This is a genomic window from Rhodocyclus tenuis (genome assembly GCF_014197755.1).
GTDB lineage: Bacteria > Pseudomonadota > Gammaproteobacteria > Burkholderiales > Rhodocyclaceae > Rhodocyclus > Rhodocyclus tenuis.
The window spans coordinates 1-57535 of the sequence record NZ_JACIGE010000016.1 but is presented as its reverse complement, the minus strand read 5'-3'; the positions used below and the strand labels follow the sequence as shown (position 1 = coordinate 57535).

Sequence of the window (57535 nt, the reverse complement as noted above, 5' to 3'; positions counted from 1 at the left end):
CGATGTTGATGTGCACACCTTCGTAATCGACCGCGGTGTTCTTGGCGAGAATGGTGATGCCGCGTTCCTTTTCCAGATCGTTCGAGTCCATGACCCGTTCGACCAGATGCTGGTGCGCTGAAAAGGCGCCGGCCTGCCGCAGCAGCTTGTCGACCATGGTGGTCTTGCCGTGGTCAACGTGGGCGATGATGGCGATGTTGCGGACGGGACGGGACATGTAGGCAAGACCTTGAAAAAGGGCGCAGATTCTACCACAGACAGAGCACCGCCGTCGCGCACGAAGATCGGCTTGCCGCAGCTCCGGCCGTCCGCTTGCGCAGCCGCCCGCATCAAGCCCCTGCCTTGGCAAGGTGCGGCGCAGCCGGTAATCTGCACGCGCCTCGTGTTGCCGCGCGGCCTGCCTCGCGACAGCACGCTTTTACCGCCGCTTTGTGAAAGAAACATGACCAACATGAGCAATCCGATCCGCGCCGCGCTCGCCTGGCAGCCGCGCGCCAGCTACTCCGACATTACCTACGACTTCGCCGACGGCATCGCCCGTATCGCCATCAACCGGCCGCACAAGCGCAACGCCTTCCGCCCGGAGACGGTCAGCCAGCTGATCGACGCCATGCACCGCGCGCAATTCGACCGCGAGGTCGGCGTCATCGTCCTCACCGGCGCCGGCCACGAAGCCTTCTGCTCGGGCGGCGACCAGACGGTGCGCGGCGACGATGGCGGCTACCACGACGAGGACGGCACGCCGCATCTCAACGTGCTCGACCTGCAGATGCAGATCCGCCGCTGTCCGAAACCCGTGGTGGCGATGATTGCCGGCTACGCCATCGGCGGCGGCCACGTGCTGCACCTCGTCTGCGATCTGTCGATCGCCGCCGACAACGCGCGCTTCGGCCAGACCGGCCCGCGTGTCGGCAGCTTCGACGCCGGTCTCGGCGCCGGCCTGCTGGCGCGCACCATCGGCATGAAGAAAGCCAAGGAAATCTGGCTGCTCTGCCGCCAGTACGACGCCAAGCAGGCGCTCGACATGGGGCTGGTTAACACCGTCGTGCCGCTCGCCGAACTGGAAGAAGAAACCGTGCGCTGGTGTCAGGACATGCTGCGCCTGTCGCCGATGGCGCTGCGCATGATCAAGGCCGGTTTCAACGCCGACACCGACGGTCTGGCCGGCATCCAGGAACTTGCCGGCAACGCCACCGGGCTTTTCTACATGAGCGAGGAAGGGCTCGAAGGCCGTAACGCCTGGCTGGAAAAGCGCGCGCCCGACTTCGCCAAGTACCGCCGCCGGCCCTAGGCGTGCGCATCGCCGCCGTCCGCCTGCAGGCCTACCGGCTGCCGCTGGTCGCCGCGTGGACCAGCGCGCTCGGAGGTTTTACTGCGCGTGAAGGCTGGCTGCTGCGCATCGACAGCGAAGACGGGCGCAGCGGCTTCGGCGATTGCGCGCCGCTGCCGGGGCTGGTCGGCGAATCGAGTGCCGTCGCGGGACAGGCGCTTGAGCGCTGGCGCGAGCAGCTGCCCGCTCAATCGCTCGCAGACGCGCTTGCCGGCCTGCAGCAGACGCCACTCGCCGCGCAGGCGCCGGCAGCTTGCGCAGCCGTCGAGTGCGCATTGCTTGACCTGCTGGCGCAAGCCGCCGGCTTGTCGCTGCGCGGCTGGCTGGCGCGAAATTGTGCGAGTCGCCCCGCGCCCGAACTGACCGACAGCGTCGCCGTCAATGCCACGCTCGGCGCACTGGCGCACCTCTCCGACACGGCACTCGCCGCCGGCATCAGTGATGCCATCACTAAGGGTTATCGCGTATTCAAGCTGAAGGTCGGCGTCGCCGCCGCCACCGCGGAAGCCTCTCGCCTGCGCAGCCTTGCCGCCCTTCTGCCCGCAGATTGCCGGCTGCGTCTCGACGCCAACGGCGCGTGGGACGAGTGCTGCGCGGAACAATTCATCGAAGCCTGCGCCGGAATGCCGATCGACAGTCTGGAAGAGCCGCTGGCGGACTCTGCCGACCAAGCAGCCTTCCTCGCCACCTTGCGTCGCTTGCAGGACAGGGCGACATTTCCGCTGGCCATCGACGAGTCCTGGCCACGGCTTGCCGACGCGGCCGAGAGTTTTTTCTCCGCACCGCCGGTACATCGCTTGATCGTCAAGCCGCCACGCCACAGCGGCCTGCTGCCCGCGCTCGCGCTCGCGCGCAGCGCCGCCGCCAGCGGCATGGATGTCGTCGTCACCAGCAGCGTCGACAGCGCCTGCGGCGTCCTCGCCGTGGCCCAGCTGGCGGCCGTTATCGACGCCGAGCGCCGCACCCGTGGCAGCGCAGCGCTGACGCACGGCCTCGCCACCTCGCCCTGGCTGGCCAGTGACACCGGCGCGGCGCCAGTACTCGCCGAGGGCAGGCTGTTTCTACCCGCCGCGCATGGCCTCGGCTTTCAGCCGCTGGACACATTCTTCGCCTGAACAAGCAGCTGCGACCGGAGACCGTGGCGTCTGGCTGGTTATAATTCCGCTCTTTGCTTACGCTCGCGCGCTTCGCTCAGTCTTCCGTTCGCTGCGTCAATCCAGCGTACGGGCTTTTCCGCTTTTCATGTCATCCGCACGCCCACAGGTACAACTCGCACCGATGCACGCCCTCGCCGACATCCTCGCCGAACTCGCCCGCACGCAGCCCGACGCGGAGTTGCTGCGCAGCGCGCAAGGCACGCGTTCGTGCGCCGAAGTGGCGGCGCAGGCTGCCAGCGACGCGGCCTCACTGCGGGCGCAGGGTTTCGCCGCCGGCGACATCGCCGCCATCGCAGCTGGCACCGACGAGTTACTGCGCGCGACGCTGGCGTGCGCGCTGGCCGGCATCGCTCTGGCACCGCTCGACCCGGCCAGCGCGACAACGCGCTTGCCGGCCTTGCTGGCGCTTGGCGGAAAACGCTTGCGCCAGGCATCGCTGCCCGCCGGCGAGGGCGACTTCTCCGCCGCCGCCCTCGCCGACGGCGTCGCTGACGCCAGCGCCCACGCTGCCGCCTTGCGCGAGCACGCGGCGTCGGCCGAGCACGCGGCGTCGGCCGAGCACGAAAAACCCGCATTGGTGATCGCCACCAGCGGCAGCGAGGGAACACCGAAAGCGGTCATGCTCTCGGCCGCCAGTCTTGCCGCTGCCGCGCATGCGGCCAGGCAGCGGCTGCCACTCGGGCAAGGCGACGTCTGGCTCGCCTGCCTGCCGCTCAATCACATCGGCGGCATCTCGATCATTCACCGCTGCCTGCATGCCGGCGCGGCCATTTCGCTGCACGAACGCTTCGATGCCCTCGCCGTCTGGCACGAGATCGCCAGCGGCGATGTCAGCCACGTCTCGCTGACGCCGGCGATGCTGGCGCGCCTGCTCGACGTCGCCGACGCAGCGCCGCCAGCGCGCCTGCGCCATGCCCTGGTCGGCGGTGCCGCGCTGTCGCGGGCGCTGTTCGCGCGCGCGCGCGCTGCCGGCTGGCCGCTGCGGCCGAGCTGGGGAATGAGCGAATCGGCAGCGCAGGCGGCGACCCGTGTCGAGAACATCGATGACTGGCACGAAGGCGAAGCCGGAACCCTGCTCGACGGCCTCGAATGCCGCGTCGAGGCCGACGGCCGGCTGGCGCTGCGCGGGCCGCAGATCATGCTCGGCTACCTCAACCCCGAGCTCACGCCTGGACTCGGCCTGCATGACGGCTGGTTCGTCACTTCCGACCTTGGCCGGATCGAAACCAGCGCAAACGGCGCCAATATCGTCGTTCTCGGCCGCGCCGACGACATGCTGGTCAGCGGCGGCGTCAACGTGCATCCGGTCGAAGTCGAGGCGCGCCTCGCCGCCTGCCCCGGCGTAGACGATGTCGCCGTCACGGCGCTGCCCGATCCGGTGTGGGGCGACCTGCTCGTGGCGCTGTTCGTCGGCGCTGCCGAATCGGGTTTCGTCCACGATTTTTCGCGCCAGCATCTCGCCTCGGCACAACGTCCGCGCCGCGTGCTGCGCGTCGCCCGCCTGCCGCGCAACGCCATGGACAAGATCGACCGCAAGGCGCTGCGTGCCATGGCCGGAGAGGCCGCATGAGCCTGCCGCCCTTGCTTGAAGTTGCGCAACGCAGCGAACTGCGTCGTCGCCTCAACGCACGCCTGTCGCCGCTGCTCGCCGGGGTGCCGGCGCATGGTGCGATCAGCATCACGCTCGACCTCGGCTATGGCCGCTGCGACTGGCTCGATACCGATTTCACCTCGGCGCAGGCGTTCTGGTGGGCGCGCCCGGAAAGCGACGAATGGCGCCTTGCGCTCGGCCAGGCGCTGATCGTCGCCAGCGCCGGCCCCAATCGCTTCCCGGCCTTGCGCGCCGCCTACGCCGGACTCACCGCGGACTGGCTGCATTGCGACGCCGACGCCACCGGCCTGCAGCCGGCGGCGCATCTGGGCTTCGCTTTCGACGACGAGGAGCAGGAACAGCTGCCGAACGCGCGTCTGGTCGTTCCGGCCGTACTGCTCGTCAGTCGGCACGGCCGGCTCTCCGCCACCTTCAGTTGCAGCGGCCGTGACAGCGAAGCAGCGGTCGACGGCTGGGTGCACGAGCTGAGTGCGCTCGGTCGTTCGCGGCACGGCAAACGCGCCGAGCGCAGCGCCGGCCAGCAGCTGCTGCGGCAGGAAAACCCGCTCGCCGACCGCGCTTTCATCGCCCGGGTGCGCGCCGCGCTGGCTGGCATCGCCGCCGGCCGCCTGCAGAAACTGGTCATTTCGCGCAGCGTCCGCCTCGAAGCGCAACACGCCATCGCCATCGCGCCAGTGCTCGCGGCACTCGCCGCGCGCCATCCGGCATGTACGCTCTACGCCGTCAGCCGGCCGGGATTCGCTTTCGTCGGCGCCACACCGGAACGGCTGGTCGCGCTCTCCGCGGGGATCGCCCGCGCCGATGCGCTGGCCGGAACATCCTGGGCGGCGCGCCCGGCAGCGGAAAAGACAAGCGACGCGACCACCGCGCCAGCGGCTGCTGCAGCGCCCGCGTCCTTGCGCCTTGAGGACGACAAGAACAGCCGCGAACAGGGCCATGTTGTCGACGCGGTACGCACAGCATTGACGCCGCTGTGCCGCAGGCTGACGCAATCGCAGACGCCCGAGGTGCTGCGCCTGCGCGATCTGCAGCATCTGCGCACGGTGTTCACCGGCGAGCTGACCGACGATGTCGGACTGTTCGAGCTGATCGCCGCGCTGCATCCGACGCCCGCCGTCGGCGGTACGCCGACGCATGCCGCACGCGCCTGGCTGCGCGCCCGTCGCGAGCGACGCGCGGCGTGGTACAGCGGCGGCGTCGGCTGGATCGACGCTACCGGTGACGGCGAAGTCGTCGTTGCCCTGCGCTGCGCGCGCATCGCCGGCCGCCACGCCGCTTGCGATGCTGGCGCCGGCATCGTCGCCGGATCCGACCCGGCGCAGGAATTCGCCGAAACCGAAGTCAAGCTCGCTGCCGCCATCGACGCGCTCAGCCATGCCGAACCCGCGACGGCACTCGCGGCGGACGAAAGCGCAGCGCGCACTGGAACGCAATGAGCCTCAGCGCCACTCCCGCCACCGATCATGGCCTCGTCAATCTGCATTTTGCGCAGACGCTGGTCGATGCGCTGGCCGCCGCTGGCGTCCGCGACGCGGTGATCTCGCCCGGTTCGCGCTCGACGCCGCTGGCGCTGGCTTTCCTGCGGCAGCCGGCGATCAACTGCACGGTCGCCATCGACGAGCGCTGCGCCGCTTTCTTCGCGCTCGGCCGCGCCAAGGCGAGCGGCCGGCCGGTGGCGCTGCTGTGCACCTCGGGTTCGGCGCCGGCCAACTGGTATCCGGCGGTGATCGAAGCCGCCCAGGGCGGCACGCCGCTGCTGCTGCTCTCGGCCGACCGTCCCGCCGAATTGCACGGCTGGGGCGCCAACCAGACGATCGACCAGTTGCGCCTGTTCGGCAGTCATGTACGCGCCAGCCACGCGCTGGAAGCACCGCAGGCGGGTTTCGCCAGCGGCTGGCTGCAGCGACTGGCCGCGCGCGCCGTCGCCGAGAGCCTGGCGCCGCAGCCGGGGCCGGTGCACCTCAACCTGCCTTTCCGCGAGCCGCTGTTGCCCGCGGCGGATCCGCGCGAGTGGCCGCAGGCGGCGGAACTGCCCTTGCCCTCGCCGGCCGCCGCCTTCTCCGAAGCTTTTTCCGCCGACACCTACGCGCCCGGCTGGACCTGCCTGCCCGACCCGGCGGCAATCGCCGCCACCGCCGCCTCGCTGTCCGGACGGCGCGGCGTCATCGTCTGCGGCGGCGGTGCCTTCCCGCCGGCGTTCGCCGAGGCGTTGCTCGCCCTCGCCGCAGCACTCGACTGCCCGCTCTTCGCCGAGCCGCTGTCCGGATTGCGCTTCGCGGCGCTTGAGCGCAGTCAGCTTTGCGTCCGCCAGGAGTCCTTCCTGCGCGACAGCAGCTTCGTCGCCAGCGCACGCCCCGACTGGGTAATGCGCTGCGGCGATTTTCCGGTGACGCGACAGCTGCAGCAGTGGCTGAGCGGCTGCGCTGCCGCCGAGCAGATCGTCATCGCGCCGCCGGGCCGCTGGAACGATCCGCAGCACGTGGCGACACGCGTCCTGCACGGTGACGCGCTGCACATCATCGCAGCGCTGACGCAGGCCGTGAACGCACCGGCAGCGGCGGCATGGCGCCAATCCTTTGTCCGCGCCGAGGCTGCAGCCGAAGCGCTCGCCGCCAAACTGGCTGCTCCGGATTCTGCTGCAGCGCTCACCGACGAAGCAGATCGACTCCCCGGCAGCGACGCCGACTTCTGGGAAGGCGTACTGATTCCGGCGTTGCTCGCGCGCCTGCCGGCCGGCTTCCGCGTCTTTTGCGGCGCCTCGATGGCGATCCGCGACCTCGACAGTTTTTCCGGCGGCGGCAGCAAGCCGCTCGCGTTCTTTGCCAACCGCGGCGCCAGCGGCATCGACGGCAACATGTCGACCGCTGCCGGCATCGCCGCCGCCGGGCCGACGCTGGCGCTGGTCGGCGACCTCACGTGCACGCACGACATCGGCGGTCTGGCACTGGCGCGCGGCCGGCCGCTGCTGGTCGTGGTCATCAACAACGGCGGCGGCGGCATTTTCGAGTACCTGCCGGCTGCGGCCCTGCCCGAGTTCGCCCGCGGCTGGCTGACGCCGGCGGACGCCGATTTCGCGCATATGGCGGCCACCTGGGGAATCGGCTATCAGCGCGCGGCAACGCGCAGCGCTTTCGCAGCCGCCCTCGAACTGGGCCTTGCCGCGATCGAGCGCGGCGATCCCTGCCTGATCGAAGCGGTGATCGACCGCGAACACAGCGTTGCCCGGCATCGTGCATGGTGGGAACAGCACCAATGAAATCGGCCCCGCGGGGCCGATTTCATTGTTCAGGATACTTGCGCCGACCGCGATGAGCGGCCGGCGGCGTTGACTCAGACGCCGAGCGCCTGCTTCAGCTGCTCGAGCGCTGCCGGGTCTTCGATCGTCGTCAGATCGCCGGGATCGCGACCTTCGGCGAGCGCCTGGATAGAACGACGCAGCAGCTTGCCGGAACGCGTCTTCGGCAGTACGGTCACGAAGTGCACGCGACTCGGCCGGGCGATGGCGCCGAGGCTTTCGTCGACCTTCTTGAAGACTTCCTTCTCCAGCGCCAGACGCTGCTCGGCCGTGGCGACGCGGCTGGCGTCCTTGACCACCGCGAAAGCCATCGGCATCTGCCCCTTGAGCGGGTCGGCAACACCGACCACCGCCACTTCGGCGATCGCCGAGTGCCCCTGCACCGCCTCCTCGATCTCGCGCGTGCCAAGGCGATGGCCGGCAACGTTGATCACGTCGTCGGTACGGCCGAGGATGAAGTGATAGCCCTCATCGTCACGGATGCCCCAGTCGAAGGACGAATACACCAGCGGCTCGCGGAACAGCGAGAAGTAGGTCGATACGAAGCGATCATCGTCACCCCACACCGTCGACAGGCAACCTGGCGGCAGCGGCGGAACGATGCCGACGATGCCCTTTTCGTTGGCGTCGCACTCGGAGCCGTCCTCGCGGAAGATCTTCAGGTTGTAGCCATAGACCGGGAAGCTCGGCGTGCCGTACTTGATCTTGGTCTGCTCGACGCCGGGCATGGCAGCCAGGATCGGCCAGCCGGTTTCGGTCTGCCAGTAGTTGTCGATCACCGGTAGGTTCAGTTCGCCCATGATCCACTCGTGCGTCGGCTGGTCGAGCGGCTCGCCGGCGAGGAACAGGTGCTTGAGCGAGGACAGGTCGTACTTGTGCATGAACGCCGGGTCCTGCTTCTTCAGCACGCGCGCAGCAGTCGGCGCCGAGAACATGACGTTGACCTTGTAGTCCTCGACGATTTTCCACCAGATGCCGGCGTCCGGGCGCAGCGGCGTGCCTTCGTACATGATCGTCGTCATGCCGGCGATCAGCGGCGCGTAGATGATGTACGAGTGGCCGACGACCCAGCCGATGTCGGAGGTCGAGAACATCGTCTCGCCCTCGCCACCGCAGTAGATGTGCTTCATCGTCGACGCCAGTGCGACGCAGTAGCCGCCGGTGTCGCGCTGCACGCCCTTCGGCTTGCCGGTGGTACCCGAGGTGTACAGGATGTACGACGGCTCGGACGATTCGAGCCAGGTCACCGGCACTTCGGCGTCGAGGAACTGCTGACGCAGCGTCGCGTAGTCGACGTCGCGGCCCTCGACGCGATTGAACGCCGGATCGAGGCCACGGTTGACCATCAGCACGTGCGCCGGCCTGTGCCCGGCGAGATTGATCGCTTCGTCGAGCAGATGCTTGTAGGGAACCGCCTTGCCGCCGCGCATGCCGGCGTCGGACGAAACGATCAGCTTCGGCGTCGCATCGTCAATGCGGGTTGCCAGCGAACCGGAAGCGAAGCCACCGAACACCACCGAGTGGATCGCGCCGATACGCGCACAGGCGAGCATGGCGAACGCCGCTTCGGCGATCATCGGCATGTAGATGAGAACGCGGTCACCACGGCCAACGCCGAGACTCTGCATGATCGCCGCCGTGCGCTCGACTTCGCGCTTCAACTCGGCGTAGGAATAGCTCTTCTCTTCGTTGGTCTCGGTCGAGATATAGACCAGCGCGCGCGCGTCGGGACGCTTGGCAGCGTGCCGGTCAACCGCGTTGAAACAGAGATTGGTACGACCGCCGACAAACCACTTGGCGAAAGGCGGACGCGAGAAATCGAGCGTCTTTTCGTAGGGCGTCTCCCAGTCGATCAGCTTGGCCTGCTCGGCCCAGAAAACGTCGGGCTGATCGATGGACTGTCGGTGAAACTCCTTGATCGTGCTCATGAAACTCCTTTTGCAATGGATGATGTGCCTGCTCGTACAGGCTTATTCCGCCGGATGCGTGCGCACTCCGGTCGGGTTTTCATGGCTTTCCGCCGGCCGGCGGCCAGCAGAAGTTTCGTTCCCTTTCCAGCAGGCGCAGCAAGGGCGTGATCTGTTCGCCGAGCGTGTCGAGGTGCGGGATCACCGCCTGCTCGTGGCCTGCCTTGATGAGATCGATCGCGTGCGCCAGCTTGGGGACGACCAGGTCGGCCTCCGATCTAGCCTGACACGCAATGACGCGATTGCCGCCCGACTGCTGGGCAGCTTTCAGCCGGGCGCCCGCAAGTTCGAGCAAGGCGCCAGCCGAGGTAACCGTGTCGACGGGGCTGTTGGCCACGCCGACACTGATGGAAAGATTGAGCCGCTGTCCGTGCGCGGTGATGTTGGCGACCTCGATCGCCTCACGCAAACGGTTGGCGAAAGATTCGCAGGCGGGGTAAGGCGTACCCGGCGAAACCAGCGCGAACTGACTGCCGGCATAACGGCCCAAGCTGTCCTCCTTGCGCGTCTTGCCGGCGAGCATGCGGATGAAGCGCAGCTCAAGCTGGCGCACCATGTCCTCGCCTTGTTCCTCCAGCAAGGATGCGACGCGGTCAAAAGCGACGACCATCACACTCAGCCGGCTGTCGTGCCGCATCGCCAGCGACAGCGCCTGCGCCGCCTGCAACTCGATGTACTTGCGCGTAAACAGGCCGGTTTCTTCTTCCTGCACCTGCAGCGCGCGATTTTCCTTGAGCAGATGCTGCGCCTGCGACAAGCGCACCAGGGAGTCGATGCGTGCCAGCAGTTCAGCCCCGCCGACGCCCTTGCCGATGAAATCGGTGGCGCCGAGCGCCTTGGCATGTTCCAGCGCGTTTTCGTCTTCGTCGCCGGACAGCATCAGCACCGGCAGGTCGCGCAAGCGCGCCAGCTTCGATTCGCGAATGCGCTTGAGCAAACCATAGCCATCGAGCACCGGCATTGAAATATCGGTGATCAGCAGATGGATCGAATGGTCGAGAACGAGCGCCTGCCAGCCGGCTTCGCCGTTGGCCTCCTCGCGAAAATCGTAACGGTCGCGGATACGCTTGATCAAAGTCGCCCGGACGATGCGCGAGTCATCAACGATCAGCACGCGCGGCAGCGGCGTATCAATCTCCGGCAGACTCATCGCAACAATACCATCATGACTCGATCGTTCCTGGTCGCGACAAGCGCGCCTGTCGCGCCGATGGGTTTGCTGCGAAAATGCGTAACAGGCTGCCGGAAACGCTCGGCGAACCGACAGCAATGCGCCAAGCCCCCGCCCGCGAAGGCGGCACAGGACTGCAACTCCGTACGTCGACCTGACCATTCCTGAAGGGACTCATGCCCGCTCCTTGCAACCGCGACGCTGCCCCACTGCCGATGAAGGTCGTGATCGCGCCGAAATTCAGCAGCGTCAGACCTTTTTCATAATTACGTTTAAGTATAAATGAAAGCCTCACCAAATTGGCGCAAGGGGATGGCGAACTGCCCGGTTTGCCCGCGGCACGAGCTTGCGGCGATCTGCACCACCCGACCACAAAACACCGCACACTGTTTAATTCTCGTACTATCATTTATATTCAAGTTGTTAACTCATTTTTCTAAAGCGGTTTGTTGCTATAACCACGACAGCGGTGTTTACATGCATAGGGTTTTCAACTAAATTCCGGACCCATGTCTGTCCAACGCCTGCTCTCCGCCCTCCTGCTCGCCAGCCTGCTCGCCACCTCGGCGATCGCCGCGCCAACGGAACAACCAAAGGCGGCAGACGAAATGTCGCTGTTCGAGCGCTACACCAATAGCGCGCAAGATCTGATCCTCAAAGGCCTTGAACTCGTCGGCATCAACTATCGCCGCGGCGGCACCAATCCTGATACCGGTCTCGACTGCAGCGGCTTCGTCCAGCTGGTCTATCGCGAAGCCGTCGGCCTCGTGCTGCCGCGTACTGCGCGCGAGCAAAGCCAGGTCGGCGACGTCGTCGACAAGAACGAACTGAAGCCCGGCGACCTCGTCTTCTTCAACACCATGCGCCGCGCCTTCTCGCACGTCGGCATCTATCTCGGCGACAACCGCTTCCTGCACGCGCCGCGCACCGGCGCCGAAGTTCGCGTCGAGGACATGCGCCAGAGTTACTGGGTAAAGCGCTTTGACGGTGGCAGGCGCGTGGTCGAGCGCTGAGCCCGCTCAGCCCCCAGGAAAACGACGCCGCGGCGTCTTTTTTTTTCGCCTCTTGGCAAGGCGACGGCTGCCGGTTATGATGACTCTGAAACGCGACTCATTCTCATCACTAGGAGCCAATATGAGCCACTCCCTGCGCCCTCGCCTGTCCATGCTGATGCTGCTCGCCGCCATCTCGGGCGGAGCCGCTGCTGCCGGCGACCCTGCCACGCTCAATCTCTACTCAGCACGCCATTATCAGACTGACGAAGCGCTTTACTCCGAGTTCACCCGCCAAACGGGAATCCGCATCAACCGCATCGAGGGCAAGGAAGACGAACTGCTCGAACGCATCCGCAACGAAGGTCGCAACAGCCCCGCCGACGTGCTGATCACCGTCGATGCCGCGCGCCTGTCCACCGCCGACGAAATGGGACTCTTCCAGCCGATTGCCTCGAAGAAACTGGAAGCGAAGATTCCGGCACACTTGCGCACCGACGACTGGATCGCCTTCTCGACGCGCGCGCGCGTCATCGTCTATGCCAAGGATTCCGTCCAGGCCAGCGATGTCGCCAACTACGCCGATCTCGCGCAGCCAAAATTGAAGGGCAAGGTCTGTTCGCGCTCGGGATCGCATCCGTACAACCTGTCGCTGATGGCGTCGATCATTGCCCATGAAGGTGAAGCGAAGGCCGAATCCTGGGCGCGCGGCGTCGTCGCCAACTTCGCGCGGCCGCCGCGCGGCGGCGATACCGACCAGATCAAGGCCGTTGCCGCTGGCGAGTGCGGCGTCGCCGTCGCCAACACGTATTACCTGGCCCGCCTGATGCGCTCGGACAAAGCAGAGGACCGCGCCATCATGGAAAAGATCGGCGTCGTCTGGCCCGATCAGAAAGGAGCCGGCACGCACATCAACATTTCCGGTGCGGGCATCCTGAAATACGCCCCGCATCGTGAGTCGGCTGAACGCTTCCTTGAGTATCTTGCCAGCGACAGTGCCCAGCGCTATTTCGCCGACGGCAACAACGAATGGCCGGCCGTCACCGGCGCGCGCATCGACAATCCGGCACTCGCCGCGCTGGGGCCATTCAAGGCTGACACGCTGCCGGTCAAATCGCTGGCGATGTACCGCGCCAAGGCGCAGATGATCTTCGATCGCGTCGGTTATCGCTGAACGCTCCCGACGACCGCCTTCGGCGTTTTTCCCGACACGCCCGTCCCGCGCCCGCGGAGCGGGCGTTTTTGTTGTGCAGTGTCAGCGGCGCCCTTGCGCGATCTGCCGCGACAACACGAATAGCGGCAGCAGGCCGACACCGACGATCGCCAGCGCTGCCGTCGACGCCTCGGCCAGACGCTCGTCGGCAGCGAGCATGTAGGTCTGCGTCGCTAGCGTGTCGAAATTGAACGGACGCATCACCAGCGTTGCCGGCAGTTCCTTCATCACATCGACAAAGACCAGCAGGCCGGCGGTGAGCAGACTGCCACGCAGCAGTGGCAGGTGCACCCGGCGCAGCGTCGCGCCACGGCCAAGACCGAGACTGCGCGCCGCATCGTCCATGCTCGGACGGATGCGCGCCAGGCCGGCCCCGATCGTCTGCAAGGCAATGCCTAGGAAGCGCACGAGATACGCGTAGATCAGCGCGGCTACGCCACCGGTGAGCAAGAGCCCCGGATTGACGCCGGAAAAGGCCTCCCACTGCTCACCGAGCCAGTGATCGAGACGTGTCACCGGGATCAGCACGCCGACGGCAATCACCGCACCGGGAACCGCGTAGCCAAGACCGGCAATGCGCACGGCGGCGCGCGCCGCCCAGCCACCCCCGAGGCGCTCGCCATACGCCAGCAAGAGCGCAATGAAAACGCCGAGCAAGGCGGTAAGCCCGGACAGCATGAAACTGTTCTGCGCCAGCGTAAGAAAGCGCGTGCCAAACTGCGCATCGCCCTCAAGCAGCGCCAGGCGCAGCAGGAGCAGCGCCGGCAGCAGGAATCCGGCGAACAGCGGCAGACAGCAGGCGATGATCGCGGCGACCGCGCGCAGGCCCGTCAGTCGGCGGCCGACGGCCGCCGGCCGACGGGCCGCGGCCTCGGAAAATCGCGCCCGGCCGCGCGCCAAGCGTTCCAGCGCCAGCAGCAGGACAACAAAACCGAGCAGCGTCGCCGCCAGCTGTGCCGCCGCCAGACGGTCGCCGAGCGAAAACCAGGCGCGATAGATGCCGGTGGTGAAAGTCGGCACGCCGAAATAAGCGACCGTCCCGTAGTCGGCGAGCGTTTCCATCAGCGCCAGCGTTGCACCGGCGACAACTGCCGGCCGCGCCAGTGGCAACGACACGCGCACAAAAGCCCGCCATGGCCCCAACCCCAGCGTCCGTGCCGCCTCCAGCAGGGTACCGCCACGTTCGAGAAAGGCAGTTCGTGCCAGCAGATAGACGTAGGGATAAAGCACCGCGATGAACATCAGCGCCGCGCCGCCCAGGCTGCGCACCTCGGGAAACCAGTAGTCACCATAACGCCAGCCGAAGGCCTCGCGTAGCGCGCCCTGCAGCGGCCCGGCGAACTGCAGCACGTCGGTGTACACATAGGCCAGCACGTAAGCGGGCGCCGCCAGCGGCAGCACCAATGCCCATTCGAAGAAGCGGCGCCCGGGAAAATCGAGGACCGTCGTCAACCAGGCGGCGCCGACGCCGAGCAGGATGCAGCCGCCGCCGACATACAGGCAGAGCAGCAGCGTATTGACGACCGTTTCCGGCAGGATCGTCGCCGCCAGATGCGCAATCGTCGCGCCGCCGCCGCTGGCAAACAGATTGGCGAGCACACTCCCCACCGGCAAGGCGATGAGTGCGGCGACAAGGCCAAAGGCAAGCGAAAGGGGCGAAATATTCTTCATGAGAACGTTTTGCAATTATAGGTGAGCCTGCGGCTGCGCCGGAGACGTCGATCAGCGATAATTCACGAATTACTGCCAGCACCGCGAGCGCCGATGCCGCACCTCGAACTTGATCACGTCAGCCAGCGTTATGGCCGCAACACCGTCGTCAACGGCGTAAGCCTTGCCGTTGAAGCCGGCAGCATCGCCTGTCTGCTAGGCCCTTCCGGTTGCGGCAAGACCACGCTGCTGCGCTGCATCGCCGGCTTCGAACCGCTGCTCGGTGGCGAAATCCGCATCGCCGGCGCGGTGGTCAGCCGCCCCGGCTTCTCGCTGCCGCCGGAAAAGCGGCGCATCGGCATGGTCTTTCAGGATTACGCGCTGTTTCCGCACCTCACAGCCGTCGGCAACATCGCTTTCGGCCTCGATGCCTTGCCGCGCGGCGAACGCCAGGCGCGCGTCGAGGAGTTGCTCGCCATCGTCGGCCTTGCCGGCCAGGGCAGCCGCTATCCGCACGAACTCTCCGGCGGGCAGCAGCAACGCGTGGCGCTGGCACGCGCACTGGCGCCGCAACCGCAACTGCTGCTGCTCGACGAACCCTTCTCCAACCTCGACGTCGAACTGCGCGAACGCCTCTCGCTCGAAGTCCGCGACATCCTCAAGCGCCTTGCAATCACTGCCGTACTGGTCACCCACGACCAGAACGAGGCCTTCGCCATCGCCGACGAGATCGGTGTCGTGCACGGCGGCCAGCTGCAGCAGTGGGACACCCCGTACAAGCTGTACCATCGGCCGGCTGGGCGCTTCGTCGCCGATTTTGTCGGCAAGGGCGTTTTTCTGCCGGGCGTCGCGCTTGACGGGCGGCAGGTGCAGATCGAGCTCGGCATCCTCGAATCAGAACTGCCGCTGGGCTGCCGTTCCGGTTGCGCCGGCTGCGCGCAGAACTGCCATCTCGATGTCCTGCTGCGGCCAGACGACATCGTGCATGACGACGCCAGTGCGCTGCGCGCCGAGGTGACGAACAAGGCATTCCGCGGCGCCGACATCCTGTACACGCTGCGCCTGCCCAGTGGCGCCGAACTGCTGTCGCTGGTTCCTTCGCACCATAACCATGCGCTCGGCGAATTGATCGGCATCCGTCTCGATGTCGACCACGTCGTTGCTTTTCCAAGCGAGCAGACTGGCGCGACCGTTCCCGAGGCGGCCAGCCGCGTCAAAGCCGCATGATTCCCTGGCTGATCGGCGATACGGGTTTTCCAGCCCCCGATCGCGCGCTGCGTGAGCCAAACGGACTACTCTGTGCCGGTGGCGACCTCTCGCCGCAACGCCTGCTCGCCGCCTACCGCGAGGGGATATTTCCGTGGTTCTCGGCCGACGACCCGATCCTGTGGTGGAGTCCGGACCCGCGCATGGTGCTTTTTCCGGACGAATTCCGCATTTCGCGCTCGCTGCGCCGGACGCTGCGCAGCGGCCGCTTCGAGGTACGCCTCGACACGGCTTTCGCCGCAGTGATCGGCGCTTGCGCCGAAACGCCGCGTCGGGGCCAGCACGGCACCTGGATCACGCAAGCCATGCAGGATGCCTATCTGCGCCTGTTCGAACTCGGCTTCGCGCATTCGGTCGAAACGTGGAATGATGGACGGCTGGTCGGCGGTCTCTACGGCATTGCCATCGGCGGAATGTTCTATGGCGAATCGATGTTTTCGCGCGCAAGCGACGCTTCAAAAGTCGCGGCCGCCCATCTCGCCCGGCATCTTGTCGCAGAGGGTTTCGGCATGATCGACTGTCAGATGAACACACCACACCTTGCCTCGCTAGGGGCGCGCGAGATTTCGCGCACCGATTTTCTCGCCCGCCTGCACGCGCTCACGGCGAGCGGCCCCTCCCCTTGCCGCTGGCCTGCGCACGCCGCCGGCCTGCCCTGGAGCGCAGATGTCGCATCTTGACGACGGCGGACTGCCCTTCTCGCTGTTGCAGTTCTACGCGACGGCGCCTTACGCCTGCAGCTACCTGTCCGCCGAGAAGGCGCGCTCGCAAGTCGCGACGCCGACGCATCTGATCAACACCGAGGTCTATGGCGAACTGGTACGCGCCGGTTTTCGTCGCAGCGGTGTGTTCACCTACCGCCCACTGTGCGACGAGTGCCATGCCTGCGTCCCCGTACGCATCCCGACCGAACGCTTCCGGCCTGATCGCGCGCAACGGCGCAGTCTGAAGGCGCACGCCGGTCTGGTCGCGCGCGAAGTGCCGCTTGCCTTCGACCCGGCGCACTACGCTCTCTACCAGCGCTACCAGGCAGCGCGCCACGCCGGTGGCGGCATGGACCACGACAACCGCGAGCAGTACGCGCATTTCCTCCTGCAAAGCCGCGTCGACACGCGCCTCGTCACCTTCTCGGAAGGCGATGTGCTGCGCATGGTCAGCATCGTTGACGTGCTCAGTGACGGACTGTCGTCGGTCTATACCTTCTTCGACCCTGACGTCCGCGGCGCCAGTTTCGGCGTGTACAACGTTCTCTGGCAGATCGAACGCTGCGTGGCCAACAGTCTGCCGCACCTCTATCTCGGCTACTGGATAGGCGCCAGCCGCAAGATGTCGTACAAGTCGCGCTTCCGGCCGATCGAGGGCCTGTTTGACGGGCAGTGGCGCGAGCTTCCGGCTGACGACAGCGACTGCTGAGGCGCCATGTTTCACTTGGCGAGCTAGCAAGCAGAAGAAAAACGGCCATCCGCCAACAGGACCAGCGACGGTCGATGAGAAAGCCCTTGGCGGCTGCAGGCGGCGATACGGTAAAATCCGCCGATGCTCTATCCGCTCATTCGTCAGTTCTTTTTCTCGATCGACGCCGAGACTGCCCACGGCATCGGCATGTCCGGCCTCGATTTCGCGCACTCGGCGGGGATTTCCTGCCTGCTCTCGGGCAAGGTTCCCGGCTGCCCGGCCGAGGTCATGGGCCTGCGCTTTCCCAATCGGGTCGGCCTCGCCGCCGGGCTCGACAAGAACGGCGACCACATCGACGCGCTCGCCGCACTGGGCTTCGGCTTCATCGAAGTCGGCACGGTGACGCCGCGGCCGCAACCGGGTAATCCGAAGCCACGTCTGTTCCGCATTCCCGAGCGCCAGGCGATCGTCAACCGCATGGGGTTCAACAACGAAGGCGTCGACACCCTGCTCGCCAATGTTGCTGCGGCGCAGTTTTCGAGGCGCGGCGGCATTCTCGGCATCAATATCGGCAAGAATTTCGACACGCCGATCGACAAGGCCGCCGACGACTACCTGATCTGTCTCGACAAGGTGTACGACGCGGCCAGCTATATCGCCGTCAACATCTCCAGCCCGAACACCAAGAACCTGCGCGACCTGCAGCGCGACGACGCACTCGACGACCTGCTTGGCCGCCTGAAGGCGGCGCAGGCCGATCTCGCGCAGCGCCGTGGCCGCTACGTGCCGATGGCGCTGAAGATCGCCCCCGACCTCGACGACACACAGATCGCCGCCATCGCCGACCTGCTGCGCCGGCACCGCATGGACGGCGTCATCGCCACCAATACGACGCTGTCGCGCGCCGGCGTCGAAGGGCTGAACAATGCCGAGCAGGCCGGTGGCCTTTCCGGCGCGCCGCTGCTCGCCGCCTCGACCGCAGTCATCGGCAAGCTGGCGACGGCGCTCGCCGGCGAAGTGCCGATCATCGGTGTCGGCGGCATCATGAACGGTGCCGACGCCGCCGCAAAGATCGCCGCCGGCGCCAGCCTGGTGCAGTTCTATTCCGGTTTCATCTATCGCGGCCCGCAACTGATCGGCGAAGCGGCGCGCGCCATCGCTGCCGCGAATGCTGCAAAGGGCGATTGATCGCGGCAAATTGGCAGCAGATCGCGGCCAGCAGGAAATCAGTCAGAAAATCATATACATCTACTGGCAGCGTGGTTGAACCGGGGCTTCCCTTAGGGGATAATCGCGCCTCCCCGAAGCCGCCCCCACCATGACCCATTATCTTTTCATCCTCATCGGCGCCGTTCTCGTCAACAACGTCGTCCTGGTGAAGATCCTCGGCCTGTGCCCGTTCATGGGCGTGTCGAAGAAGCTGGAAACAGCCTTCGGCATGGGCGCGGCGACGACTTTCGTGCTCACCGTCGCCACTGGCGCCAGCTACGTCATCGATCACTACCTGCTGCTGCCGTTCGGGCTGGAGTATCTGCGCACGCTATCGTTCATCGTCACTATCGCGGCGATCGTCCAGCTCACCGAAATGGTCATCCAGAAGACCAGCCCGGTGCTGCACCAAGTGCTCGGCATCTACCTGCCGCTGATCACCACCAACTGCGCGGTGCTCGGCGTGCCGCTGCTCAACATCGCCAACAAGCACGATTTCGTCGATTCGCTGCTCTTCGGCGCCGGTAGCGCGCTCGGCTTCTCGCTGGTGCTGGTGCTCTTCGCCGGCATCCGCGAACGCATCGAGGGAGCCGACGTACCGCGCTATTTCAAGGGAACCGCCATCGCCATGGTCACCGCCGGGCTGATGAGCCTCGCGTTCATGGGCTTTGCCGGCCTCGACAAGTACCAGTAATGATTTCCGCAATCCTGATCATGGCGCTCGGCGCCGTCATTCTCGGCGCAGCGCTCGGCTTTGCTGCCGTCAAGTTCCGTGTCGAGGGCGATCCGCTGGTCGAGAAGATCGAGACCATCCTGCCGCAAACGCAGTGTGGACAATGCGGCTATCCGGGCTGCCGCCCTTACGCCGAAGCCATTGCCAAGGGCGAAGCGGACATCAACCGCTGCCCGCCGGGCGGCGCCGACGGCGTGCAGAAACTCGCCGAATTGCTCGGCCGCGAGGCCAAGCCGCTCGACGCCGAGGAAAAGCCCAAGCAGACCGCGCGCATCGACGAGCAGCGCTGCATCGGCTGCACGCTGTGCATCCAGGCCTGCCCGGTCGATGCCATCGTTGGCGCCGCCAAGCAGTTGCATACCGTGGTCGGCAGCCTGTGCACCGGCTGCGAGCTGTGCCTGAAGCCCTGCCCGGTCGAATGCATCAGCATGAAGACCCTCAATCCCGACATCGACACGTGGAAATGGCAGCGACCCGTGATCACCTTGCGGCAAGTGTCATGATCCAGCTGTTCAAGTTCCGCGGCGGCGTCAAGCCGGCATCGCACAAGACCGAATCGTCCTCGGCCGCAATCCGTCCGGCGCCGCTGCCGATGCACCTGTACCTCCCGCTGCGCCTGTCGGCGCGCACGCTGGCGCAGCCCTGTGTCGCCGTCGGCGACAGCGTGCTCAAGGGCCAGCGCATCGCCAGCGCCGACGGCATGATGGGAACGGCGATCCATGCGCCGACCTCGGGTGTCGTACGCGCCATCGACGACGGCCCCTATCCGCATCCTTCCGCGCTGCCGGTGCCACGCATCATCATCGAAACCGATGGCGCAGAGCGCTGGTGCGAACTGCGGCCGCTCGACCGCGCACAGGCGACGCCCGACCAGATTCGCCAGCATCTGCGCAATAGCGGCATCGTCGGCCTCGGCGGCGCCGGCTTCCCGAGCCACGTCAAGCTATCGCCGGGGGTGGCGAGAATCGAGACGCTGGTCATCAACGGCGCCGAATGCGAGCCGTGGATCACCTGCGACGACCGCCTGATGCGCGAGCGCGCGCCGGCCATCATCGCCGGCGCGCAGGTGCTGCGCGACGTCCTCGGCGCCAGCCGCGTGCTCGTCGGCATCGAGGACAACAAGCCGGAAGCCGTCGCCGCGATGCAGCAGGCGGCGAGCGACGCGGCCGACGCCAGCATCAGCGTTATCGCCGTGCCGACGCGCTACCCGGCCGGTGGCGAGAAGCAGCTGATCCGCGTGCTCACCGGTATCGAGATCCCCTTCGGCAAGCTCGGCTTCCATTTCGGCGTGCAGTGCTTCAACGTCGGCACTGCGTATGCCGTGCATCGCGCCGTCGCTTTCGGCGAGCCGATGATCTCGCGCGTCGTCACGCTCACCGGCAACGTCGAGCAGACCGGCAACTGGGAAACGCTGGTCGGCACGCCGATCGAGGAGTTCATCAAGCTCGGCCGGCCGAAGGCTGATACCGACCGCTACCTGATGGGCGGGCCGATGATGGGCATCACCCTGCCCAGTGTCGAAGCACCGCTGATCAAGACCTCGAACTGCATCATTGCCAGCTCGCCGGCGCTGTTCCCGCCGGTACCACCGGAAATGCCGTGCATCCGCTGCGGCTCCTGCGCGCGCGCCTGCCCGCATGAACTGCAGCCTTTCGAGCTGTACTGGCACGCACGTGCCAACGATTTCGGTAAGGCGCAGCAGTACCATCTGTTCGACTGCATCGAGTGCGGCTGCTGCAGCTTCGTCTGCCCCTCGCACATTCCGCTGGTGCAGTACTTCCGCTTCGCCAAGGGCGAAATCTGGTCGCGCGAACGCGACAAGAAAGCATCGGAAGCGGCCAAGGCGCGCTTCGAGTTCCGCAACGCGCGCGACGAACGCGAAAAGGCCGAAAAAGCCGAGCGTCTGGCGCGTGCCGCCGCGGCCAAGGCGGCCGAGGCCGCGGCAGCGCCGGCAAAACCGGCTGCCGCAACACCTGCGCCAGCTTCGACGCCGTCGACCGCGGCAGCGCCTGCCGCGACTGCCGGCACGCCGACAAGCACTGACGCCGATGCCGCCCGTCGTGCGACCATCGCCGCCGCCGTCGAGCGCGCCCGTCTGCAACGCGAGGTGGTGGCCGCCAAGGCGGCAGAAGGCGCTGCGGCCAGCGCTGCAACGCCCCCGGCCACCAACCCAGCCATTGACCCGGCCGCCGCCCCGGCAGCCGCGACTGGCGCTCACGAAACCGCTGCTGCGCCCGTGAGCACTGCCGCCAGCGTCGCTGAAACCACGCCGGCCGACGCTGCTCCGGAGTCCCGTTCATGATGCCCATGGCCCCCGCCACTTCGCCCTACCAGCTCGGCAACAACAGCGTCCGCCGCATCATGCTCATGGTGCTGGCCGGCCTGCTGCCGGGCATCGCCGCTTACGCCTGGGTGTTCGGCGCGATCATCCTCGTCCAGCTGGCGATCGCCAGCGTCTTCGCGCTGGCCGGCGAAGCGCTGATGCTCAAGGCGCGCGGCAAGCCGCTCGGCCTCTTCCTCGGCGACGGCAGCGCGCTGGTCACCGCCTGGCTGGTCGTGCTCGCCTTCCCGCCGCTGGCGCCGTGGTGGCTGACCGCGGTCGGCGCACTGTTCGCCATCGTCATCGCCAAGCAGCTTTATGGCGGACTCGGCCAGAACCCGTTCAATCCGGCGATGATCGCCTTCGCCGCGTGCATCGTCGCTTTCCCGGCGCTGATGTCGACATGGCCGCCGGTCGACCTGAAGGCCGGCTTCGGCGTGCAGTTGCAGGCGGTGTTCGGTCTGCTACCGCGCGTCGACGCGATGAACGGCGCGACGCCGCTCGACGCACTGAAGACCGCGCTCAAGCTCAACGAGGGCAACGCCAGCGTGCCGTCGCTGCTGGCCAACGCCGAGGTTTTCGGCCATTTCGCCGGTCGTGGCTGGGAATGGATCACTGCCGGCTATCTGCTCGGCGGCCTCTGGCTGTGGTGGCGCGGCATCATCCGCTGGCAAGCGCCGGCGGCCTTCCTCATCGGCCTGATCGCGATTTCCGGCGGCCTCTGGCTGTGGCAGCCTGACGCTTACGCCAGCCCGCTGTTCCATGTGTTTTCCGGCGGTTCGCTGCTGTGCGCCTTCTTCATCGTCACCGACCCGGTGAGCGGCTGCACGACGCCGCGCGGCCAGCTGATCTTCGGCTTTGCCGCCGGCATCCTCGCCTATCTGATTCGCGTTTTCGGCGGTTATCCTGACGGCGTCGCCTTCGCCGTGCTGTTGCTCAACATCTGCGCGCCGCTGATCGACCGCTATTCGCAACCGGCGATCTTCGGCTTGAAGGGGGCGAAATGAGCGATACGCCCAAGCCAACGAGCGCACCGCTGATGGCCGCGCGCACCGCGGTGATCCTGATCGTCTTCGTCGCCATCTTCACCGGCCTGCTCTCGGCCTCGTATCTCGCCACCAAACCTGCGCTCGAGGCGACGGCGCTGGCCGAGAAGATGAGGTTGATCGACGAGGTGCTGCCCAAGGACGCCTACGACAACGACCTGCTCAAGGATGCCCTGCAAGTGCCGGCGGCGGCCGCGCTCGGTCTCGACGAGCCGTCGACGATCTACCGAGCGCGCCGCGGCGGCGCGGCCACGGCGGCGGTGGTCGAGGCCGTCGCGCCCGACGGTTATTCGGGCAAGATCCGCCTCCTGCTGGCGGTCGGCGTCGACGGCAGCATCTACGGCGTGCGCGTCACCCAGCACCGCGAAACGCCGGGGCTCGGCGACTACATCGAGCCGAAGAAGGACAAGAACAAGGCGCGGCCGTGGATCACCCAGTTCAACGGCCTGTCGCCGACGACGTTCAGCGAGCGCGAGTGGCGGGTCAAGAAGGACGGCGGCCGCTTCGACGCCAACGCCGGGGCGACGGTAACGCCGCGCGCGGTGGTCAAGGCCGTCGGCAAGGCGGCGCGCTGGGTGGCGGAAAACCGCGAGCAGGTGTTCCAGTGACGCGCGCCGGCACCGACGCGTCGTCAGCGCCGCTGACAGGAGGATGCGCAGCATGAAACAGGGCGAATTCGGCCAGATCGCCGGCAACGGCATCTGGAAGCAGAACACCAGCCTGGTGCAGATTCTCGGCCTGTGCCCGCTGCTGGCGGTGACCACCAATCTGGTCAACGGCGTCATGCTGTCGCTGGCGACGATCCTGGTCATGGCCATTTCCGGCGGCGTCATCGCCAGCCTGCGCAACTTCATTCCACACGAGATCCGCATCCCGGTGTTCATCCTCATCGTCGCCGCACTGGTGACGATCGTCGACCTGCTGTTCAACGCCAACCTGCACGAGCTGTATCTGGTACTCGGCATTTTCATCCCGCTGATCGTCACCAACTGCATCGTGCTGGCGCGCGTCGAAGCCTTCGCCGCCAAGAATCCGCCACTGCAGTCGGCGCTCGACGGTGTGTTCATGGGCGTCGGCATGCTATGGACGCTCGCCCTGCTCGGTGGCCTGCGTGAATTCATCGCTGGCGGCACGCTCTTTTCCGGCATCGACATGGTGATCCCGGGTCTTGAAGCGCTGCAGTTGCTGCCGGCCGACTATCCGGGCTTCCTGCTCGCCGCGCTGCCGCCGGGCGCCTTCATCCTGCTCGGCTGCCTGATCGCGTGGAAGAACTGGGTCGAAGCGCGCGCCGCCGAACGCCGCCGTCAGGCGCCACCCGCCGCGCCGCCGCTGTCCGGGAACACCGCGGCCGAACGCGCTGCCGACGCCGGCCCGGCCGCATGAACGCCGCCGGGCGCAGCGAATTCTTCGCCCGCCTGCGCGCCGCCAACCCGGCGCCGAAAACCGAGCTCGCCTACGCCACGCCCTTCCAGCTGCTGATCGCCGTCATCCTCTCGGCGCAGGCGACCGACCGCAGCGTGAACCTCGCCACGCGCCGGCTCTTTGCCGACGCGCCCGACGCGGCGGCGATGGCCGCGCTCGGCGAGGAGCGCCTGATGGACTACATCAACCGCATCGGCCTCTACCGCAGCAAGGCGAAGAACGTCGTCGCCACCTGCTGCCTGCTGCTCGAACGCCACGGCGGCGAGGTGCCGGCGACGCGCGAGGCGCTCGAAGCGCTGCCCGGCGTCGGCCGCAAGACCGCCAACGTCGTCCTCAACGTCGTTTTCGGCGAACCGACCATCGCCGTCGACACGCACATCTTCCGTGTCGGCAACCGCACCGGCCTCGCCCCGGGCAAAACGCCGCTGGCCGTCGAAGAGAAACTGCTGCGCTGTGTTCCTGCAGAATTCCGTGAGCACGCGCACCACTGGCTGATCCTGCACGGGCGTTACATCTGCAAGGCGCGCCGGCCAGAGTGCTGGCGCTGTCCGGTCGCCGATCTCTGTAGCTACCGCGGCAAGACAGCGCCGCCCGGCGGGAGCGAAGCCTCGTGAGTATTGCCACGGCACTGATCAGCGGCGACGAAGCCTCGCCGCAGTTGGCCGAAGCGGCCGTGCGTGCGGCACTGGACAAAGCCGGGCTGGCCAGCGCCGAGAGCGTGCTGCTCTTCCTCACCCCCGATTTCGCGCGCCATGCGCAACTTGCCGTGACCGCCGCTGCCCGCGCCGCGTCGTCGCTGCAAGTCGGTGGCGGCATCGCTGCCGGTGTTTTTACCGAAGAAGGCTGGGTACTCGACCGACCGGCAGCGGCGGCCATGGTCTTCGGTGGCGGTATCGCCCTGAGCGCGGCGGACGATAGCGAAAACACTGCGGCTGACAACAGCACGAGAAGTCTTCTTTCCTACACCGCCAGCGCATTCGTTGCCGACTGGAAGGAACACCCGGCACGCTTCGGCGGCAGTTTCTGCGGCGCTGGTGGTGGTTTCGAGCCCGTCGTCTGGCAGGGCAGCCGGATCTGCGCAAGCCGGCGCTGCAGCCTCGCTTTTTCCGGCGCACGCGTCGATCTCGGTGTTTCTTCCGGGCTGCGTCTACTGGCACCGGCGCAAATCATCGATCTGGTCTGCGCCTACGACATCGAAGAAATCGGCGGCCGCAGCGCGCTGCTCAGCTTGCTGCGGGCCTTGCCCGACGCCCTGCAGAGCGCCTGGTACGCGTCCAGCAGCCCTGAACACTTGCCGCTACCGCTGCATCACCTGTGCGCCGTGCTCATTGACGACAGCGCTGGTGGCGATACGCAGGCCGCGCTCGCTGAAGGACGCTTCCGACCAGTGCCGATCGTTGCCGTCAATGCCGATGACTCGCTGACGCTGGCCGAACGCGCTCACCCCGGCCAGCGTATTGCCTGGGCGATGCGCGAGCCAGATACCGGCATTGCCGACATGCGGCGCACCCTGGCGCGACTCGCTGCGGCAGCCAGCGAACCGCTGGCTGCGCTGGCCTTCTCCTGCATCGGCCGCGGCCCTTACTTCTACGGCGGTGACGACGAGGATCGCGCGCTGCTGGTCAAGCGTTTTCCCGGAATGCCGCTGCTCGGTGTTTACGGCACCGGTCAGCTCGCCCCCGGTTGCGACGGCGACAACCGCTCCTTGCACAACTGCGTCGTCACCGCCACGCTCTCCCGAACGAAGGGTTCGACTGATGTTCAATCCCACGCGTGAACAGGTAAGACATTTCTTCTGTGCCGCCCGGCGCAAACAGCGCGAGCGCTTGCCTCTGGAAGCCGCCGAGGCCCTCGCTGCGGCGGTGATCGACATTCACCCCGAATATCACGCACTGCTCGACAGTCCCGAGCTGGCGCTGGCGGCAGGGACGACTGCCGATGGTGCCGCCCCGTTCCTGCATCTCTCGCTGCATCTGGCGATCGCCGAGCAACTGTCGATCGACCAGCCGCCAGGCATCCGTGCGGCACGCGCCACGCTATGCGCCCGACTTGACCCGCACACCGCCGAACATCGGCTGATGGACTGCCTCGCCGAGATCGTCTGGCAAGCCGGACAGGATGGAACAGCGCCCGATGGCGAACGCTACCTCGACGCTATCCGGCGCTGTGCGCGCGGCTGAGCACAAGGATTTGCAGCCTTGAGCGCGAAGCATGATGCCGGCCCGGGAGCAGCTTGCGAGCGCCCATCGGCTACGGGTAAGATGAGCAGCGAACTAATCGTCCCACCTGAAATCAAACTATTAGCGAACTTATCTAAGGCAGTCATTTAAGAGGCCGGCAATGATCGAACAAGCCTTGAAGGATATCGAATCCTGGGTCCTGTTCTACAGCGGCGCGGAAATGCCGATTCTGCGCCAGACTGCCCGCCGCCTCGAACAGGCCAGGGAGAGGATTGACGATGTTAACGGTCGCGACATCGCCGCCATCGTCCTGCAGGATCCGCTGATGGCGGTACGTGTACTCGCCTACATCCAGCCCTATCGCGGGCGCTACCTGCGCTCGGACATCACCACCATCGGCAGTGCCGTGATGATGCTCGGCGTCGAGCCCTTCTTCCGCAAGTTCGAAAACCCGCTGACCATCGAGAGCCTGCTGCACGACGAGCCGCATGCCCTGCTCGGCGTATTGCAGGTCATCCGCCGAGCGCAGCGCGCCTCGCACTATGCCCACGACTGGGCCTACGCCCGGCACGACATGAACATGGAGGAAGTGGCGCTGGCAGCGCTGCTGCACGATCTGGCCGAGGTATTGCTATGGTGCTTCGCGCCACGACTGGCGATGAAGATCCGTTCGCTGCAGCAAACCGACCACACCCTGCGCAGCGCCACGGCGCAGGAAATGGTGCTCAACCTGCGCCTGTCCGACGTTCAGTTGGCCCTGTGCAGCGAATGGCATCTGCCGGAACTACTCAAGACGCTGATGGACGATGCCAACAGCCATCTGCCGCGCGTGCAGAACGTGGCGCTGGCCGTCAATCTGGCACGCCATTCGGCCAATGGCTGGGACGATGCCGCGCTTCCCGACGACTTCACGGCGATCGAGAAACTGCTGCACATCAGCAAGGAAACACTGCTGAACCGCCTGCGGCTGCCGCCCGAAGAGATCGCACTGCTCGCCAGCAGCGAAGAAAGCATGCTCTCCGGCACGCCCGACGCAACTCCGGCACACTCCGCGGGCACTTCGCCGATCGCGGACAAATAGGCGCCTGTCCCGCAGCTGCCGCGGGTCGTGGCGTTACGCCATGACCATAAGCCTTTCTCCGAAATACGCAGATAGGCGCATCTCGCGCGACGCAGCTGCGCGAGCCTGACGCCGTTCATGCCGGACAACTGCAGCCGGCGCCTTCGGTTATCATCAGTGCACTGGCAAAAAGACATTCATCAGGGAGGATGACATGGCCATCGGCACGCTGCTTTTCCTGGGCGCCTTAGCAGTTGTCGCGCTCTACGCAGTGCTCATCTACAACGGCCTCGTCGGTCTCAAGCACAACGTCGCCAAGGCCTGGGCCAACATCGACGTGCTGCTCAAGCAGCGCCATGACGAGCTGCCGAAGCTGGTCGAAGCCTGCAGGCAGTACCGGCAGTTCGAACAGCAGACACTGCAGGCAGTGATCGAAGCACGTTCGCGCGTGCAGACGGCGCGTGAAGCGCAGGATGTCGGCGCGCTGGGCCGTGCCGAGAATTCGCTGCGCAGCGGTCTTGGCCAGCTGTTCGCCGTCGCCGAGGCCTACCCCGAGCTGAAGACGAACGACAACTTCATGCAGTTGCAGCAGCGCATCACCGGTCTGGAAAACGCCATCGCCGACCGCCGCGAGCTGTACAACGAAGCGGTCAACATCAACAACGTGCGCGTTGAACAGTTTCCCGACGCCATCGTGGCGCGCGCCTTCAGCTTCGAAGCCAAGCCTCTGCTCGAGTTTTCCACCGCCGAAAAAGCCGACGTCGATCTGAAACAACTGTTCAGTTAGACCCCGGGCGATGATGGTCCGCTGGCAGCGCGAGTACGGCCAGTTCGTCACCTCCGGCGCGCAACTCGTCATCCTCGTCTTCGGCATCGAGATCGAGTCGCGCGAGGGCTGGCTGATCTGCCTTGCCCTGCTGGCCTTGCTGAGCCTGTTCGCGTGGCTGTCGGCAGTACGTCGCCGACGGACGATCACTGATACGCCGACTTCACGCATCGCCTCCGCGGCGCAAGGCTATGTCGAACTGGGCGGCAGGGGCAAGGCGCTTGATGGGACACCGCTGTTTTCGCCGCTGACGGGATTTCCCTGTCTCTGGTACCGCTTCCAGATTGAAACGAAGGACCACGACGGCAAATGGCGCACGGTCGAACGCGGCGAAAGCAAATCGTCCTTCCTTCTTGATGATGACAGCGGCGAATGCGTCATCGACCCTGAGCGCGCCGAAATCATGTCGCGGCACAAGGAAGTGCGGACGATCGGCAGTCGGCGTCACAGCGAATGGACCTTGCAGATCGGCGACCCGATCTACGCCATCGGCGAATTCCGGACGATCGGCGGCGCTGCCCTTGAACTCGATGCCGCCAACGATACGCGCGCGCTTCTCGCCGATTGGAAAGAGGATCAGAAGACCCTGGTCAGCCGCTTTGATCTGGACGGCGACGGCGAACTGAGCATGCAGGAGTGGAAACTGGCGCGTCAGGCGGCGCGGCGAGAGGTGTCCAGGCGCCAAGTCGAACTGCGTGCGGCGGCCGACATCCACCTGCTCGGCCGACCGGCGGACGGAAAGCTTCATCTGGTTGCCAACCTTGATCCGAAAGGCATCGCCCGGCGCTACCTGTACTGGGCGATCTTCCATCTTCTGGTCTTTTTCGCCGCGCTTGCGGCTTTGCCGTGGGTCTGGCAGCGAGAGTTCTGAGTCCCCGCGCCAACGGCCAAGCGGCTGCCTGAAATCCCCGCAACCTGGGAAAGGAATGCTGCAGCGACGTCGGGCTGGCGCCAGCAACTGAAGGCGAGCCTTCGACTTATGCTGCCCTAGTCTGCATCGCCCCAGGCGGATAGATACTCACGCCAGTGCGCCTTGTCGAGACGCGCCAGTTCGCTGCGCACGAAAGCCACTTCGGCATCGTATTCCGCGCGCGACAGTTCGCCGCGCATCAGACGGAAGCGCGTCGACACGAGATAGGTATTGACAACGTCGGTTTCGCAGTAGTCGCGGATTTCGGCACTACGCCCTTCGCACCACGCTTCCCACACCTTGCTGCCGTCCATGCCGAGCTTGCCGGGGAAACCGATCAGCTTGGCCAGATCGTCGAGCGGTGCGCTGGCGCGCGGCTGGTACATCGCCAGCAGGTCCATCAGATCGAGATGGCGCGTGTGGTAGCGGCTGATGTAATTGTTGTACTTGAAGTCGCGGCTGTCGGCGTAATCGCCGTCGCCGAGATCCCAGTAACGCTGCGCGGCGACGCCGTGAATCAGCCCGCGGTAGTGCAGTACCGGCAGATCGAAGCCGCCGCCGTTCCAGGAAACGATCTGCGGCGTGAACTTCTCGATCCCGTCGAAAAAGCGCTGGATGATCTCGCCTTCGCCCTGCTCGGGCTCGGCCAGCGACCAGACGCGGAAATCGCGTCCGGCGCGTAGCACGCAGGAGATGACGACGATGCGCTGCAGATGCAAGGGCAGAAAATCGGTACCGTTCTGCACGCGGCGCTGCTGGAAGGCGAGTTCGGCGACCTCGATATCCGAGAGCGTTGCATCGAGCCCGTGCAGCCGCCGCAGACCGGCGACGTCGGGAATTGTTTCGATGTCGAAGACGAGAACTGGCTTCATGGCAACAAACGGCTCAGGCAGGGAATACACCGGTCGACAGGTAGCGGTCACCGCGGTCGCAGATGATGCTGACGATGGTCGCGTTTTCCAGCTCGGCAGCGAGTCGCAGCGCCACCGCCAGCGCGCCGCCCGACGAGACGCCGGCGAAGATGCCTTCCTCGCGCGCCAGACGCCGCGTTGTTTCTTCGGCATCGGCCTGACTCACCGACTCGATCCGGTCGATCCGCGAACGCTCGAAAATCTTCGGCAAATAAGCCTCCGGCCATTTGCGGATGCCAGGAATCTGCGAACCGTCTTCGGGCTGGCAGCCGACGATGCAGACGGCGGGATTCTGTTCCTTGAGATAGCGGGAAACGCCCATGATCGTTCCCGTCGTTCCCATGCTGCTGACGAAATGCGTGACGCGGCCTTCGCTCTGCTGCCAGATCTCGGGGCCCGTACCTTCGTAGTGCGCGAGCGGATTGTCCGGGTTGGCAAACTGGTCGAGGATCACGCCGTGCCGCTCCTCGCGCAGCCGCTGCGCTACGTCGCGAGCCAGTTCCATGCCGCCATCACGCGGCGTCAGCACCAGTTCGGCGCCATAGGCGCGCATCGTCTGCCGGCGCTCGACGCTCTGGTTTTCCGGCATCACCAGCACCATGCGGTAACCGCGAATGGCCGCCGCCATCGCCAGCGCGATGCCGGTGTTACCCGAAGTCGCCTCGATCAGCGTGTCGCCGGGGCGGATGTCGCCGCGCGCTTCGGCGCGCATGATCATCGACAGCGCCGGCCGGTCCTTTACCGAGCCGGCCGGGTTGTCGCCTTCGAGCTTGGCCAGCAGCACGTTGCCGCGCGCCGCAGCCAGCGCTCCGGGCAAGCGTTGCAGACGGACCAGCGGTGTGCCGCCGACGTATTCGGCGAGTGTCTTATACATGCTCATGCAGCCATTCGACGTACTTGCCGACGCCCTCCTCGACCGTCATGAAAGGCGCGTCGTAACCGGCCTCGCGCAAACGCGTCTGGTCGGCCTGCGTGAAGCTCTGGTACTTGCCCTTGAGCGCGTCGGGGAAGGCGATGTACTCGATCAGTCCGTGCCCGACCAGATCAGCCAGCGGCAAAGCCGCTTCGCCGGCACGCGCGCGCTGCGCATTGACGCCGGCGACGGCGACGTCGTTGAAGCTCTGCGCCCGGCCGGTGCCGAGGTTGAAGATTCCCGACTTGCGCGGATGGTCGAGGAACCACAGATTGACCGCGACGACGTCGTCGACGTGAATGAAGTCTCGCTGCTGCGCGCCATTGGCGTAACCGTCGCAGCCCTCGAACAGGCGCACGCGACCCTCGCTACGGAACTGGTTGAAATGGTGGAAAGCCACCGAGGCCATGCGCCCCTTGTGCGTTTCGCCCGGCCCGTAGACGTTGAAGTAGCGGAAGCCGACCACCTGCGAGGAAGCGTCCGGCAAACGCCGGCGAACGATCTGGTCGAACAGGAACTTCGAATAGCCATAGACGTTGAGCGGCGACTCGCAGGCGCGATCCTCGCGGAAAACGCCGCCACCGCCGTAGGTTGCCGCGCTCGACGCGTAGAGCAACTGCACTTCCTGATCGAGGCACCAGTCGAGCAGCTGCACCGAGTAGCGGTAGTTGTTTTCCATCATGTAGCGGCCGTCGCTCTCCATCGTATCGGAGCAGGCGCCTTCGTGCAGGATGGCCTCGACGTCGCCGTCAAAATCGCCGGCGAGCAGGCGCTCGATGAATTCCTGCTTGTCGATGTAGTCGGCGATTTCGCAATCGACCAGATTCTTGAACTTGTCGGCGCGCGTCAGGTTATCGACGGCGATGATGTTCTTCTCGCCACGCTTGTTGAGCGCGCGAACGATATTCGAGCCGATGAAGCCGGCGGCGCCGGTAACGATGGTGTACATGCAAATTCCTTAAATCGGTGCAGCTTCGAGTGCGCCAGCCAGTTCGGCGCGCGACACGGTGGCAGTGCCCAGCTTGCCGACAACCACACCGGCAGCCACGTTGGCGGCGTGAATCGCTTCGGCCCAGCCGGCGCCCTGTGCCAGCATCACCGACAGCGTTGCCACGACGGTGTCGCCGGCACCTGAAACATCATAAACCTCGCGCGCCACCGCCCCCTGGTGGATCACCCCACCGGCATGGAACAGCGTCATCCCCTCTTCACTGCGCGTCACCAGCAGCGCTTCGAGGCCAAGTTCGGCGCGCAGTGCCTCGGCACGCCGACGCAGATCGTCCTCGTCCTTCCAGCGTCCGACGACTTCGCGCAACTCGCCGCGATTCGGCGTGATCAGCGTTGCCCCGGCGTAGCGCGAATAGTCGTCGCCCTTCGGGTCGACCAGCACCTTCTTGCCGGCGGCGCGCGCCAGACGGATCATTTCCTCGATATGGACCAGACCGCCTTTGCCGTAGTCGGAGAGCGCAACGACGTCGCAGTCGGGCAGGCGCCGCGTGTATTCGGCAAGCTTGGCGCGCAGCGTCTCGTGCGACGGCGCCGTCTCGAAATCGATGCGCAGCAGTTGCTGCTGGCGCCCGATGACGCGCAGCTTGACCGTGGTGCTGATCTCGCGATCGATGTGCAGGCCGGCGTCGATGCCGCCCTCGCGCATCATGCGGCCAAGCGTCTGTCCGGGCTCGTCGTCGCCGACGACCGACAGCAGTCCGACGCGCGCGCCAAGTGCCGCCGCGTTGCGGGCAACGTTGGCGGCACCACCGGGACGTTCTTCGCTGCGCTCCACCTTGACCACCGGCACCGGCGCTTCCGGCGAAATTCGTGAAACCTCGCCAAACCAGTAACGATCGAGCATCACATCGCCGACGACGAGCAGTCGCGCGGCGGAAAAATCAGGCAACTGCATCAGAGACGTCCGATCGCGTGATACTCGATGCCGAAACTGCGCGGCAGTTTCGGTTCGTAGAGATTACGGCCGTCGAAGATCAGCGCCTGCTTCAGGCGCTCCTTGACCACCGCGAAATCCGGGCTGCGGAATTCCTTCCACTCGGTGACGATGATCAGCGCGTCGGCACCGTCGAGCGCATCGAGCGGGCTTTCCGTGAAGTTCAGGCGCGTTTCACCGGCGAAGATGCGCTGCGCTTCGTGCATGGCGACCGGATCGTAGGCGGAAACCACGGCACCGGCAGCGAACAGGTCGGCGATCAGCTGGCGGCTCGGCGCCTCGCGCATGTCGTCGGTGTTCGGCTTGAACGCCAGCCCCCAGATCGCGAAACGCCGACCGGAGAGGTCGTCGCCGAAACGTGCCTTGACCTTTCGCGTCAACACGCGCTTCTGCTCGTCGTTGGCTTCCTCGACGGCGTTCAGCACTTTCAGTTCGATGCCTGCGTCGAGACGCGCCGTGCGCTGCAGCGCCTGCACATCCTTGGGGAAGCAGGAGCCACCGTAGCCGCAGCCGGGATAGAGAAAGTGGTAGCCGATGCGCGGGTCGGAGCCGATTCCCTGGCGCACCATTTCGATATCGGCACCGAGCTTTTCGGCGAGGTTGGCGAGCTCGTTCATGAAGCTGATACGCGTCGCCAGCATGGCGTTGGCCGCGTACTTGGTCAGTTCGGCCGAGCGCACGTCCATGATGATCAGGCGTTCGTGGTTGCGCTGGAACGGCGCGTACAAGGCGCGCATCAGTTCGATCGCGCGCGCTTCGTCAGCGCCGACGACGATGCGGTCGGGGCGCATGAAGTCATCAACGGCAGCACCTTCCTTGAGGAACTCAGGATTGGAAACGACCGAGAAATCGCCGCGCAGGCCGCGCTTGGCCAGTTCGTCGACAACCGCCGCCCGCACCTTGTCGGCGGTACCGACCGGCACCGTCGACTTGTCGACGATGACCTTGTATTCGTCCATGTGCCGGCCGATCGCGCGCGCGGCGGCAGTCACGTACTGCAGATCGGCGGAACCATCCTCGTCCGGCGGCGTGCCGACGGCGATGAACTGGATCGTGCCATGCGCCACGGATTCGGCTACGTCGGTGGTGAAGCGCAGGCGCCCCGCCGCGACGTTGCGGCGGACCATTTCGAGCAGCCCCGGCTCGAAAATCGGAATGCCGCCTTCCTTGAGGATGCGGATTTTTGCCGGATCGACGTCGAGACAGAGGACATCGTTGCCAACTTCAGCGAGGCAGGCGCCGCTCACCAGACCAACATAGCCGGTGCCAACTACGGTGACTTTCAAGATTGCTCCTAGGGGGTCAGATCGAATTCTTCGGTGCGCTTCGGCGGGTAGGTTTCCCAGCCACCGCAAGCCGGACAGCGCCAATAGAACTGGCGCGCCTTGAAGCCGCAATTATCGCATTGATAGCGCGCCAGACGGCGCGTGTAGCCCTGCACGATGCCCTTGGCGAGATCGAGATCGGCGCGCGTTTCCGGCGGCGCGACCAGCAGTCGCGCTTCCAGCAGCTTGTCAAAACCGAGCAGCGTCGGATTGCGCTTGAGTTCGTCGCGCACCAGCCGGTACGCCGCGTCAGCGCCGTCGCTCTCCAGTACCAGTTGAAAGACGACATCGAGCAGATCGAGCGAGGGATAACGTTCGAGGTAGCCGCGCAGGAGCTGCAGACCCTCGTCGCGCCGGTCGAGCCGGCGATAGGCGTCGAGCAGGCGTTGCGCCACCAGCGCCAGATAGACGGGATCCTGCTGCTCGATGCGTTGCCACCAGTCGATGGCCAGCAGGTCATTGCCTGCCTGTGCTTCGAGGTCGCCCTGCAGCAGGCTGGCGCGAACGCATTTGCGATTGCGCTCCAAAGCCGTCTGCAGGTGCTGGCGCGCCAGATCGCGATGCGAGCGCATCATCTCGGCCGCCGCCAGCTCACAGTAGTACTCGGCGATTTCCTTCTGCGACGCGACGTCGGGCAATTCGGCGGCGATGGCGATCGCCTTTTCCCAGTCGCGCTCCAGCTGGTATATCTCGAGCAGGTTGCGCTTGGCGTCCTCGTCTTCGGCGGTGCCACGCAGCTTGTCGAAAATCGCCTCTGCGCGGTCGAGCAGACCGGCCTTGAGAAAGTCCTGGCCGAGTTCGGCGAGCGCTTTCAGTTTGAGATGCTGCGGCAGATCCTCGCGATCGACCAGATTCTGGTGCATGCGGATGGCACGTTCGGTCTCGCCACGGCGGCGGAACAGCCCACCCAGTGCGAAATGCAGTTCGACCGTCTGCGGATCAACCTTCACCGCATCGACAAAAGCTTCGATCGCCCGGTCGGGCTGTTCGTTGAGCAGGAAATTGAGTCCCTGGAAGTAGGAGCGCGGCAAGGAGCGCGATTCCTTGACCAGATGACGGATGTCTACTCGGGCGGCTGCCCAGCCAAGACCGAAAAACAGGGGAAAAAGCAGCAGCTGCCAGTATTCGAATTCGATCATTGCGCAATCAGAGAGGCGAGGATGGGATGTCCGCCGCGGCACGGCTGGACGCGTCGCGGCGCAAGCTCCCCAACTCGCGCCGCATGCGATAGACGATGCCAAGCAGGGAAAGAATGCCGAGCAGGGCGCCGCCGGCGAAGAAGGCGAGAACGACGATGATCATCGGCGCCTGCCAGTTCGTATCGAAAAAGAAACGAATGCTGACGGTATCGCTGTTCTTCAGCGCGAACGCCAACAGGAAGAGGAAGATGAACAGTCTCGTCGCCCACAGCAAGCCACGCATCATGGCGTTTTCGCTCATGAAAAAAAAGGGCGGTGACTCACGTCACCGCCCCTGAATCTACCACAGCTGGAACCCTTAGAGCGCGCTGTCGACGCGCTCGCGCAACTCCTTGCCGGCCTTGAAGTGAGGCACCCATTTTTCGGGAACGCTCACCTTGTCGCCGGACTTCGGGTTGCGGCCGACACGTGGCGGCCGGTAGTTCAACGCGAAGCTGCCGAATCCGCGGATCTCGATGCGATCACCGTTGGCCAGAGCCTCGGACATCGCATCAAGAATCATCTTGACCGCGAAATCAGCATCCTTCGCCACCAGCTGAGGAAAGCGCTCAGCCAGCCGCGCGATCAGCTCGGATTTGGTCATGCTGATCGCCTTATTGCGGGTTGTTCAGCTTGGCCTTGAGCAGCGCGCCGAGATTCGTCGTGCCCGAGTTCAGGTTGCTGTCCGAAGCGAACTTCTGCAGCGCTTCGTGCTGTTCAGCCTGATCCTTGGCCTTGATCGACAGATTGATCGAACGCGACTTGCGATCAACGTTGATGATCATCGCCTCGATCGTATCGCCTTCCTTGTACAGCGTACGCAGGTCGTCGATACGGTCGCGCGAGGCTTCGGACGCACGCAGGTAGCCGTCCATGTCGCCGTCGAGGTTGATCACGGCACCGCGCGCGTCGATCGACTTGATCGTGCCGCGAACGATGGTGTTCTTCTCGTGGGTGGCGATGAAGTTGGTGTAGGGATCGCCTTCGAGCTGCTTGATGCCCAGCGAGATGCGTTCCTTGTCGGTGTCGATCGCCAGAACGACGGCCTCGACTTCGTCACCCTTCTTGAAGTTGCGGATCGCTTCTTCGCCAGGGATAGACCACGACAGGTCGGACAGGTGCACCAGACCGTCGATGCCGCCGGGCAGGCCGATGAACACGCCGAAGTCGGTGATCGACTTGATCGCGCCGCGAACCTTGTCGCCCTTCTTGTGGTTCATCGAGAAGTCGTCCCACGGATTCGCCGCGCACTGCTTCATGCCGAGCGAGATACGGCGACGGTCTTCGTCGATTTCGAGGATCATCACTTCGACTTCGTCGCCGAGCTGGACGACCTTCGACGGATGGACGTTCTTGTTGGTCCAGTCCATTTCCGAGACGTGCACCAGACCTTCGATGCCCTGCTCGATTTCGACGAACGCGCCGTAGTCGGTCAGATTGGTGACCTTGCCGAACAGACGCGTGCCTTGCGGGTAACGACGCGAGATGCCGACCCACGGATCTTCGCCGAGCTGCTTCAAGCCGAGCGAAACGCGGTTCTTCTCTTGGTCGAACTTGAGAATCTTGGCTTGCACTTCGTCGCCGACGGCCAGAACTTCGGACGGGTGACGAACACGACGCCAGGCCAGATCGGTGATGTGCAGCAGACCATCGATGCCTCCGAGGTCGACGAACGCGCCGTAGTCGGTGATGTTCTTGACGATACCCTTGACGATGCTGCCTTCCTTGAGGTTGGCCAGCAGCGCTTCGCGCTCTTCACCGACGCTCGCTTCGAGAACGGCACGGCGGGAAACGACCACGTTGTTACGCTTGCGGTCGAGCTTGATAACCTTGAATTCGAAGGTCTTGCCTTCGTACGGCGTGGTGTCCTTGACCGGACGCATGTCGACCAGCGAACCGGGCAGGAAGGCGCGTACGCCGTGCGTCATGACGGTGAGACCGCCCTTGACCTTGCCGGTGATGGCGCCGGTAACCAGCGAACCATCGTTCAATGCCTGCTCAAGGGCATTCCAAGCAGCGACACGCTTGGCGCGATCGCGCGACAGGCGCGTTTCGCCAAAGCCGTTTTCGAGCTGCTCAATGGCGACCTGGACGAAATCGCCAGCGGCAACTTCGAGTTCGCCCTGATCGTTCAGGAATTCTTCGACATCGATGTAGCTTTCCGACTTCAGACCGGCATTGACCACGACAAAGTTCTGGTCAACACGGACGACTTCGGCGGTAATGACTTCGCCCTGGCGCATTTCCTGGCGGGTGAGGCTTTCTTCGAAAAGCGCGGCAAAGCTTTCTTGCATGATGGGATTGGCAGACATTTGGATTGAGGGACCTGACCGCACGTTGGCGGGTTGGATTGAACACGATCGACCGTCTTCGTCGGCAAGCTCGAAAAGACGGGCGCCGGACGATCAAAACCCCGCAAACAGCGGGATTCCGACAGCACGGCGCGTCAGACGGACGACACCTGAACGGACGACAGGCGCAAGCCGTCCGGTGTTGCCGCGGAGCTGCTCCGGAACGCGTTCCTTGCTATCGACAGGTCTGTGCCGGCAGTAGGGGACGCGCCCACGCCAGCACCTGCGCCACCGCCGCCTCGATGGAGAGTTCGGTAGTGTCAAGCAGACGGGCATCCGCGCTTTGCAGAAGCGGCGCGACGCTGCGACCACGGTCGCGTTCGTCACGTTCACGCATCTCCTGCAAAAGAGGCTGGAGTTTAGCAGCGATTCCTTTGCTGATCAACTGCTTATAGCGCCTTTCGGCGCGTGCCTCGACGCTTGCCGTGAGAAAGACCTTGCTGACGGCATCGGTAAAGACGACCGACGCCATGTCGCGGCCATCGGCGACCAAGCCGGGCGCCCGCCGGAAAGCACGCTGGCGGAAGAGCAAGGCGGTGCGCACCGCCGGCAAAGCAGCGACCTGCGAGGCGCCCGACGATATTTCCTCGCTGCGGATCGCTTCGCCGACCTCTTCGCCGGCGAGCAGGATCGAGTCAACACCGAAAACCACGTCCAGTCCGGCAGCAACGGCGGCGACGCGTGGCTCGTCGTTCCAGGCGACGCCGGCGCGTTGTGCAGCGAGCGCCGTCAGGCGATAGAGCGCGCCGGAATCCAGGTAATTCCAGCCGAGCGCCGCCGCCACGCGCGCAGCGACAGTGCCCTTGCCCGACGCCGACGGGCCGTCGATGTCGATTACCGGCACCGCCTGCGTCAGCGCCGCAAAGTGCAAAAAATAGTCGGGGAAGGTCTTGGCGACGCAGCCCGGATCATTGATACGCAGTGGTGCACCGAAGGCCGCCAGCGAGAAGCACATCGCCATGCGGTGGTCGTCGTAAGTGTCGATCGTCGCCGGACGCAGTGAGCCAGGCAAAACTGGCTTGATCTGCAGGTAGTCGACGCCCTCCTCGACCTCGGCGCCAAGCTTGCGCAGCTCGGTCGCCATTGCGGTGAGCCGGTCGGTTTCCTTGACGCGCCAGCTACCGATGTTGCGCAGCGTGGTCGGGCCGTCGGCGAAGAGCGCCAGTGGCGCCAGCGTCATCGCCGCGTCGGGGATGTGGTTGCAATCAAGCGTGATGCCGCGCAGTCGGCCAGCAGCGGGCGGCGCCGCTTCGATCCAGTTCTCACCCATGCTGATGCGCGCGCCCATCAGCGCCAGCGCATCGGCGAAACGCACGTCGCCCTGCACCGAATCGCTGCCGACGCCGTCGACGCGCACCGTGCCGCCGGCCAGCGCACCGAGCGCCAGGAAATACGAAGCCGCCGACGCGTCGCCCTCGACGTGAACGACACCGGGCGAGCGGTAGGTCGCTGCCGGCACCTCGAAACGCGACTTGCCCTCGCTGTGCGGGACGACGCCGAAGCGCCGCATCGTCGCCAGCGTGATGTCGATATACGGCTGTGAAATCAGTTCGCCGACCACCTCGATGCTGCCGCCGCCGGCCAGCGGCAGTGCCATCAGCAGGCCGCTGAGGAACTGGCTGGAGACATCGCCACGGACGCTGATCGTGCGGCTGGCATCAATCTTAGCCGGCCGGATGGCCAGCGGTGGATAGCCCTCGTTGCCGAGATACTCAATGTCGGCACCGGCCTGACGCAGCGCATCGACAAGATCGCCGATCGGCCGTTCGTGCATGCGCGGCGTTCCGCTCAGGCGGTAGTTGCCGCCAGCAAAAGCCAGCGCGGCGGTCAGCGGGCGGAAAGCGGTGCCGGCGTTGCCGAGATGGAGATCGGCTTCGCGCACCGGAAAGCTGCCGCCGACGCCACGGATGCGCAGCAGCTTGCCAGCACAGCCGGCAGCGCTGCCTGCGCCGATGCCGTCCGCTGGCATTCCGGCGTCCGCTGCGGATTCGACCTCGCCGATGTCGACGCCGAGCGTGCGCAAGGCGTCGAGCATGCGCGCGGTGTCGTCGGAGCTGAGCAGATCGCGCACCTCGGTCTCGCCGTCGGCGAGCGCGGCGAGCAGCAGCACGCGGTTGGAAATGCTCTTGGAACCCGGCAGACGGACGCTACCGTTCGCCCCCATGCATTGCGGAAGATCGATGAAATCCATCAGGAAAAATCCTAGGAAGCGATGTGCGGGGTGGCGGCCGGCGTGCTGGCGGCGACTTCGGCGCCGGCACCTTCAGCCCAGGCGCGCCGTGCCCTGCGCGCGACGTCGAAGACCGCCTGCAGACGATCACCGTCGCCTGCCTGCAGCGCTGCGCGCAAATCGTCGAGTTCGGCGCGGTAACGGTCGAGTTCGCCGAGCAGCGCCGCGCGGTTGGCGAGGCAGATGTCGCGCCACATTTCCGGGTGACTGGCGGCAATGCGCGTGAAATCGCGAAAACCGCTGGCCGCGTAGGTGAAAAACGTGTCGTGCTCGTCGCGCAGCGCGAGGTCATGCACCAAGGCGAACGAGAGCAGATGCGGCAGATGGCTGACGGCGGCAAAGACCTCGTCGTGCCTGGCCGGCGTCAGTTCGCGCAGATCGGCGCCGCAGGCTGCCCAGGCCGCGCGCACGCGCGCCAGCGCCGCCGCGCTGTTTTCAGCGAGCGGCGTGATCACGACCTTGCGTCCGCGGTAAAGCTCGGCGCGCGCCGCGGCGGCACCGCTGTTCTCGGCGCCGGCAATCGGATGCGCCGGAACGAACTGGCCGCTGCGCTCGCCGAGCACCGCGCGCGCGATGGCGACGACGTCGCTCTTGGTACTGCCGGCATCGGTGACCACCGTATTTGCGCCAAGCGTCGGCGCGATGCGCGCCAGCGCTTCGCCGATGGCACCGACCGGCGTCGCGATCAGGATCAGGTCAGCGTCCATCGCCTCCTGCGCGGCGTTGGCGCCGACGCGATCAATGATGCCGAGCGCCAGCGCCTCTTTCAGCGAACCGAGGCTGCGTCCGAAACCGACGATTTCCTCGACCTCGGCCGCTGCCTTCAAGGCCAGCGCGAACGAACCGCCGATCAGGCCGACGCCGAACACCAGGACCTTGCCGAAGGAAGGCCGCACGCCGCTCAAACCTGAATCCGATGCGGCAGCGGCGACAAGGGGTGGCTGGCTCACGATCGCCCCCTCGGCGATGCGACAGGGAAGCCGGCGCATCGGCCATGGTGCCTGATGCTCACAGCGGAGCGTGCCAAGCGGCCGCGCAAAGCGTCTGGCAGGCGGATCAAGGCAGCGCGGCGATCGGAAGGAGGCGACTCGCAGAGGGCCATGAATTTCGTCTTCGGTGCAGCCGCGTCAGAAGACGGCGGCGGGATAGGAACCGAGTGTCTTCAGATAGGCAGCGCGCCGGGAAAGCTCCTCAAGCGCTGCCTGCACCGCCGGTTCGTCGCGATGACCATCGATATCGACGAAGAAAACGTACTCCCACAGCGTGTGCCGGGCCGGACGCGATTCGAGACGCGTCATCGACACGCCGCTGTCGGTGAATGGCGCCAGCAGGTAGCTGAGCGCGCCGGTACGATTCGGTGCCGACATCACCAGCGAGGTCTTGTCGCGCCCCGAAATACCGGCTTCGTGCCGGCCCAGGACGACGAATCGGGTGGTGTTGTTCGGCTCGTCCTCGATGCTCGCGGCGAGTTTGGGCAGCGCGTAGCGTTCGGCCGCCGCGTCGCCGGCGATGGCGGCGGCGTCGGGTTCGGCCGCCGCCTGCTGTGCTGCCTGCGCGTTGCTGCCGACGGGAATGCGCTGCGCCCCCGGCAGCGAACGGTTCAGCCATTCGTGGCATTGCGCCAGCGACTGCGCGTGCGAGTAGACGCGGCGTACCTCGCCCAGCGACGGCGCATTGGAGAGCAGGTGCTGATGAATGCGCAGCACGACTTCGCCACAGATTTTCAGCGGCGTCGTCAGCAGCAGGTCAAGCGTACGGCCGATGGCGCCCTCGGTCGAGTTCTCGATCGGCACGACGGCAAAGTCGGCATGGTTGGCCTCGACTTCGCGGAAAACGTCGTCAATCGACACTTGCGGCAACAGTCGCGCGGCGTGGCCGAAATGGCGCACGGCGGCGCTTTCCGAGAAAGTGCCGAGCGGACCGAGAAAGGCGACCGACAGCGGCTGTTCGAGCGACAGGCAGAGCGACATCACCTGGCGGAACAGCCAGCTGACGTTATCGTTGCCGAGCGGGCCGGGATTCAGTTCCTGCAGACGGCGCAGGATCTGCGCCTCGCGTTCGGGACGATAGACGAAGCCGGCCTCGCCATGCTGCGCCTTGATTTCGCCGATGCGCTGCGCGCAACTGGCGCGCCGGTTGAGGAGCGCCAGCAGCTCGTTGTCAATCGCGTCGATTTCGTCGCGGACGCCGCCGATCGCCTTGCGCAACTCTTCGCTCATCGCTCGCTCACCCGTGCCGCTTGGCGAAATCGTTCATGAAGTCGACCAGCACACGCACGCCGTCGAGCGGCAGTGCGTTGTAGATCGACGCGCGCATGCCGCCGAAGGACTTGTGTCCCTTCAGGCCGATCAGACCGGCCGCCTGGCTGTCGGCAAGGAAAGCCGCATCAAGCGCCGGATCACTCAGGGTAAACGGCACATTCATGCGCGAGCGGCAGTCGGCAGCGATGTTGTTGCGGTAGAAACCGCCGCTGCCGTCGATGCAGGCGTAGAGCAACGCGGCCTTCTGCGCGTTGACCCCGGCAATGCCGGCGAGGCCTCCCTGCGCCTGCAGCCACTTGAAGACCAGACCGGCGGCGTAGATGGCGAAAGTCGGCGGCGTATTCAGCATCGAGCCGTTGGCCGCCATCACCGCGTAATCCATCACCGAGGGGATGTGTGCGGCGGCCTTGCCGAGCAGGTCGTCGCGAACGATCACCAGCGTCAGCCCGGCCGGGCCGACGTTCTTCTGCGCGCCACCGTAGATCAGGCCGAAACGGCTGACGTCAAAAGGGCGCGACAGCAGATGCGAGCTCATGTCGGCGACCAGCGGCGCCGGCGTCGCCATGGTCACTTCCGCCGGAAACTCGACGCCGTGAATCGTTTCGTTGGTGCAAAGATGCACGTAGGCGGCAGCCGGGTCGAAAGCGTATTCCGCCGCCGTCGGCAGGCGGGTAAACCTGTCCGCTTCGGTCGAGGCGGCGCAACGCACACGACCGAAACGCGCAGCCTCGCCGAAGGCCTTCTTCGACCATGAACCGGTGACGATGTAGTCGGCCGAGCCATCTCCTCCTGTTCCGAGCAGATTCAACGGGATCTGCGCAAACTGCTGCGTCGCGCCGCCCTGCAGGAAAAGCACGCGATAGTTGCCGGGGACGCCGAGCAAGCTGCGCAGGTCGGCCTCGGCGGCCTCGATGATGCCGGTAAAGGCCTTGCCGCGATGGCTCATTTCCATCACGCCCATGCCGGCGCCTTGCCAGTCGGTCAGCTCCTCGCGGATCTGCTCAAGCACCGGCAGCGGCAACACCGCCGGGCCGGCACTGAAGTTCCATACGCGTGACATCGTCTTTTACTCCCCTGCTTCGCCGTTTTCGACCGTGCCGTTGACGTCTCCGTCACCATTGTCAGCACTATCGCTGCCATCGTCGCTCTCGACGACCTTTTCCAGTCCGGCCAGCTTCTCGCCGGCGTCGAGCGCGATCAGCGTGACGCCCTGCGTCGCCCGGCCGAGTTCGCGGATTTCACTGACGCGCGTACGGATGAGCACGCCGCCGGTGGTGATCAGCATGATTTCGTCGCTGTCCTGCACCAGACGCGCGGCGACGACACGGCCGTTGCGCTCGCTCGCGGCAATGGCGATGACGCCCTGATTGCCGCGACCGGAATGGCGGAAGTCGGCGAGCACGGTGCGCTTGCCATAACCGTTTTCGGTGGCGACCAGCACCGTCTGCTGATCGTTTTCGGCGACCAGCAGCGACAGCACCTGCTGCCCCTCGGCCAGCCGCATGCCGCGTACGCCGCGTGCCGTGCGGCCCATCGGCCGGACATCTTCCTCGTCGAACCACACCGCCTTGCCGGCGTCGGAAACGAGCACGATGTCGTGGCTGCCGCTGGTGATCTCGGCACCGATCAGGAAGTCATCCTCATCGAGCGCGACGGCGATGATGCCGGCCTTGCGCGGGTTGGCAAAATCGGACAGCGGGCTCTTCTTGACCACGCCCTGCGCCGTTGCCATGAAGATGAAGCGGTCGTCGGTGAATTCCTTCACCGGCAGGATGGCGTTGATCTTCTCTCCCTCTTCGAGCGGGAAGAGATTGACGATCGGCTTGCCACGGCTGGTACGGCCACCCTGCGGCGCTTCGTAGACCTTGAGCCAGTAGACGCGGCCGCAGTTGGAGAAGCAGAGGATGAAATCGTGCGTATTGGCGACGAACAGGTGGTCGACGAAATCGTCTTCCTTCACCGACGCCGCCTGCTTGCCGCGGCCGCCACGACGCTGCGAACGGTAGTCGGCGAGCGGTTGCGACTTGATGTAGCCGGTATGCGAGAGCGTCACCACCATGTCCTGCGGCGTGATGAAGTCCTCGATGCCGAGATCCTGCGTATGCGTGACGATCTCCGAGCGGCGGCGGTCGCCGAACTGCGCGCGGATTGCCGTCAGCTCGTCGCTGATGATCTCGGTGATGCGTTCCGGCCGGGCAAGGATGTCCATCAGGTCGGCGATCTTCTCGAGCAGTTCGGCAAAGTCGCCGACGATCTTGTCGCGCTCGAGACCGGTCAGGCGTTGCAGACGCAGTTCGAGGATCGCCTGCGCCTGCGCTTCGGAGAGCAGGTAGCCGTTCTTCGACAGACCGTATTCAAGGCCCAGCCCTTCCGGACGCGTTGCGTCGAGTTGCGCACGCAGCAGCATCTGGCCAACCGTCGGCGAACTCCACAGCCGGCCCATCAGGCCACGGCGCGCATCGGCCGGCGTCGGCGACGCCTTGATCATGGCGATGATCTCGTCAACGTTGTCGAGCGCCACCGCCAGACCTTCCTGGATGTGCGCGCGCTCGCGCGCCTTCCTGAGTTCGAACACCGTGCGCCGCGTGATCACCTCGCGCCGGTGCGAGAGGAAGCAGTCGAGCATCTGCTTGAGGTTCAAGAGGCGCGGCTGGCCGTCGACCAGCGCCACCATGTTCATGCCGAAGGTGTCCTGCAGCTGCGTCTGCTTGTACAGGCAGTTGAGAACGACCTCGGGAACCTCGTTGCGCTTGAGTTCGATGACGACGCGCATGCCGGACTTGTCCGACTCGTCGCGCAAGTCGGAGATGCCATCGATCTTCTTGTCGTTGACCAGTTCGGCCAGCTTCTCGATCAGGCTCTTCTTGTTCACCTGATACGGCAACTCGTCGATGATGATCGCCTGCCGGTCGGCGCTGCCCTTGATCGGCTCGAAGTGCGTCTTGCCGCGCATGACGACGCGGCCGCGACCGGTCTGGTAGCCCTCGCGCACGCCGGCAAGCCCGTAGATGATGCCGGCCGTGGGAAAGTCCGGTGCCGGGATGATCTCGATCAGTTCGTCGATCGTCATTTCCGGATTGCGCAGCAGTGCCAGACAGCCGTCGACGACCTCGTTGAGGTTGTGCGGCGGGATGTTCGTCGCCATGCCGACGGCGATGCCTGACGAACCGTTGATCAGCAGGTTCGGAATCTTCGCCGGCAGGATCAGCGGTTCCTGTTCGGAGCCGTCGTAGTTCGGCCCGAAATCGACTGTTTCCTTGTCGATGTCGGCGAGCAGTTCGTGGCCGATGCGCGCCATGCGCACTTCGGTATAACGCATCGCGGCGGCGTTGTCGCCGTCGACCGAGCCGAAGTTGCCCTGACCGTCGACCAGCATGTAGCGCAGCGAGAAGTCCTGCGCCATGCGCACGATCGTGTCGTATACCGCGGTATCGCCGTGCGGGTGGTACTTACCGATGACGTCACCGACGATACGCGCCGACTTCTTGTAAGCCTTGTTCCAGTCGTTGGACAGCTCGTGCATCGCAAAAAGCACGCGACGATGCACCGGCTTCAGACCGTCGCGCGCGTCGGGCAGCGCACGGCCGACGATGACGCTCATCGCGTAGTCGAGATACGAACGCCGCATCTCTTCTTCGAGGCTGACGGGCAGTGTTTCCTTGGCGAATGATTCCATCTTCTATCCGGTAACAGCTGGGCCTGGGCGAATGCCGCAGAGCTCGCTAAAGGGCGGAATTCTACCATGCCGACCACCTCCGGCCATCGCCCGGCGACCGGCCAAGGCACGGCCCGCGCTCGCGGGCTGGCGACCAGCGCAATCCTGCCGGCAGCGTCGCTGAAACATTGCCGTAACATGTTCGCAACATAATGGCTCGTTGCCCTTTGCGGCATATACTGATCCAATCCTTCCATGCCTCCGCACACTCTTGCCGAACGCCACATGACACAGCACTTCCCTCCGGAGAACTATCTCAACCGCGAGCTGGGTCTGCTCGCGTTCAACCGGCGGGTGCTGGCGCAAGCGCAGAATCCGCGGCACCCCTTGCTCGAACGCTTGCGCTTTCTGTGCATCGTCAGCAGCAATCTCGACGAATTCTTTGAAATCCGCGTCGCCGGCCTGAAAGAGCAGCTCAAGCTCGGCTCGCTGGCGATCACCACCGACGGCTTGAGCGCGCAGGAAGTCTTCCGGCGCGTCAGCGACGAAGCGCGGGCATTGATCGACGCGCAATACGCGCTGTTCAACAACGAGATCCTGCCCGGCCTTGACGCCGAGGGCATCCGCTTCCTGCGCCGCTCGAACTGGACCGATGCGCAACGCGAGTGGATCCGCGGCTTCTTCTTCCGTGAGGTGATGCCGGTATTGACGCCGATCGGGCTTGACCCCTCGCACCCCTTCCCGCGCGTGCTCAACAAGAGCCTCAATTTCGCCATCGAACTCGAAGGCAAGGACGCCTTCGGCCGCAGTTCGGACGCGGCGATCGTGCAGGCGCCGCGCGTGCTGCCACGCGTCATCCGCCTGCCGCGCGAGCTGTGCGACTGCGAATACGCCTTCGTCTTCCTCTCGTCAGTGCTGCACGACTTCGTCGGCGAACTGTTCGCCGGCATGAACGTTCTCGGCTGCTACCAGTTCCGCGTCACGCGCAACAGCGACCTCTTCGTCGATGAAGAAGAGGTGAAGAACCTGCGCACCAAGATCCAGGGCGAACTGCCGCAGCGCCACTTCGGCGATGCCGTCCGCCTCGAGGTGGCCGACAACTGCTCGCCGGCGATGACCGAGTTCCTGCTCGGCCAGTTCAATCTCTCCGCGAGCGACCTCTACCGCGTTGCCGGCCCGGTCAATCTGGTCCGCCTGATGCAGGTTCCCGACTGGGTGCCGCGCGACGACCTGAAGTTCTCCACTTTCCACCCCGGCAAGCCGAAGGTGCTGCAGAAAACGCACAGCATCTTCGACAGCATGCGCGCTGGCGACATCCTGCTGCACCACCCGTACCAGAGCTTCACGCCGGTGATCAACCTGCTCGACCAGGCGGCCGACGACCCGCGCGTCGTCGCCATCAAGATGACCGTCTATCGCACCGGCACCGACTCGGTACTGATGCAGTCGCTGCTGCGCGCTGCGCAGAACGGCAAGGAAGTGACCGTCGTCGTCGAACTGATGGCGCGCTTCGACGAGGAAGCGAACATCGGCTGGGCGACCAAACTGGAAGAAGTCGGCGCGCACGTCGTCTACGGCGTCGTCGGCTACAAGACACACGCCAAGATGCTGATGGTCGTCCGTCGCGAGGAAACCGAGCAAGGCAGCACGCTGCGCCGCTACATCCACCTCGGCACCGGCAACTACCATCCGCGCACGGCGCGCATGTACACCGACTTCGGCCTGCTGACCTGCAACGAGGAGATCGGCGGCGACGTCAACGAGGTGTTCAAGCAGCTGACCGGCCTTGGCCGCGCGCAGACGCTGCACCACCTGTGGCAAGCGCCGTTCACGCTGCAGTCGAACATCATTGCCGCCATCCGCGCCGAAACGATCGCCGCGCGCGCCGGCCAGCGCGCGCGCATCATCGCCAAGATGAACTCGCTGCTCGAGCCGGAAACGATCGCCGCGCTCTATGAAGCCTCGCAGGCCGGTGTCAGGATCGACCTGATCGTGCGTGGTGTCTGCGCACTGCGTCCCGGCGTTGCCGGGCTGTCAGAGAACATCCGCGTGCGCTCGATCATCGGCCGTTTTCTCGAGCACCACCGCGTCTTCTACTTTCACGCCGGCGGCGAAGAGCAGGTCTATCTGTCTTCGGCCGACTGGATGGACCGCAACTTCTTCCGCCGCATCGAACTCGCCTTCCCTATCCTCGACCGCAAGCTGAAACGCCGCGTCATCTTCGAGGGGCTGCAGACTTACCTTGCCGACAACCAGCAGGCGTGGGAAATGGACGGCAACGGCGGCTACCACCCGCGGCGCAATTCGCGCGCCAAGCCGCGCTCGGCGCAGGGCGAACTGATCGAACTGCTGCAACCCTAGCCGCGGCAGATCGGAGCGCCGGTCTGCCGCAACAGACCGGCGAGCGGGAAGCGGCAAGCGATTCAGCTACAGGAGCGAGGAGCGGGAACCCCGTCAGCGCTCGCCCCCTCGCTCCCGAAGTTCGCCTACGACCCCGCGAAAACGACGACGGACAGGCAAAAGAACATCAGGCGCGACGCGCGCCGACGACGCCGGACACCTCGCGGATCAGCCCCAGCGTGCGCTTCAGGTGCGTGATGTCGCCGATCTCGACGGTAAAGCCCATGCGCGCCATTCCCGCGCGCGACAAGGTGTTCACCGCAGTGACGTTGATCTTTTCGCGCGAAAAAACCTCGGAAACGTCGCGCAGCAATCCCTGCCGGTCGTTGGCCTCGACCACGACATCGACGGCAAAGACGCCGCTGCCACTGCCCTTGCTGGCATTGCCCCAGGCCGTCTCGATCAGCCGCTCGGGGTGTCGCGCCGACATGTTGGCGACATTCGAGCAGTCGGCGCGGTGGATCGAGACGCCCTTGCCGCGCGTCACGAAGCCGACGATCGCGTCGGGCGGCGCCGGCTTGCAGCAACCGGCGAGCTGCGTCAGCAGCTTGTCGACGCCGACGATGAGGATTCCCGAATCGCCATCCTTGGCCTTCGGCTTGCGTATCGGCGACGCCAGCTCGGGCGTTGCCTCGACCGGCGCCTCGCCACGCGCCGCCACCTGCAGCGCGCGCGGCCCGACCTCGCCACGCGCGAAGGCGACCAGCATTTCGTCGCTGCCGGCCAGTCCGAGACGGCCAGCCACCTCGTCGAGATTGGCATTGGCCATGCCGATGCGCTGCAGTTCGCGCATCACCAGCGTGCGCCCTTCGGCCAGCGACTCTTCCTGCGCCAGACTGGCGAACCATTGCCGCGCCTTGGCGCGCGCACGCGGCGTCGTCAGGTAGCCCTGCGCCGGGTTGAGCCAGTCGCGCGAGGGGCCGCCCTGTTTGGCGGAAATGATCTCGACGCGCTGACCGTTTTCAAGTTGCGTATTGAGCGTCACCAGCGCGCCGTTGACGCGCGCACCACGGCAGCGGTGGCCGAGATCGGTATGCACGCGGTAGGCAAAATCGAGCGGCGTCGCGCCGCGCGGCAAGGGAACGACACGCCCTTGCGGCGTCAGCACGTAGATCGTCTCGTCGAGTTCAGCCTGCTTGTAGCGGCGCACCCAGTCGGCCGAATCGGCGACTTCGTCCTTCCACTGCAGCAACTGGCGCAGCAGCGCGATCTTCTCGTCGTAATCCTCGGCGTTCGGCGCCTTGCTGCCTTCCTTGTAGCGCCAGTGCGCGGCGACACCGAGTTCGGCGTGGCGGTGCATGTCGCGCGTGCGCACCTGCACTTCGAGGCTGCGCCCGTCGGGGCAGCGCACCGCCGTATGCAGCGAACGGTAGTAGTTGCCCTTCGGGTTCGAGATGTAGTCGTCGAACTCCTTCGGGATAGGCGTCCACAGGTTATGCACGATGCCGAGTACGGTGTAGCAGTCCTTCACCTCGTCGACGATGACGCGCAGCGCGCGCACGTCGTACACCTCCGAGAACTCGACGCACTTCTTGCGCATCTTGTTCCAGATGCTGTAGATGTGCTTGGGCCGGCCGTAGATCTCGGCGTCGGCAACGCCGACCGTCGCCAGCTCGGTACGCAGCCGGGCGATGGCATCGGTGATGAACTGCTCGCGCTCGATGCGTTTCTCGTCGAGCTGGACGGCGATCTTCTTGTACAGATCGGGATGCAGGAAACGGAAGGAAAGGTCTTCCAGCTCCCACTTCAGCTCCCAGACGCCGAGGCGGTTGGCCAGCGGCGAGTAAAGTTCGAGCGTCTCGCGCGCCACGGTAGCGCGCAGTTCGGCCGGATGCGCGGCGTAATAGCGCAGCGTCTGCGTACGCGACGCCAGGCGCAGCAGGACGACGCGGATGTCCTCGACCATCGCCAGCAACATCTTGCGCAGCACTTCGATCTGCGCTTTCGCCTCCTGCGGGTCTTCGCCAGGGTCGCTGAGAAAACCGCGCGCGATCGGCCGCAGCCGGTTGAGACGGGTGACGCCGGCGACCAGCTGCGCGACCGAACGACCGAAGTGCGCCTCGATCTGCTCTTGCGCCACCGCTTCGTCGCCTTTGGCGAGCAGGCCCGGCACGGCAAAGAGCAGCGCGGCGCAGCGCGAATCGACATCAAGGCGCAGGCCGGCAACGATCAGCGCCATGCCCAGCGCGTGTGGCCAGACTCCCTCGCCGGTGCCCAGCGCCTCGTCGCCGTAGCAGACACGGGCGAAGTCGGCGGCAGCGCGCAGGCGGACGCACTCTTCCGCAGACAGTCCTTCGCTCAGGGTGGCGATGGACACTTCGGGGTCGCTCTGTGCGGCGACCGAATGGACGACTGAAACCATGCCGCGGATTATCCCCGATCCGCGGCCGGGCGGGGAGACTTGCGGCGCTAGCGGCACTGCGCTATGCAAGCCTCGCGAGCGGACGAACGCGCAGGCGCTTGAGTGCAGGGCAAAACTAACGGCCAACTATTTCGTACCCGGCGGAACCGGCGGGCGAGCCGGGTTATCAGTGATAATGTCGCCCTACTTCCGGCCGCCCGCATGCTCGAACGCTTCGCTCATCCCTATCTGCTGCTCGTACTGACCACGCTGTTCTGGTCGGGAAACATGGTCGTCGGCCGCGCCATCCGCGACGACGTGCCGCCCATGTCGCTGGCTTTCTGGCGGTGGACGATCGCCTTCCTGCTGGTGCTGCCGCTGGCGCTGCCGCACCTGAAAACGCAGTGGCCGCAACTGCGTCGCGGCTGGAAAGCCGTGGTCATACTCGGCGTGATCGGCGTCGGCGGCTACAACACGCTCGCCTACATCGCGCTGCAATACACGGCGGCGACCAACGCCGTGCTGCTCAACTCGTTCATCCCGGTCGCCACCATCGCGCTGTCGTGGCTGTTCCTGCACAAGAAACTGCATCGCATCGAATGGCTGGGCGTGCTCATCTCGCTGATCGGCGTTGCCACCATCGTCTGCCGCGGCGATCCGGGAATGCTCGCCGGCCTCTCGCTCAACATCGGCGACGTCTGGATGCTCGTTGCCGTGCTCACCTGGGCGGTATACACCATCGGCCTGCAATGGCGTCCGGCCGGGGTGCATCCGATGCTGATGCTGGCGGCGATGACCGCCGTCGGCCTGCTCGTGCTGGCGCCAGCCTATCTCTGGGAAATCATGCAGGGCCGCGTGATCCACCTGCACACCACTTCGCTCGCTGGAATCGTCTACACCGGCGTGCTGCCGGGCTTTCTCGGCTATGTTTTCTACAACCGCGCCGTCGGCGAAGTCGGCGCCAGCAAGGCCAGCCTGTTCATCCACCTGATGCCGGTGTTCGGCACCCTGCTCTCGGCGATCTTCCTCAACGAGATTCCGCAGATCTACCACTACGTCGGTATCGGCCTCATCTTCACCGGCATCTATCTGACGACTGCGGCCTTGCCCGGCCTGAAAAAAACGTGATCGGCAAATTATTCGGCGACATGGTCGGCAGCACGCTCGGCCAGATTTTCGGACGGCGCGAAGCGGTGACCGTGCCCGAGGCGCTCTGGCACGAAACGCTCGCCACGCTGCCTTTTCTGGCGGCGCTCGCCGCCGACGAGCAGCAGCGGCTGCGCGGCCTGTGTGAAGCCTTCCTCGGCGAAAAGGAGTTCACTACCGCCGGCGGGCTCGAGCTTTCCGACGCGATCTGCGTCTCGATCGCCGCGCAGGGCTGCCTGCCGATCCTCAATCTCGGCCTCAGCGCCTACGCCGGCTGGGTCGGCATCGTCGTCTATCCTGACGAATTCGTCATCCCGCGACGCATCGAGGACGATTTCGGCGTGGTGCACGAATACGACGAAGTCGCCTCCGGCGAAGCCTGGGAAGGCGGCCCGCTGCTCATTTCCTGGCGCGATGCGCAGATGGCCGGCGACGGCTACAACGTCGTCATCCACGAATTCGCGCACAAGCTCGACATGCAGAACGGCCCGGCCGATGGCGTGCCGCCCTTGCCGCGCGGCATTTCGCATGCGGCGTGGGAAGAAACGCTGCTCGGCGCCTGGGAAGACTTCTGTGCCGAAGTCGATGCGGCCGAGGAAGACTACGAGCGGACGTCTTTCGCAAGCGACAACGAAGGCGATGACGACGCCAGCGACACCGCCGCTGATGAGTTCGCCCTGCCCTCTGGGCTCGACCCCTACGGCGCCGAGAGTCCGGCCGAGTTTTTCGCGGTGATGAGCGAGGCCTTTTTCGAGACACCGGCGCTGCTCAGCGAGCGCTTTCCCGGGCTCTATCGCCTGTTCACCGCCTTCTACCGCCAGAATCCGCTGACGCGCTGCTCCAGCGAGGCGTAGCCGCCGCACAGCCGGTGCGATAATCGCGCCTTTTGCGGAAGCGGCAATGGCACTCAAATCGACAGTCTTCAAGGCCCAGCTGCAGCTCGCCGACCTTGACCGCAACCACTTCGGCGACTACACGCTGACGCTGGCGCAGCATCCGTCGGAAACCAACGAACGCCTGATGGTACGGCTGCTGGCCTTTGCCCTCTACGCCAGCGAGGACCTGCGCTTCGGCAACGGACTGTCGTCAGTCGAGGACGCCGCACTGTGGGAGATCGACCCGGCCGGCGTCATCCGCCTGTGGATCGAGGTCGGCCTGCCCGACGAAGCGCGCCTGCGCAAAGCCAGCGGCCGCGCCGAGCGGCTGGTGCTGATCGTCTACGGCAGCCGCGCCGGCCTGTGGTGGAAGCAGAACGCCGACGCGCTGCAGCGCTACCGCAACCTGACGGTGATCCAGCTCGGCAGCGACGACGGCGAACAGCTGGCCCGGCTGGCCGAGCGCAACATGAAGCTCGCGTGGACGATCCAGGAAGGCACGGTTTACCTAGATGGCGCCGAAATCCGGCCGCAACGTCTGCTCGGCTGATAGCAGCACCGGTGTTTGCCGCTGCAAGCTAGACGCGGAACGCCGACACCGAGCGCACCAGCGACTGGCCGAGCGCGTTCAGATTTTCCGATGCCTCGGCCGTCGCCTTGATGGTGGCGCTATTTTCCTCGGTCGCCTGCGCGATCCGCTCCACCTGCCGCGCGATTTCCGTGCTGGCCTGGCTTTGTTCGTGCAGCGCCTCGGCGATCTCGTTTACTGCGCTGCCGAGCTCGCGGTCCAGCGTCTGGATCTGCCGGATCGCCTCGCCGGCATCACCGGACAGCCGCACACCGACGGCCACCTGCCCGACGCTCTGTTTCATGCTGGAGACCGAGTCGCTGGCAGAGGCGAGGATTTCGCCGATGACCGCGCTGATTTCCTGCGTCGACGTCGCAGTACGCTCGGCGAGTTTGCGCACTTCGTCGGCGACCACGGCGAAACCTCGACCCTGCTCGCCGGCACGCGCCGCCTCGATGGCGGCATTGAGCGCCAGCAGGTTGGTCTGATCGGCGATTTCACTGATTACCTTGACGATGCCGGACACCCGGTCGATCTTGTGACTGAGGTCATCGATCTGCGCCGACGCCAGATCGACGCTGCTGGCGATTCCCTCGACGCTGCCGGTGGCGCGTGCGGTAACCTGCGCGCCGTTCTCCGACAGTTCGCCGACCCGCTGCGACAGCTCGCGCGTATCGGCGGTACGGCCGTTGATGTGGCTGATGCTGACCGTCATCTCTTCGACCGAGGCGGCGATCGCCGCCGTCGCTTCGCTCTGCATGCCCGAGGCCATGGCCACTTCTGTCGACGAGGTCGCCAGCTGCTGTGCCGTCTCGGCAACGCGTGTCGCGTCCTGCGTGATGGCAGCGACGACGCCCTTGAGCGCCGACTGCATCTCGCCCATGGCGTCGAGCAGGCGCCCGAGTTCGGCGCCGGCGCCGGGCGGCACCGGCTGCGTCAGATCACCTTGGGCGATGCGCTGCGCCGAGGCGACGGCGGCGTCGAGCGGCTGCGTGATCGAGCGGATGATCACCCAGGCGATGCCGATACCGAGCAGCAATCCGCAAGCGATCAGCGCGCCTGCAGCCAGGCGGAGCTGTTGGTAATCGCCGATCGCCGCGTCGTATTCCTCGCGGGCGACGCGTGCCTGCAGTTCGACAAGTTTGTTCAGCTCCTCGCGTGCCGCGGTGAAGGTCTTGCGGAAGCCCGACGCGGCATCCGCCTCGGCGGTCCGCGCGCGGTCGCCGCCGGCGGCTACGGGGCCGAGTGTCGCCAGCGTGCGCTTGAATTCCTGGTAATGGGCATCGAAACTCGTCGCCAGAACCTTTTCCTCGGGCGTCAGGTAGGTCGCCTGATAGGCGCTCCACTGCCCGTCGCTCAGTTTCAGGAAGCCGGCGATTCCTTCGACTTCCCTGGCCGCCTTCTCGGGATCATCGACCAGCATCGCCGCCCAGATACGACCGCGGGAACGGTGCAGGTTGTCCATCACGATCGCCAACTGGAAAGCGGTAACGGTGCGGTCTTCGTAAACCGTCTGCAAGCGGTCCTTGATTGACGCGGCAGCGAACAGGCCAAGGCCGCCAACCGCGAGCATGAGCAACGAGAGAATCGACACCAGAACGGCGAGGCGCGCTTTCACGGAAAGTCGGTCAATCATGGTGAGCCCCTCACGGCAGAAATTTGGACGGCATCATGCCACAGCAGTCAAGACTGGCGATAGCAGCGATTCTTCGACGCTTGCCAGCGTTCTTGTAGCGACCATCCGGGATGCCTGAGCGTTCAGTGCCCGGCGAGAAACGCCCGCAGCAGCCCGATCTGCGCGTCGTCAAAGAACATCGGCGCATGGCCGACACCGGCGATCTCGGCGGTCTGCGCAAGCGGCCCGCGCAGCGCCATCTGCGCCAGCGTGTCGGCGCCGAGCAGATCGGAGCGCGCGCCGCGGATGACCAGCGTCGGGCAGCGGATGCGTTCGTAAATCGGCCACAGGTCGATGTCGCCACCCGCCGCCTGGGCGCGGAAGTTCTCGGCGATGCGCGGGTCGTAGCGCATGTTCCAGCGACCGTCGGCGACGGGTTTGATGCTCGTCTCGGTCAGCCGGCGCCAGCCAGCGTCGCCAAGATCGCCGAAGGGCGCGCAGACGAAGCGCAGGAAACGCTCGGCCTCGTCGACGCTGGCGAAGCTCGGCGCCTGGCCGACGTATTCGCCGATGCGGCGCAAGGCTTCGACCGGCACGAAAGGCCCGACGTCGTTGAGGATCAGGCGTTCGACCGGCGAATCGTCGAGGCTGGCGATGATCATGCCGATCAGCCCGCCCATCGAGGTACCGAGCCAGGACACCGAGTCGAGGTCGAGCCGCGCCAGCAGCAGCATCATGTCGGCGACGTACTGCGGGAATTCGTAGTGGCGCGGATCGGCCAGCCAGCTGCTGTGGCCGCGGCCGACGACGTCCGGACAGACGACCCGCCAGCCATCGGCGGCCAGCCGCTGCGCCAGCGGCTCGAAATCGTGGCCATTGCGCGTCAGCCCATGCACGCAGAGCAGCGTGCGCGCGGCGTCGCATGGCCCGTACTCGCGATAGGCCATGCGATGAATGCCGGCCGCCGAGACGCAGCGCACCTCATGCTCGCGCGCGGGAAAGCGGCCGGCGCCGTCTGCCTGACCCGACTGATCGCTGCCCATCGTCGTCTCCGGATTTGCCTGCGCACAGTCTAGCAGCGCATTGCCGGCACGCACACGCGAGCGAACGAAGCTGGCGCCACCGTCAGCTCATTGCTCGCGCCAGTGCCAGTAGCGCCGGTATTGCTGACGCCACGCGGCCGCGCTCACGCTTCCGGCGAGAACGAAGCTCAGCTCGCCGTCGCGGTCGCTACGCCACTGCCGCGCCGCGGCGTAGCGCGCCGCCACTTCGGGCACCGGGTGGCCGAAGCGGTCGCGGTAGCCGACGGTAAACACCACCTCGCTTGGCGCAACCGCAGCAACGAAGGGCAGCGAGGACGAAGTGCGGCTGCCGTGGTGCGGCGCGACCAGCACGTCGCTGTTGAGCGGCGAAGCTGTCCTTGGGCCAGCGGCAGCGGTCGCTGCTGCCGCGCGCGCCAGCAACGCCGCCTCGTCGGGTGTTTCAATGTCGCCGACCAGCAGCGCTGAACGCCCGCCAGCGCTGTCGATGCGCAGCACGCAGGAAAGATGGTTGCTCGCCGTCGACTTCTCATACGCCGCCGCCAACGGATGCAGCACGCGAAAACGCACGCCGTCCCAGTCCCACGCCTGCCCGGCGACGCAGCGCTCACCGGCCAGCCCGGCCACCGACGAAAGCACGCGCGCAACCGGAACCGCGCCAAGCACCGACTCGGTGCCGCCGGCGTGGTCGTTATCGCGGTGCGAAACGAGCAGCGTATCGAGTCGCTCGACACCGGCCGCGCGCAGGAAGGGAACGACGACACGCTGGCCGGCGTCGGCGTCGCCGCCGTAGCGCGGACCGGTGTCGTAAAGCAGCGCATGCGTCTGCGTGCGCACGACCACCGCCAGACCGTGGCCGACATCGAGCACATCAAGCCACACCTCGCCCGCCGGCGGACGCAGCGGCGGCGTCAGTAAGGCCGGCAGAAGCAGGACCGCACCGAGCCAGCGCGCCGGAAAACCGCGCGGCAGCAGCAGGCAGGCGACGCCAAGCACGGCCAGCAGAACCGCCGGCAAGGGTGGCGCTGCTTGCTGCCACTGCGGCCAGTCGCCGAGCGCTTCGAGCCAGCGCATCAGGAGCGCCAGCAACTCGTGGTCGAGAGCGATCAGCGGCGGCCACGGCAGCACGGCGTAGAGCAAGGCGAGCGGTGTGATGACGAAGCTCACCACCGGAATCGCCAGCGCGTTGGCCAGCGGCGACACCAGCGAAAACTGCTGGAAGAGCAGGAGCAGCAGCGGTACGCTGCCGACCGTCACCGCCCACTGTGTCAGCCCCCAGTGCATGATCCGCTCGCGCCAGCCCGAGACGACGCCGATGCGCGGCACGCCAATGTAGAGCAACACGCCGACGGCGCCGAATGACAGCCAGAAGCCTGCTGCCAGCACCGCCCACGGATCGAGCAGCAGAACGACCAGCAAGGCGAGCAGCAAGGTGCGCGCCGCACCGAAGTGACGCCCCGACCACAGTCCAAACAACATCGATATTTGCGAACTCAAATCATGATAACTGCGAACAGCCTGATCATCGTTCAGACTGCTACTTAGAGTTCTTCGCGCACAGCTTCCTAGCTCTCAGCCTCCTGTACGCAGCTAGGCACTATTTACGCATTTGTACTATGATCTTGCCGGGCACTAGGGCGCGACCATGGCTAGATATTTTAAATATCACTGGCTTGAATCCTTTGGCAGTTTGGCTGGCACCACCCCCACTCGGAAAATTGGTCCGAGTCCGGTCAAGAACACCGGCCGTGTCTCCACGCGCAAGGCCGCACAGTCGCAGGCGTTTGAATCGCTGCTTGAGCGCGATTTCCTCATTTTGCTGGACATCGCCCCAAGGGTGGTGCGAATCGGTGTTCAGCCAATCACCCTGCGCTGGACGACTTCTGAGGGAGGGAACGTCAAGGAATACACCCCCGATGTAGTCGTCCATTACGCCGCCGACGTCCCCCCCGAATTGAGTAGCGCGTGACTTTAGAGTCCAATCCACGACGACAAGGAGATTGGACATGAAGAAGCGCTTTACCGAAGAA

General features: G+C 65.5%; 50 protein-coding genes (1 of these 50 cut by a window edge). 28 read left to right on the top strand and 22 right to left on the bottom strand.

Translation table 11 applies throughout. The annotated features are described in order from the left end of the window. Positions 1–217, bottom strand: partial view of a translational GTPase TypA gene (gene typA / locus GGD90_RS16840; protein ID WP_153117901.1) — the 5' end (the start) only. It extends 1622 nt beyond the left edge of the window; the window shows 217 of its 1839 coding nt (coding positions 1–217); its start codon is at positions 215–217; its stop codon lies off the left edge, out of view. A gap of 234 nt (positions 218–451) precedes the next feature. On the opposite strand from typA, the gene menB reads away from it, so the two are divergent. The 5 genes from menB (at position 452) to menD (ending at position 7355) form a co-directional block, all read left to right on the top strand. Continuing rightward, complete coding sequence (gene menB, locus GGD90_RS16835; protein ID WP_153117903.1) at positions 452–1291, top strand: 1,4-dihydroxy-2-naphthoyl-CoA synthase; 840 nt, start codon at positions 452–454, stop codon at positions 1289–1291. Positions 1292–1293: 2 nt separating this feature from the next. After that, positions 1294–2445, top strand: a complete 1152-nt coding sequence (locus GGD90_RS16830) for an enolase C-terminal domain-like protein (protein ID WP_221227816.1) — start codon at positions 1294–1296, stop codon at positions 2443–2445. Between the two features lie 127 nt (positions 2446–2572). After that, positions 2573–4057 carry a class I adenylate-forming enzyme family protein gene (locus GGD90_RS16825; RefSeq protein ID WP_184415273.1) on the top strand — a complete coding sequence of 495 codons (1485 nt, stop codon included), beginning with the start codon at positions 2573–2575 and terminating at the stop codon, positions 4055–4057. Next, the gene (locus GGD90_RS16820) at positions 4054–5535 is read left to right on the top strand and encodes an isochorismate synthase (protein WP_153117907.1); all 1482 of its coding nucleotides are present in this window, start codon (positions 4054–4056) and stop codon (positions 5533–5535) included. The genes GGD90_RS16825 and GGD90_RS16820 overlap by 4 nt, the downstream gene beginning before the upstream one ends. Continuing rightward, entirely contained in the window at positions 5532–7355 is a 1824-nt protein-coding gene (menD, locus tag GGD90_RS16815; protein WP_153117909.1) for a 2-succinyl-5-enolpyruvyl-6-hydroxy-3-cyclohexene-1-carboxylic-acid synthase, read from the top strand. The genes GGD90_RS16820 and menD overlap by 4 nt, the downstream gene beginning before the upstream one ends. Before the next feature lie 74 nt (positions 7356–7429). Here the strand turns inward: menD and GGD90_RS16810 are convergent, their stop codons facing one another. Both GGD90_RS16810 and GGD90_RS16805 read right to left on the bottom strand, forming a co-directional pair. Next, positions 7430–9322 (bottom strand): propionate--CoA ligase, encoded by a 1893-nt coding sequence (locus GGD90_RS16810; RefSeq protein WP_153117911.1) that lies wholly within the window; start codon positions 9320–9322, stop codon positions 7430–7432. 79 nt (positions 9323–9401) lie between these two features. Beyond that, a complete protein-coding gene (locus GGD90_RS16805; protein WP_184415271.1) occupies positions 9402–10511 on the bottom strand; it encodes a GGDEF domain-containing response regulator in 1110 nt (369 codons plus the stop codon). Positions 10512–11041: 530 nt separating this feature from the next. Here GGD90_RS16805 and GGD90_RS16800 point away from each other — a divergent pair. Both GGD90_RS16800 and GGD90_RS16795 read left to right on the top strand, forming a co-directional pair. Beyond that, positions 11042–11545, top strand: coding sequence for a C40 family peptidase (locus GGD90_RS16800; protein ID WP_153117916.1), 504 nt, complete (start codon positions 11042–11044; stop codon positions 11543–11545). A gap of 151 nt (positions 11546–11696) precedes the next feature. Then, a complete protein-coding gene (locus GGD90_RS16795) occupies positions 11697–12698 on the top strand; it encodes a Fe(3+) ABC transporter substrate-binding protein (RefSeq protein ID WP_153117989.1) in 1002 nt (333 codons plus the stop codon). Between the two features lie 81 nt (positions 12699–12779). Here the strand turns inward: GGD90_RS16795 and GGD90_RS16790 are convergent, their stop codons facing one another. Next, on the bottom strand, positions 12780–14408 hold the full coding sequence (locus tag GGD90_RS16790; RefSeq protein ID WP_153117918.1) for an ABC transporter permease: 1629 nt from the start codon (positions 14406–14408) through the stop codon (positions 12780–12782). Between the two features lie 93 nt (positions 14409–14501). Between GGD90_RS16790 and GGD90_RS16785 the strand changes: the two genes are divergently transcribed. The 16 genes from GGD90_RS16785 (at position 14502) to GGD90_RS16710 (ending at position 28715) form a co-directional block, all read left to right on the top strand. Then, positions 14502–15614 carry an ABC transporter ATP-binding protein gene (locus GGD90_RS16785; RefSeq protein WP_153117920.1) on the top strand — a complete coding sequence of 371 codons (1113 nt, stop codon included), beginning with the start codon at positions 14502–14504 and terminating at the stop codon, positions 15612–15614. Next, positions 15611–16333, top strand: coding sequence for a leucyl/phenylalanyl-tRNA--protein transferase (gene aat, locus GGD90_RS16780; RefSeq protein ID WP_153117922.1), 723 nt, complete (start codon positions 15611–15613; stop codon positions 16331–16333). Before GGD90_RS16785 ends, aat begins: the two co-directional genes overlap by 4 nt. Further along, entirely contained in the window at positions 16320–17066 is a 747-nt protein-coding gene (locus GGD90_RS16775) for an arginyltransferase (RefSeq protein WP_153117924.1), read from the top strand. The genes aat and GGD90_RS16775 overlap by 14 nt, the downstream gene beginning before the upstream one ends. Before the next feature lie 123 nt (positions 17067–17189). After that, complete coding sequence (locus GGD90_RS16770; RefSeq protein ID WP_153117926.1) at positions 17190–18236, top strand: quinone-dependent dihydroorotate dehydrogenase; 1047 nt, start codon at positions 17190–17192, stop codon at positions 18234–18236. 130 nt (positions 18237–18366) lie between these two features. Next, positions 18367–18951 carry an electron transport complex subunit RsxA gene (rsxA, locus tag GGD90_RS16765; protein WP_153117928.1) on the top strand — a complete coding sequence of 195 codons (585 nt, stop codon included), beginning with the start codon at positions 18367–18369 and terminating at the stop codon, positions 18949–18951. Next, positions 18951–19493: an electron transport complex subunit RsxB gene (gene rsxB / locus GGD90_RS16760; protein WP_153117930.1), complete on the top strand. Its 543-nt coding sequence runs from the start codon at positions 18951–18953 to the stop codon at positions 19491–19493. Before rsxA ends, rsxB begins: the two co-directional genes overlap by 1 nt. After that, on the top strand, positions 19490–21292 hold the full coding sequence (gene rsxC, locus GGD90_RS16755; protein WP_153117932.1) for an electron transport complex subunit RsxC: 1803 nt from the start codon (positions 19490–19492) through the stop codon (positions 21290–21292). The genes rsxB and rsxC overlap by 4 nt, the downstream gene beginning before the upstream one ends. Further along, positions 21289–22317 (top strand): RnfABCDGE type electron transport complex subunit D, encoded by a 1029-nt coding sequence (locus GGD90_RS16750; RefSeq protein WP_407690642.1) that lies wholly within the window; start codon positions 21289–21291, stop codon positions 22315–22317. The genes rsxC and GGD90_RS16750 overlap by 4 nt, the downstream gene beginning before the upstream one ends. Continuing rightward, positions 22314–22964: an electron transport complex subunit RsxG gene (gene rsxG, locus GGD90_RS16745; RefSeq protein ID WP_153117933.1), complete on the top strand. Its 651-nt coding sequence runs from the start codon at positions 22314–22316 to the stop codon at positions 22962–22964. The genes GGD90_RS16750 and rsxG overlap by 4 nt, the downstream gene beginning before the upstream one ends. Before the next feature lie 52 nt (positions 22965–23016). Further along, positions 23017–23739, top strand: a complete 723-nt coding sequence (locus GGD90_RS16740) for an electron transport complex subunit E (RefSeq protein ID WP_153117936.1) — start codon at positions 23017–23019, stop codon at positions 23737–23739. Then, positions 23736–24392 (top strand): endonuclease III, encoded by a 657-nt coding sequence (nth, locus tag GGD90_RS16735; RefSeq protein ID WP_153117938.1) that lies wholly within the window; start codon positions 23736–23738, stop codon positions 24390–24392. Before GGD90_RS16740 ends, nth begins: the two co-directional genes overlap by 4 nt. Next, the gene (locus GGD90_RS16730; RefSeq protein WP_153117940.1) at positions 24389–25555 is read left to right on the top strand and encodes an FIST C-terminal domain-containing protein; all 1167 of its coding nucleotides are present in this window, start codon (positions 24389–24391) and stop codon (positions 25553–25555) included. Before nth ends, GGD90_RS16730 begins: the two co-directional genes overlap by 4 nt. Then, on the top strand, positions 25536–25958 hold the full coding sequence (locus GGD90_RS16725) for a DUF1841 family protein (protein WP_153117942.1): 423 nt from the start codon (positions 25536–25538) through the stop codon (positions 25956–25958). The genes GGD90_RS16730 and GGD90_RS16725 overlap by 20 nt, the downstream gene beginning before the upstream one ends. 160 nt (positions 25959–26118) lie before the next feature. Further along, on the top strand, positions 26119–27039 hold the full coding sequence (locus tag GGD90_RS16720) for an HDOD domain-containing protein (protein ID WP_153117944.1): 921 nt from the start codon (positions 26119–26121) through the stop codon (positions 27037–27039). A 193-nt stretch (positions 27040–27232) separates the two neighbouring features. Further along, on the top strand, positions 27233–27805 hold the full coding sequence (locus GGD90_RS16715) for a LemA family protein (RefSeq protein WP_153117946.1): 573 nt from the start codon (positions 27233–27235) through the stop codon (positions 27803–27805). Positions 27806–27815: 10 nt separating this feature from the next. After that, on the top strand, positions 27816–28715 hold the full coding sequence (locus GGD90_RS16710; RefSeq protein WP_153117949.1) for a hypothetical protein: 900 nt from the start codon (positions 27816–27818) through the stop codon (positions 28713–28715). A gap of 116 nt (positions 28716–28831) precedes the next feature. Here the strand turns inward: GGD90_RS16710 and GGD90_RS16705 are convergent, their stop codons facing one another. The 14 genes from GGD90_RS16705 to gyrA form a co-directional block, all read right to left on the bottom strand. After that, on the bottom strand, positions 28832–29626 hold the full coding sequence (locus GGD90_RS16705) for a 3'-5' exonuclease (protein ID WP_153117950.1): 795 nt from the start codon (positions 29624–29626) through the stop codon (positions 28832–28834). Positions 29627–29639: 13 nt separating this feature from the next. Further along, positions 29640–30539: a cysteine synthase CysM gene (gene cysM / locus GGD90_RS16700; RefSeq protein WP_153117952.1), complete on the bottom strand. Its 900-nt coding sequence runs from the start codon at positions 30537–30539 to the stop codon at positions 29640–29642. Next, entirely contained in the window at positions 30532–31527 is a 996-nt protein-coding gene (rfaD, locus tag GGD90_RS16695) for an ADP-glyceromanno-heptose 6-epimerase (RefSeq protein WP_153117954.1), read from the bottom strand. The genes cysM and rfaD overlap by 8 nt, the downstream gene beginning before the upstream one ends. A gap of 9 nt (positions 31528–31536) precedes the next feature. Continuing rightward, the gene (gene rfaE1 / locus GGD90_RS16690; protein WP_153117956.1) at positions 31537–32481 is read right to left on the bottom strand and encodes a D-glycero-beta-D-manno-heptose-7-phosphate kinase; all 945 of its coding nucleotides are present in this window, start codon (positions 32479–32481) and stop codon (positions 31537–31539) included. Beyond that, positions 32481–33806 carry a UDP-glucose dehydrogenase family protein gene (locus GGD90_RS16685; RefSeq protein ID WP_153117958.1) on the bottom strand — a complete coding sequence of 442 codons (1326 nt, stop codon included), beginning with the start codon at positions 33804–33806 and terminating at the stop codon, positions 32481–32483. The genes rfaE1 and GGD90_RS16685 overlap by 1 nt, the downstream gene beginning before the upstream one ends. Positions 33807–33814: 8 nt before the next feature. After that, the gene (gene lapB / locus GGD90_RS16680) at positions 33815–34981 is read right to left on the bottom strand and encodes a lipopolysaccharide assembly protein LapB (protein WP_153117993.1); all 1167 of its coding nucleotides are present in this window, start codon (positions 34979–34981) and stop codon (positions 33815–33817) included. Positions 34982–34991: 10 nt separating this feature from the next. Continuing rightward, positions 34992–35285, bottom strand: coding sequence for a lipopolysaccharide assembly protein LapA domain-containing protein (locus tag GGD90_RS16675; RefSeq protein ID WP_228273800.1), 294 nt, complete (start codon positions 35283–35285; stop codon positions 34992–34994). 57 nt (positions 35286–35342) lie between these two features. Further along, on the bottom strand, positions 35343–35627 hold the full coding sequence (locus GGD90_RS16670) for an integration host factor subunit beta (protein ID WP_153117960.1): 285 nt from the start codon (positions 35625–35627) through the stop codon (positions 35343–35345). Between the two features lie 10 nt (positions 35628–35637). After that, the gene (gene rpsA / locus GGD90_RS16665) at positions 35638–37335 is read right to left on the bottom strand and encodes a 30S ribosomal protein S1 (RefSeq protein WP_153117962.1); all 1698 of its coding nucleotides are present in this window, start codon (positions 37333–37335) and stop codon (positions 35638–35640) included. 214 nt (positions 37336–37549) lie between these two features. After that, positions 37550–39565: a bifunctional 3-phosphoshikimate 1-carboxyvinyltransferase/cytidylate kinase gene (locus tag GGD90_RS16660; protein WP_153117964.1), complete on the bottom strand. Its 2016-nt coding sequence runs from the start codon at positions 39563–39565 to the stop codon at positions 37550–37552. Positions 39566–39576: 11 nt separating this feature from the next. Beyond that, complete coding sequence (locus GGD90_RS16655) at positions 39577–40500, bottom strand: prephenate dehydrogenase (protein ID WP_228273804.1); 924 nt, start codon at positions 40498–40500, stop codon at positions 39577–39579. A 231-nt stretch (positions 40501–40731) separates the two neighbouring features. After that, positions 40732–41823 (bottom strand): prephenate dehydratase, encoded by a 1092-nt coding sequence (gene pheA, locus GGD90_RS16650; protein ID WP_153117968.1) that lies wholly within the window; start codon positions 41821–41823, stop codon positions 40732–40734. Positions 41824–41830: 7 nt separating this feature from the next. Continuing rightward, a complete protein-coding gene (serC, locus tag GGD90_RS16645; RefSeq protein ID WP_153117970.1) occupies positions 41831–42925 on the bottom strand; it encodes a 3-phosphoserine/phosphohydroxythreonine transaminase in 1095 nt (364 codons plus the stop codon). A gap of 6 nt (positions 42926–42931) precedes the next feature. Beyond that, complete coding sequence (gyrA, locus tag GGD90_RS16640) at positions 42932–45541, bottom strand: DNA gyrase subunit A (protein WP_153117972.1); 2610 nt, start codon at positions 45539–45541, stop codon at positions 42932–42934. Positions 45542–45775: 234 nt separating this feature from the next. On the opposite strand from gyrA, the gene ppk1 reads away from it, so the two are divergent. Further along, the gene (gene ppk1, locus GGD90_RS16635) at positions 45776–47881 is read left to right on the top strand and encodes a polyphosphate kinase 1 (protein ID WP_228273801.1); all 2106 of its coding nucleotides are present in this window, start codon (positions 45776–45778) and stop codon (positions 47879–47881) included. 166 nt (positions 47882–48047) lie between these two features. Here the strand turns inward: ppk1 and GGD90_RS16630 are convergent, their stop codons facing one another. Beyond that, a complete protein-coding gene (locus GGD90_RS16630) occupies positions 48048–50282 on the bottom strand; it encodes a RelA/SpoT family protein (protein WP_153117974.1) in 2235 nt (744 codons plus the stop codon). A gap of 201 nt (positions 50283–50483) precedes the next feature. On the opposite strand from GGD90_RS16630, the gene GGD90_RS16625 reads away from it, so the two are divergent. From GGD90_RS16625 to GGD90_RS16615, 3 genes are read left to right on the top strand one after another with little or no spacing between them, the layout of a single operon-like run. Further along, positions 50484–51389, top strand: coding sequence for a DMT family transporter (locus GGD90_RS16625; protein WP_153117975.1), 906 nt, complete (start codon positions 50484–50486; stop codon positions 51387–51389). Then, positions 51386–52261, top strand: a complete 876-nt coding sequence (locus GGD90_RS16620; RefSeq protein ID WP_228273802.1) for a M90 family metallopeptidase — start codon at positions 51386–51388, stop codon at positions 52259–52261. The genes GGD90_RS16625 and GGD90_RS16620 overlap by 4 nt, the downstream gene beginning before the upstream one ends. Before the next feature lie 46 nt (positions 52262–52307). Next, positions 52308–52832: a YaeQ family protein gene (locus tag GGD90_RS16615; RefSeq protein WP_153117977.1), complete on the top strand. Its 525-nt coding sequence runs from the start codon at positions 52308–52310 to the stop codon at positions 52830–52832. A gap of 28 nt (positions 52833–52860) precedes the next feature. Here GGD90_RS16615 and GGD90_RS16610 read toward each other — a convergent pair whose 3' ends face one another. The 3 genes from GGD90_RS16610 to GGD90_RS16600 form a co-directional block, all read right to left on the bottom strand. After that, entirely contained in the window at positions 52861–54486 is a 1626-nt protein-coding gene (locus tag GGD90_RS16610; RefSeq protein ID WP_153117979.1) for a methyl-accepting chemotaxis protein, read from the bottom strand. Positions 54487–54608: 122 nt separating this feature from the next. Further along, positions 54609–55508: an alpha/beta fold hydrolase gene (locus GGD90_RS16605; RefSeq protein WP_153117981.1), complete on the bottom strand. Its 900-nt coding sequence runs from the start codon at positions 55506–55508 to the stop codon at positions 54609–54611. A gap of 87 nt (positions 55509–55595) precedes the next feature. After that, positions 55596–56984, bottom strand: coding sequence for a DNA internalization-related competence protein ComEC/Rec2 (locus GGD90_RS16600; protein ID WP_153117983.1), 1389 nt, complete (start codon positions 56982–56984; stop codon positions 55596–55598). 166 nt (positions 56985–57150) lie between these two features. On the opposite strand from GGD90_RS16600, the gene GGD90_RS16595 reads away from it, so the two are divergent. Next, positions 57151–57474: a hypothetical protein gene (locus tag GGD90_RS16595; RefSeq protein WP_153117985.1), complete on the top strand. Its 324-nt coding sequence runs from the start codon at positions 57151–57153 to the stop codon at positions 57472–57474. The last annotated feature ends 61 nt before the right edge of the window (positions 57475–57535 follow it).

Excerpts from the sequence above, each read along its gene's own strand:
- menB (WP_153117903.1), top strand. The coding sequence starts at position 452 with ATGAGCAATCCGATCCGCGCCGCGCTCGCCTGGCAGCCGCGCGCCAGC.
- GGD90_RS16825 (WP_184415273.1), top strand. The coding sequence starts at position 2,573 with ATGTCATCCGCACGCCCACAGGTACAACTCGCACCGATGCACGCCCTC.
- GGD90_RS16820 (WP_153117907.1), top strand. The coding sequence starts at position 4,054 with ATGAGCCTGCCGCCCTTGCTTGAAGTTGCGCAACGCAGCGAACTGCGT.
- menD (WP_153117909.1), top strand. The coding sequence starts at position 5,532 with ATGAGCCTCAGCGCCACTCCCGCCACCGATCATGGCCTCGTCAATCTG.
- GGD90_RS16810 (WP_153117911.1), bottom strand. The coding sequence starts at position 9,322 with ATGAGCACGATCAAGGAGTTTCACCGACAGTCCATCGATCAGCCCGAC.
- GGD90_RS16805 (WP_184415271.1), bottom strand. The coding sequence starts at position 10,511 with ATGAGTCTGCCGGAGATTGATACGCCGCTGCCGCGCGTGCTGATCGTT.
- GGD90_RS16800 (WP_153117916.1), top strand. The coding sequence starts at position 11,042 with ATGTCTGTCCAACGCCTGCTCTCCGCCCTCCTGCTCGCCAGCCTGCTC.
- GGD90_RS16795 (WP_153117989.1), top strand. The coding sequence starts at position 11,697 with ATGCTGATGCTGCTCGCCGCCATCTCGGGCGGAGCCGCTGCTGCCGGC.
- GGD90_RS16790 (WP_153117918.1), bottom strand. The coding sequence starts at position 14,408 with ATGAAGAATATTTCGCCCCTTTCGCTTGCCTTTGGCCTTGTCGCCGCA.
- GGD90_RS16785 (WP_153117920.1), top strand. The coding sequence starts at position 14,502 with ATGCCGCACCTCGAACTTGATCACGTCAGCCAGCGTTATGGCCGCAAC.
- aat (WP_153117922.1), top strand. The coding sequence starts at position 15,611 with ATGATTCCCTGGCTGATCGGCGATACGGGTTTTCCAGCCCCCGATCGC.
- GGD90_RS16775 (WP_153117924.1), top strand. The coding sequence starts at position 16,320 with ATGTCGCATCTTGACGACGGCGGACTGCCCTTCTCGCTGTTGCAGTTC.
- GGD90_RS16770 (WP_153117926.1), top strand. The coding sequence starts at position 17,190 with ATGCTCTATCCGCTCATTCGTCAGTTCTTTTTCTCGATCGACGCCGAG.
- rsxA (WP_153117928.1), top strand. The coding sequence starts at position 18,367 with ATGACCCATTATCTTTTCATCCTCATCGGCGCCGTTCTCGTCAACAAC.
- rsxB (WP_153117930.1), top strand. The coding sequence starts at position 18,951 with ATGATTTCCGCAATCCTGATCATGGCGCTCGGCGCCGTCATTCTCGGC.
- rsxC (WP_153117932.1), top strand. The coding sequence starts at position 19,490 with ATGATCCAGCTGTTCAAGTTCCGCGGCGGCGTCAAGCCGGCATCGCAC.
- GGD90_RS16750 (WP_407690642.1), top strand. The coding sequence starts at position 21,289 with ATGATGCCCATGGCCCCCGCCACTTCGCCCTACCAGCTCGGCAACAAC.
- rsxG (WP_153117933.1), top strand. The coding sequence starts at position 22,314 with ATGAGCGATACGCCCAAGCCAACGAGCGCACCGCTGATGGCCGCGCGC.
- GGD90_RS16740 (WP_153117936.1), top strand. The coding sequence starts at position 23,017 with ATGAAACAGGGCGAATTCGGCCAGATCGCCGGCAACGGCATCTGGAAG.
- nth (WP_153117938.1), top strand. The coding sequence starts at position 23,736 with ATGAACGCCGCCGGGCGCAGCGAATTCTTCGCCCGCCTGCGCGCCGCC.
- GGD90_RS16725 (WP_153117942.1), top strand. The coding sequence starts at position 25,536 with ATGTTCAATCCCACGCGTGAACAGGTAAGACATTTCTTCTGTGCCGCC.
- GGD90_RS16720 (WP_153117944.1), top strand. The coding sequence starts at position 26,119 with ATGATCGAACAAGCCTTGAAGGATATCGAATCCTGGGTCCTGTTCTAC.
- GGD90_RS16715 (WP_153117946.1), top strand. The coding sequence starts at position 27,233 with ATGGCCATCGGCACGCTGCTTTTCCTGGGCGCCTTAGCAGTTGTCGCG.
- GGD90_RS16710 (WP_153117949.1), top strand. The coding sequence starts at position 27,816 with ATGATGGTCCGCTGGCAGCGCGAGTACGGCCAGTTCGTCACCTCCGGC.
- GGD90_RS16705 (WP_153117950.1), bottom strand. The coding sequence starts at position 29,626 with ATGAAGCCAGTTCTCGTCTTCGACATCGAAACAATTCCCGACGTCGCC.
- cysM (WP_153117952.1), bottom strand. The coding sequence starts at position 30,539 with ATGTATAAGACACTCGCCGAATACGTCGGCGGCACACCGCTGGTCCGT.
- rfaD (WP_153117954.1), bottom strand. The coding sequence starts at position 31,527 with ATGTACACCATCGTTACCGGCGCCGCCGGCTTCATCGGCTCGAATATC.
- rfaE1 (WP_153117956.1), bottom strand. The coding sequence starts at position 32,481 with ATGCAGTTGCCTGATTTTTCCGCCGCGCGACTGCTCGTCGTCGGCGAT.
- GGD90_RS16675 (WP_228273800.1), bottom strand. The coding sequence starts at position 35,285 with ATGAGCGAAAACGCCATGATGCGTGGCTTGCTGTGGGCGACGAGACTG.
- GGD90_RS16670 (WP_153117960.1), bottom strand. The coding sequence starts at position 35,627 with ATGACCAAATCCGAGCTGATCGCGCGGCTGGCTGAGCGCTTTCCTCAG.
- rpsA (WP_153117962.1), bottom strand. The coding sequence starts at position 37,335 with ATGTCTGCCAATCCCATCATGCAAGAAAGCTTTGCCGCGCTTTTCGAA.
- GGD90_RS16660 (WP_153117964.1), bottom strand. The coding sequence starts at position 39,565 with ATGGATTTCATCGATCTTCCGCAATGCATGGGGGCGAACGGTAGCGTC.
- pheA (WP_153117968.1), bottom strand. The coding sequence starts at position 41,823 with ATGAGCGAAGAGTTGCGCAAGGCGATCGGCGGCGTCCGCGACGAAATC.
- serC (WP_153117970.1), bottom strand. The coding sequence starts at position 42,925 with ATGTCACGCGTATGGAACTTCAGTGCCGGCCCGGCGGTGTTGCCGCTG.
- gyrA (WP_153117972.1), bottom strand. The coding sequence starts at position 45,541 with ATGGAATCATTCGCCAAGGAAACACTGCCCGTCAGCCTCGAAGAAGAG.
- ppk1 (WP_228273801.1), top strand. The coding sequence starts at position 45,776 with ATGCCTCCGCACACTCTTGCCGAACGCCACATGACACAGCACTTCCCT.
- GGD90_RS16630 (WP_153117974.1), bottom strand. The coding sequence starts at position 50,282 with ATGGTTTCAGTCGTCCATTCGGTCGCCGCACAGAGCGACCCCGAAGTG.
- GGD90_RS16625 (WP_153117975.1), top strand. The coding sequence starts at position 50,484 with ATGCTCGAACGCTTCGCTCATCCCTATCTGCTGCTCGTACTGACCACG.
- GGD90_RS16615 (WP_153117977.1), top strand. The coding sequence starts at position 52,308 with ATGGCACTCAAATCGACAGTCTTCAAGGCCCAGCTGCAGCTCGCCGAC.
- GGD90_RS16610 (WP_153117979.1), bottom strand. The coding sequence starts at position 54,486 with ATGATTGACCGACTTTCCGTGAAAGCGCGCCTCGCCGTTCTGGTGTCG.
- GGD90_RS16605 (WP_153117981.1), bottom strand. The coding sequence starts at position 55,508 with ATGGGCAGCGATCAGTCGGGTCAGGCAGACGGCGCCGGCCGCTTTCCC.
- GGD90_RS16600 (WP_153117983.1), bottom strand. The coding sequence starts at position 56,984 with ATGTTGTTTGGACTGTGGTCGGGGCGTCACTTCGGTGCGGCGCGCACC.
- GGD90_RS16595 (WP_153117985.1), top strand. The coding sequence starts at position 57,151 with ATGGCTAGATATTTTAAATATCACTGGCTTGAATCCTTTGGCAGTTTG.